Here is a 57,671-nt window from a genome sequence, read left to right as displayed (position 1 = left end):
CCGCCAGCATCTGCACCGCGTCGTAGGGATTTCCATGAGCGGCCACCACCTGATTGGCTGCCCAGTACTCGATGAAATCCTGTGTGCCCCAGTCGCCATGCTGCCGTGGGGTCCTGCTGACGAGCGCGGCGAATATCACCGCGCTGATCAACAGGACGAAACCCGCGATGCGTGCGGCGCGACGTTCGACCGTCACGGGCACGCGACGCGGGTCCTGATCTGACAGAGGTCCGGTAAGCACGCCTACAACTTCGCCGGGAAGCACAGTGTGAGCAAATGGGCCGAATGACGAATCCCGTCACCTCGCGCCTCTGGCTCATGGCGCGTCTGCAGCATAGTGTCCGCTGAGCAACGTCGGTGGTTCACGTTTCTTCCCCATATCGCTTCGTATCTCTTCGAATGTTGCCTGCGGCTCCCGGTCGTTCACCGACGGTCATGGAACGTTTTTCGCGCGTACCACTGTCGCACGTCTGGGCGGTCGCGGCACTCGTGCTGCCCCTCGTGCTCACGGTTGCGGCGCGCATGGGATCGGTGGATCTCGCGTATCACCTGCGCGCCGGGGCCATGATGCTCGACACCGGCCGATTGCTTCGCACCGATCCCTTCACGTTCACAGCCGTTGGGGTGCCGTGGATCGATCAGCAGTGGCTGAGTCAGGTCGTGCTCGCACAGGTTTTCCACACGGGGGGCTGGCTGGCATTGGCGCTCACGCGATCGGCCTTGTCGGCGATCGTGCTCGCGTCGGTGTTCGCGACGTGTCGTGCACAGGGCGCGGCCGTACGTCGCGCGGCTTGGTTGACGCTTGGGAGCGCAATGCTGCTGTTGCCTGCCTTGCAGCTGCGACCGCAGCTCTTCGGTCTCACCTGTTTCTCGCTGGTGCTGTGGCTCGTCGCCGACCGGCGCGCACACCCTGGTCGGCTCTGGTGGCTGGTGCCACTCGTGCTGGTATGGGCCAACCTGCACGGCACGTTCTTCCTGGCCGTTGGGCTCATTGGCCTGGCGTGGCTGGATGATCGCCACCAGCAACAGGCGACCGCGCCGCGACTGGTGATGGTCGGTCTGGCCGTCATCGCGGCCTCGCTGGTGAATCCGTTCGGCACACGCGTGTGGCGCTACGTCTGGGAACTCTCCAGCAACCCGTCTGTGCGCGGTATGGTGACCGAGTGGCAACCGACATCGATCGACTCGTTCAGCGGCGCGGCGTTTCTGATCTCCGTTCCGATCGTGGCCCTGCTGCTGGCGCGCGATGTCGCGCCACTCAGGTGGCCCCTGGTGCTGTCGTTGGGGTCCTTCTTTCTGATCGGGGTGATGTCGGTCCGCGGTGTGTCCTGGTGGGCGATGGTGGCGCCGACCGTTCTCGCCGGTACGCGGGTCGGTCGTGAATCGACGGCGCGTATCGACCCGGTGAACCGTGGCAACGCGGCCATTATCGGGACGCTGGGGGTCGTGTTGCTGCTGCTGTTTGGGCGATGGGTTCCCTATCGGACACCCGCGCCCGTGCCGCGAGCACTCCTTACGGAAGCGCCGTGGGGAATCACCCGTGCTCTGGCGACCACCTTGTCACCCGGCGCGCGCGTGTTCAACGCCCAGGCCTGGGGATCGTGGTTCGAGTACGCCCTGCCCGATCATCCGGTCGCGGTAGACTCACGCATCGAGGTCATTCCAGCCGAGGTGTGGAAGCGCTATGCCGACGTTTCCAACGGACGGGAGGGGTGGCAGCGCATTCTCGACGATTGGCAGGTGCGAGTGGTCGCCCTGTATCCCGTGCAACAAGCCGAACTCCTGACCCGAATCTCCAGCGATGCCGGCTGGCAGCTCACCTATCGCGACGACGACGGGGCTGTCTTCATTCGCCGGTAGCGCCGCCTTACAGGCGCACGCGCTTTGCGGTTCGGTATTTCTCCGGCACGTTGCGCAGTGACGGGTCGTTCTGCCCGCGGAGATTGAATTTCAGCATGAACCAGACGGCGGCCACGCCATCCTTCCAGTTGATCTTCTTGCCCTCGAGGTAATTGCGCGGGAAATATTGAATCGGGTACTCGTGCACTCTGACCTTGAGCTTGGCGATCTTGGCGGTGATTTCCGGCTCGAATCCGAAGCGGTTGCACTCCAGGGTGATCGGTTTCAGAATCTCGGCGCGAAAGACCTTGTAGCACGTCTCCATGTCCGACAGGTAAAGGCCGCTCAGCAGATTGGATGTCAGGGTCAGCAGCCGGTTCACGGCGTAGTGAAACGTCCGATGCACATTGGGACTGTTCTTGCGATAGCGACTGCCGTAAACGATGTCGGCGCGATTGCGCAGGATCGCGTTGACCAATTCCACCAGGTCTTCCGGCGCATACTCGAAATCGGCGTCCTGGACGGCGATGATATCACCGCTGGCCAGTTCGAAGCCGCGACGCAGCGCGGCGCCCTTGCCACAATTCTGTGGTTGCCGGATCGCGACGAGCGGATGCGATTTGCCGTACTCCTCGACGATTTCCCACGACCCGTCGCGACTGCAGTCGTCCACCAGCACGTATTCCACCGGACACGGCCACGACACCGTTCTCAGGCGCTCGAGCACGTCGCGAAGGTGCGGTGCTTCGTTGTAAACGGGGATGACCAGCGAGAGTAACATGTGACCGTGCGGCGGCGTCGAAGGGGGAAGTTGACCATCGAGCGATTGCGGCGTGCTCTTATGCAAGACGTTCACCCGGCGAATTGGTGACAGTCGGGTCGCCGGCGTGACGGCGTTGCCGCTCGAGCTCAATCAGCAGATTCTGCAGGTCGGACGGGCTGATCCCCGGAATCTGGGACGCCTGACCCAGCGACCGTGGCCGAATGGCATGCAGCTTCTGGCGCGCTTCCGTCGACAGCGTTCGGATGGCGAGATAGTCCAGGTCCTGTGCGAGGGGCATGGCGCCCATTGCGCGCAGGCGCGCGGCGCGGGTCCGTTCGCGCTCGAAGTAGCCGGAGTACTTGATCTCGAGTTCAGCGCCGACCACCGCATCGGGCGGCAGGTCGCCGCCCACGCCAGTGGCCAGAAACACCGCGTGCAGCGACACGCCGGTGCGTTTGGCCAACTCCGAGGCGCGCACGGCATGCGCCAGCGGCGCCGAGTCAGCGGCGGCAAGCAACCTCGCGGCGTGTTCCGGCGTGACACTGGTTGCATCGGCCAACTGCAGTGCCACCCGCACGCCGGCCATACGTGATTCGGCCATGGCGCGTTCGCCGTCAGAATAGACACCCGCCGCGATGGCAATTGCCGCCAGTCGGGCAATCGCATTGTCCTGACGCACGGTAAGCCGGAACTCGCTGCGCGAGGTGAACAACCGATACGGCTCATCAACGCCCCGCGTGACGAGATCGTCCACCAGCACGCCGATGTAGCTCGTTTCCCGTCCAAGGATGATCGGTTCGCGCTCCTGCACCCAGCGTGCAGCATTGAGACCGGCGATCACCCCTTGTCCGGCAGCCTCTTCGTATCCGGTCGTGCCATTCACCTGCCCCGCGAACCACAGTCCGGCGATAGCGCGCGAGGCCAGTGTGGCGTCGAGTTGCGTGGGCGGATAGTAGTCGTATTCGACGGCGTAGCCGGCGCGCGTCATGCGCACGCGCTCGAGGCCCTTCACGGTGCGCATGATCGCCAGTTGCACACCCACGGGCAGTGAGGTCGACAACCCGTTCACGTACATCTCGTGCGTGTCGTGCCCTTCCGGCTCGAGGAACAGCTGATGGCGCTCCGCGTCAGGAAAACGAATGATCTTGTCTTCGACACTCGGGCAATAGCGTGGTCCGCGTGACGAGATGGCGCCACCGTACATGGCCGACTCGGCGATGTGTGACGCGATCAGCGCGGTACCCGGTGCGTCCAGATGCGTGATGTAACAGGGAAGTTGTGCCGGATGACGCGTCACGTCTCCGGCGCGACGCGGGGTGCGCCAGAAATGCGACCAGGAGTAGTCCCACACTTCGATATCGCTTTCCTGCCTCGGCAAAGCCGCCACATCGACCGATCGGCCGTCGATACGTGGCGGCGTGCCAGTCTTGAAGCGCTCGGTGGTGAGTCCGATGGCATCGAGCTGTGCGCCCAAATGGGTGGAGGATGCCTCGCCAGCACGACCGCCGCTGACGCGCGTGCCCGTACCGATGTGCATCTGGCCGCGCCCGAAGGTTCCCGTGGTGAGGACCACCGCTCGCGCCCCGAATCGCCGCCCTTCCAGCGTCTCCACACCGAAGACGCGTGTACCGCTGGTGTCCAACAGCAACTGACCGACCATGCCTTGAATGGTGGTCAGGTTCGGCTGTGCTTCCAGCAACTGTCGCACCGCGCGCCGATACAGTCCGCGATCGCACTGCGCGCGTGGCGCCCAGACGGCCGGGCCTTTCCCCGTGTTGAGCATGCGAAACTGCACGGTTGCCAGGTCGGTGGCGCGCGCGATGATGCCGCCCAGCGCATCTACCTCGCGAACCACCGTGCCCTTGGCGATTCCGCCAATGGCCGGATTGCACGACAGTTGACCAATCTGCTCGAGGGCGCCCGTCACGAGTGCCACGCTGGCGCCGGATCGTGCCGCCGCCATGGCGGCTTCCGTACCGGCGTGACCGCCACCGATGACGAGGACGTCAAAGGTGGATTCGAGGGCGGTGAGATCCGGGGAGGCGAGGCGGACGGTCATAAGATGTGCCACAACGCTACCAAGGCGAACGGGCGAAGGCTATATCAAGCCCATGCCCCTCTCCGTAAGCAACACTGCCCCCAGCCTGGCCATCCGACGGGCCGCATTTGAACGCGCGGATCTGACTCGTCAGGCCTTCGATGAGGCCCTCGGGCTGACACCCGACGAATTTCGCATGGAAGCGAACCTGATTCTCATCGGACCGCTTGTGGGTGAAGCCACGCTCACCGACCTCATTGATACGCTCGAAGCGCGCGGACTGGTCTACTTTGACGATTTCTTCGAGTTGAGCGGCAACTGGCCCGATTGGCTCAAGCTGTTTGCCACCGAGAGCGCGGCCGCCTGACGTTGCGCTACGCAAACACGCTGGGAACTTCGGATCGCCGAAGCACGCCCTCCCAGCCGCAACTGATGCACCAGCTGCGGCGGAATCGCGGACCCAACACGCGCCACCATCCATCGCGGGCGATGGCCAACGTATCCCCATTGCACATGACGCACTGATCGCCATCGGGAATCATCATCACGAAGGCCTTGGTGGCGATCCAGAAGAAGGCCACCCGCATCACCAGGACCACGCCGATGAACATCCAGGCGTCAGTCCAGGTCCATGTGCCTGCCAATCCGGTGTTCGACATCGTTGCGGGGCGTTGGTGAGCGTCAGGAGTCGACGTAAGACCACCATACAAAATACATCACGGCTGGACGACGTCCCGACCACGGGCGGGCAATGGATCAGGCAACGCCGGCCGTCGCTGATGCGAATTGCGCACTCAGGAACTCCGCCGCGCGCCATTCACCGTAGTACCACGGGTTCCACGGCAACCTTCCCGAGGTGAACCCGACGTGACCCCCTCGCTCAGGGAAGTCGATTGTGAGGGATTTGTTACCGCCGGCGATCGCCGTCACATGATCCAGGACATCCGATGGCAGAAAGGGATCATCCCGTGCGCTCAACAGCAGCGTCGGCCGGCGGATGCCCGAAAGAAACGGGAGAGAACTGGCGCGCGCGTAGTAGTCGGCGGCGTCGCGAAATCCGTGCAGCGGCGCGGTGAAGTGATCATCGAACTCCCAGAGCGTTCGTGCGCGACGCACGGATGTCAGCGGCGTGAGCTCCTGATGGCGGGCAATCTTGGCGAGCGCCTTGGGTATGAGCGAGCGCAGAAACAACCGCTCATACACCGTGCCGAAGCCCCGCCCGATGTGACGCGAGGCGCGCGCGAGATCGAAGGGCACTGACATCGCCACCGCGCCCTGCACGTTGGCGGAAAGGACCGTGCCCACTTCGCCAAGCAGTTTGCACAGCATGTTGCCGCCAAGCGAGACCCCCATGAGCCCCAACGGTGCCTCAGGATACTCGGTGACCAGTTGTTCGATCACAAAGCCGGCGTCAGACGTCTCACCCGAGTGGTAACTTCGAGGCAAGCGGTTCGGTTCTGAACCACACGTGCGGAACAGGACCAGGTCGGCGGCCCAGCCGCGAACCTGCGCCTCGCGAAACATGGCGCGCGCGTAGTGTGAATGCGCACCGCCCTCAAGCCCGTGGAACAAGAGCAGCCGCGGAGAAACCGGTGACGGCCCGGCGACTCGAACGAGTTCGAGAAAATCGCCGTCTGGGGTGTCCCAACGCTCGACGCGTCCCTCGATTGGCGGCTCACGCCGTCCGATCCGGCCCCACAGTGTCGCACTGTGCGGATCGGGGAGCCACCAGGCGGGTTGGTACGTTTGGGGCACGGGAGAAGGGAGACGGGAGACGGGAGACGGGAGACGGGAGACCGGAGACGTACGGGTATTCGACGAAAGAGGCACCCGACGGCTATCGTTCCCGCGTCCCAACTCACTCTCCGGAAACTAGCAGTCCATTCAGGCGCTGTGCGCCCTCACTCATCGCTCGTTTGCCGTGCCCGATTGCGTCAGCGCCGCCAACCTCACCATCTCCGTGTCCGGTTCTGCCTTGCTGACTGCGCTCGTGGCCGGCATGGTCGGACACGGCTCCCTGCGTCCATTGCTGGAGGCCCGCGGCATCACGCCGTGGAGGCTGCGTGACTCCCTGGGTTCGCTGCCGCTGGTGCTGATTGGCAGTGGTCTGCTGGGTGGCACCGCGGCATTGCTGGCCGCGTGGGGCGTACTGCTCTGCAGCATCCCTGCCGGCATCATCATGACGGTGAGCGGGCTCATGGTGAGCGGCGTCCTGATGATGCGATTGGGATTACTGGCGTTGCGGAAACTCGTCTGACGGTCCTTCACCACTTCCAACCATCGCTGTCATGAAGCGCCTGACGCGCAATCTGACCTTTCAGGTCCTCGTCGCCGTCGCCTTGGGCGTCATGCTCGGCGTCATCGCACCGGATGTTGCGAAAAAGCTCAAGCCCATCGGCGACACGTTCGTGAATCTGGTGAAGATGGTGATCACACCGATCATCTTTCTCACCATCGTGCATGGCATCGCGTCGATGGCCGACCTGCGGAAGTTGGGACGCGTCGGCGGGAAAGCGCTGCTGTATTTCGAACTGGTATCCACGCTCGCGCTGGCGATCGGTCTCGTGATCGTCAATGTCACGAAGCCAGGCGCGGGGTTGGACGTCACGACGCTCGCCACGGGCGATGTGTCCAAGTATACGGCGTCCGGCGCGCAGCAGAGCACCCTCGAGTTCCTGCTGCACATCGTGCCCAGCAACGTGGTGTCTGCTTTTGCGTCGGGCGACCTGCTGCCAGTCGTCTTCTTTTCAGTCCTGTTTGGCGTGGCCCTCACGGCGGTCGGCGAGGCGGGTCGTGATGTCGCCGATCTGCTGGTCCGCTTTCAAGCCGTCTTCTTCAAGATCGTGGCCATCGTCATGAAGGTGGCGCCCGTTGGCGCATTCGGGGCCATGGCGTACACGGTCGGCACCTTCGGACTCAAGACGCTCTGGCCGCTGGGTCGATTGATGCTTGACGTGTACCTCACCATGGCGGTCTTCATCTTCGTGGTTCTGGGCACGATCTGCCGTCTCTACGGTTTTCGGATTCTCCCGTTCCTGCGGTTCATCCGCGAGGAGATTCTGTTGGTACTGGGCACGTCGAGCTCCGAGGCGGCGCTGCCGAGAATGCTGGAGAAGATGGAGCGCTATGGCTGTGCCAAGCCCGTCGTCGGTCTGGTCATCCCCACCGGATATTCGTTCAATCTCGACGGCACCAGCATCTATCTTTCGATGGCCGCCATCTTCATTGCGCAGGTGTATCGCGTGGACCTGAGCATCGGGCAGCAACTCACGCTGCTGGGGATCCTGATGCTGACGTCGAAAGGTGCGGCCGGTGTCACCGGTTCGGGGTTCATCGTGCTGGCCAGCACGCTCGCCGCGACGAACACCGTGCCGGTTGAAGGCGTGGCCCTGTTGCTGGGGGTCGATCGTTTCATGTCCGAGGCCCGCGCGATCACGAATCTCATCGGCAATGGCGTGGCGACGCTGGTGGTCTCACGCAGTGAAGGCGCGTTCGACGATGCCAAGCGTGCCGAGGCTGAGGCGGCCATGGCATGAGCGACATCCAGGTGCAGATCTTTGGCACGAAGAAGAATGCCGACACGCGCAAAGCCCAGCGTTTCTTCGCCGAGCGGCGCGTCAAAGTGCATTTCGTCGACCTCGCCGAGCGGGCGGCGTCCATCGGTGAACTGAAGCGATTCGCACAGAAATTCGGTGTCGAGAAACTCGTCGACCGGGAATCTCGGCGTTTCGCCGATCTGGGACTGCGCACCGCGCTCTATGGCGAAGAGCGTTGGCTCACTATCCTGGCTGACGAACCCCTGCTCCTGCAGCAACCGTTGGTGCGCATGCAGCACAAGCTGACGATTGGTCTGGCCGAAGCCACCTGGAAGGAGTGGCTCTAACTGCGGTACTTCAACCGCAGTGGAGGTACTGCCACCGCAGTGGAAGTACCAGCAACCGCAGTAGAAGTCCGACAACGGCGGTTGCGGTACCGCGGTTACTGTCCCAACCTGGCGGCTTTCGCCATCACCTGTATCTGGCGCATGAGCGAGTCGGCTTTAACGGTGTCACCGCGTGCTGCCACGCCGTAGGCCAGAAACTGCGCCGTTTGCATGTAGGCCGCCGGAATGCTCACCGACGCATCGTCAAGCCAGCGGCCCTGCCGCAGCAGCGCGCCGGGGGCTTGATAGCGGTTCCACAGTTCGCGCGTCCGTGCGACATCGATGTAGCCACCCGGAAAGCGTACATATGCTGGATTGTCCCTGGCCTTGCTGTCCAGCAGCTTCTGCGTGAGTCCCTGCGTGACCACATAATCGCCCAGTCCCAGCGCTTGCGCGTACGGACCAATGGAGAAGTGAATCGGGCGCGCCGGGAACACGTCACGGATGAACTGCAGGACCATCAACTGGTCGCGCGTGATGTAACCGGCTGGAATGGTGGCGTGGATACCACCTTGTTGAAACGACGCGGCCTGGCTGAGCTGCACATATGGCGGCAGCGAGTCGGCTTGTGCCGGCGTGAGCGCAATGACGGGTCCCGTCGGCGTCGTACCGGCCAGCGCCGCGTATGAGGCGATCCCCGTGCCGTCGTACGTCGACACGCGCTCGCGAATGAGCTGGTGCGCATACCACGGCATATTGAGATACGGAATGAGCGCAATGGTCACGTCCCGTCGGACACCCTCCACTTGCTGCGCGTACCACACCGGAAACGAATCGTTGTCGCCGGCGGTGATGAGAATGCCATAGGGTTCAACCGATTGCAGGAGATCGCGCGCCCAATCCGCCGTAAACGTCTGTCCCTTGCGTGAGGCGTCGCGGAGGTTGGTGACCAGCGGGATCAGTGCCAACAGCATCACCGGTGACGCCAGTTGCCAGGCGCGCGCGCCGGCCTGACCCGCGCGTTGCGCCATCCACTGCCACACGGCACCCAGCCCGAGGCCGGCCCACAGCCCCCAGGTGGCAAAGCTCCACAAGTAGAAATAGTCGCGGTCACGCACCTCGCGTGGCACGCTGTCTCCCAACTCGAGCGCCTGCGAGTGACCGTACTTGAAGTTGAGATAGACGATGAGCAGGGGTGTGAGTGTGAGGATCAGCGGGGCCACATAGGCGAATGACGCCTTGTCGCGACGGTAGTGCACGCCGCCGCCCAGCAGACCGAGACCCAGGAAGAGCACGGCCAGCACAAACTGTGCGGCCGGATGTTCCGTCCAGGCGTCGCGCATCCACTGCCACTTGAAGTACAGCCACCACATGCCGATTTGCGCGCCCAGCGGCGCCTGGCGTTCCGCGACCGCATGCCCACCGTACTGCTCGCGCTGAATGATGCCTGATACGCGCGTGTAGGTCTCGCGACTGAGGGTGCATCCCACCTGCGGCCCGTTCAGGCACGCCGTCGCCTCGCCTTCGTTGATGCCCGGAAAATGCGCGGCGCGAATGGGCACAAACGCGAACGGTGTGAGTCCGATAAACAGCACCGCCGCCGCCGCGAGTACGAGCTTCCATCGCAAGACCGTGGCGGGTCGACGCAACAGCACAAACAGCGCGAAGGCCGGCACCGGAAGAAAGCCGGCCGGATGATTGGCGTAGCCCAGGCCACAGAGATAGGCGACCAGCAGCAGGAACCCGTCGGCCCGTCGCGATTGCGCCGGTGCATCGTGCCATCGCAGCGCCGCCCACGACGACGCGGCGAGCCCCAGCATGGCCAGCGTGTACACCTTTTCGTTCACGACGCTCTGGTTCCACACCGTGAAGGCCGTCGCGCCGATCCACGCGCAGGCCACCGCAATCACGACGCGCGGCGTGCGGGATAGCGACCATCCCGCCAGTGAACGATGGGCCACCAGAAACCAGAGCGCCGCCGAAATGGCACTGGTTGTGGCGGCAAGCAGGTTCACGCGAGCGGCATAGCCGACTGGGATTGGCAGCGCGGCAAAGGCGTGCGCGACCATCACGAATACCGGATTGCCCGGCGGATGGGGCACACCCAGTGTCTTCGCGGCCGCGATGTATTCGCTGGTGTCCCACATGGCCGTCGAAGGCGCCAGTGTCAGGACATACAACGTGAACACGACAAATCCCACCAGCGCCGCAATGGCGTACGGCGGTGCGTCCGGATCGTTCGGCACTTGCCTTCCCGCGCCGGTGTTGGCGAATACAATCAACGCCAACGGCAGGCACACCAGATAGCCAAGGACGAGTAGCCCGGCGGCCCCCGTGGTGCCGCCCATCCAGAGGCTGGTGTAGCCGGCGATGAGGCACAGCGCGGCGACACCGCCGACGGCCGACACACCGCCGGGAATGCGGAAGAACTGCGACATGACGTGATGGGATCAAGGCGATCAGGAGCCTCAGCACGACGCGGCCAAGGAGGGTCTGCCCACGAACGCTGTAGAATAACCGGCGCGGCACCGGGCACGCCCAGTAACTCGAACTATTCGTCCGGCGTCACAGTCGGGTTGGCGGGTCGGGGCGCTTCCGGTCGGCCGCGTCCGCTTGCGCGCCCGCCCGGAGTGTCTGAATGTTCAGTTGCCGTTGATCATTCGCAGCAATGCAATCACCAATCCTGCCGGAGATTCTCAATGTCAGTCGCCAAAGTCACTGAAATCACTTCCACCTCGAAGAAGTCGTTTGAAGATGCGATCGAGAAGGGTATCGCACGGGCGCACAAGACGCTGCGCAACGTCAAGGGCGCATGGGTGGCGAGTCAAAAAGTCGAATGCGAGGATGGGGTGATCACTTCGTATCGCGTCGACATGAAGGTCACGTTTGTGCTGTCCGACTGACCGTTCAGGTCATGACGCGGTTCGCGCGTTCATGATCGCATTCAGGACACCACCGAACCAGCGAGCATATTGCCCACCCAGCTTCTCAGTTGCGCCGTGTCGAACGGCTTCCACAGGACCTGTGGTTTGACGTCGTCAAGGAATCGCTGGGCCCGATCGGTGGTCACACCGCCGCACATGAACAGGAAACGCTCGGCGAGATCGGGCTGTCGCTGGATGGATTGCTCATAGACGTCAACACCGGTGAGCTCCGGCATGGTGATGTCACACAAGACCAGATCGTACGCGGCGTTCGCGGCCAGCATCGCGAGCGCCGCGCGTCCGGAGTGAACCACGTCGGCATCCCACCCCGCGAGCGCACGCCGGGCCATCTCCGCCAGTACGGGTTCGTCATCGACAATGAGGATGCGCGCTGAGGACGGAGCCACCAGCGGGTCTGCTCCGCGGCGATCGTCGTCGCGTGCGGGCACCGTGGCGCGTGGTAATTCCACCCGGAACGTCGACCCGCGCTGCATGGCGCTGCGTACCGTGAGACGTCCGCCCAGATCGCCAACGATGCGATGCGAGATGGCAAGCCCCAGGCCCGTTCCGTGACCCTGCAACTTGGTCGTGAAGAAGGGGTCAAAGACGCGTTCCACATCGCCCGGTGCGATGCCGACGCCGGTATCCTGGACCTCGATCCAGATGGCGCTTCCCGCTTCTCCGGTCGTCACGCGAATTTCGTTGGCGTCGCAGTTGCCCTCGGGAATCGCCTGCGCGGCGTTGGCGAGCAGATTCACCATCACCTGGACCAGCTGCACACGATCGGCCATGACCGTGTGTGCGGCGCTGTACCCGCGCACGAGGCGCGCACTGCGCCGCAATTCGTGCGCCGTGATGGCGATGGCCTGCTCGAGCACCTCGTGGACATCCATGGGTTCGATATGGCGCGCATCGACGCGTGAAATCGCGCCCAGTGACCGAACGATGGCCGCGACGCGGGCGACCCCTTCGCGCGCCTGATCGAGTGCCGGCTGCAGGGACGCGATGTCGACGGCTGACGCGCCGCCACGCAGGCGCTCCAGGCTGTGCGTGAGGTCGCTCAGGCTGCCCATCACGTAGGTCAACGGGTTGTTGATCTCGTGGGCCACACCGGCGGCCAGGGTACCAAGTGAAATCAGCCGATCGGAGATGGCCAGTTGACGTTCTTCCGCCCGGCGGCGGGTGACGTCACGCACGATGACCAGCACTTCGCTCCGAGCGGCAATCGGCACAAAGCGCAGCTCGAACGTCCGATGTGACCCGTCGTCGTACGTCACCTCCGTTTCCAACTGGCGCACCTCGCGATCGGCAATCGACTCGCGTACGGTCTCCAATCCGCGCGTGACCAGTTCCTCGGTGACGCCGGGCAACCGGCCGATCAGCTCCCGCACCTGTCGACCACGCACATGCTGGAGCGTGCCGGCCCGCCGCATGATCGTGCCACCTTGCGAGTCGAGCAGCACGCCCTGTGCGCTGATGCGCACGATGAGATCGGGAAGCGTGGCGACCAGCGCGGCCATGGTGTCTTCGCTGTCACGGAGCTTCGCCTCGATCTGCTGCCGCTCGGTCAGATCCAGCGCCAGCAGCCCGTTCGCCGCTTCTCCCTCGAACATCACATCGCGCACACCCAGCGCTGCCGCGTGCAACTCCACGCCACCGTTGAACCGCATGCGCAACTCCTCAAGACGCCCCAGGTCGCGCGGGTCGTCAAGCACCATCGCCCGAAAGCGCGCCCGATCGTCGTCAACCACCAACGCGTCGAGCGACTGGCCGATCAGCTCGCCCGACGAGACTCCCAGGCTGCGCGCCAACGCCGGATTGGCGTATACGATTCGGCCGTTTCGCTGGATGGCGATGAGGACGGGCAACGCATCCAGGACGGAGCGAAAGGAACGCTCGCTGGTGCGCAGGGACTCGTGGGTGGCGAGCAACTGCTGTTGCTGAAACGTCAGCTCCGCCTCAATCTCCGACGAGGTGGTGGAAGCCCGCAGCAAACGGCTGATGCGTGATGTCAGCGAGCGATTGGCCGGCGGCGTCACGACGAATACCGACCGGCGATCGGTCATGCTTGTGGTCTGCACGATCGCGTCGGGCAACTTCACAAAACGAGGCGCCGCGCGAATGCCACCTTCGAACATCAGCATGAACGACAGACATCCCTCATGTCCCTCGCGCAATTCAATGCGGAGCTCGATTCGGCCGTCCGGCAGTTCTCCGTATATGAAACGATGCGAGCGATAGATGGACGGGCAGAGCCAGCGGAAAGCGATGCGATAGATGTCTTTGGGCGAGGAAAACAGTGTCATCGCCGGACCAAAGAACCCCGCAATCGTCGGATTGACCGCGAAGCCTCCCGAATCCCGGATGCGTTCCGTGCTGCCCAATTGCCGGGCCGAGCGTTCGCAGAGTTGACGCCAGAGATTCCACGCGACGCGGTTGCTGGGGTTTTCGAGATACGCGCGCGACAGCGGGAAGCCGTCCAATAGTGTGTCGATATCGATCCACCCGGCTTTTTCGGCGGCGTGGAAATACGTGAAGACACGACATGAGACGTCACTCATAGAGCTGATCCTCAGGCGCCGTCGTCGGGGCCCGTGGGGGTAAGGGGTGGCGGGTTACAGTCCACTCGGACGGGCGCTCCCGCAAGTGGGCCTTCGGTTTTCTCGTGACCGACACCCGTGCCGGTCGCGACCGCTGTCACGATCGCGGCGCCTGACGCGCACTTCACGGTGCACGGTCGTAGCGAAAGTCGCAGTGCGAGGCGCCGCCCATGATGGTCTGGGTGCGCGTCAGATGCACGGACGGCGCGTACCCTTCGATGAAGACCCGATCACGATTGCACGAGAGCAGATGGCCAATCGCCCCAAGGCCCATCTCCCGATACAGTTCCGCGTACCGGCAGCGCGTCACGTTGTAGTGGTAGCGATCCTCATCCTCAACAAGGATGTCGACCTCAAGCGCTCGATCCTTCGTCCAGAGCGGCTGAAGGGCGACAAATGAACTCAGCGTTGCGCCCGAAGGCTCCTGCGAGGCCATTGCCCGGGCAGTCGCCCTGGCGGCATCCGCGACCGCTTCACCGATGATGTCGGCGGCGCGTTCCTGCCCGAATTCCCGGACGAGAACGTCGTAAATGGGTTTGATCATTTCGGCCTCGATCCGGCGGCGCGCCAGAATCCCGATCTGGTTCACCGACGGTACATCCACACGGTCCGAGGGTTCTGGTGACACGGAGCCCGAGCGCTTTTTGGGGAGGAGGAGGAGGAGGAGGAGGAAATCAAGTCGGCCTTCCCGACTAGTATGTCTGGTGACATGGTGCGTGGCCTCGCGGCGACGCGCTGGCACCAGCAGCACAATCCGTACCATGGAGGCGTGGATGAAAGGCGGAAAGGGAGGACAGGGGCGCAAACGCTCCAATGTTCGTGTGGCCGGCAAGGGCAAGGTGCGAGGCGGAGGTAAGAAGCACACGGCACACCGCGATCACGGTGCTACGATGAAGAAGGAAGCCAAGACCACGACGCGGCTCGGCGCCAATCGCGTCCCGGATGACGCCTGAGCCGACGGCATATCGGCGTGGGCTGGTTGCGTCTGGCACCGTGGCGCTGGACGTTTAAGACCGCGACCGCTCGCCCGCCGTTCCATGCTCCGCCTCGCCCCCGGAACAGATAGGGAGGACGCACCTGGTGGCCCTGATATCCGATACGCTCGCCGCGACGGTGGCGCGGCATGGTGACCGTCCTGCCATGCACTCGAAACATGGTGGACGGTGGCACACCATCACGTGGCGTGAAGCGCACACCCTCACGCGTCGCGTGGCGGCTGGCTTCCTACAGCTGGGTCTCCAGCCCGGCGATGGCGTGTCCATCCTGAGTGCCAATCGCGCTGAATGGCTGTTGTCCGATCTCGGAGCCATTCTCGCCGGTGGCATCCCGGTCGGCATCTACGCGACCAACAGTGCCGAGCAGTGCCAGTACATCATCGATCATGCGGAATGCACGATCGCGGTAGTGGAGGATGCCGCGCAGTTGGCGAAGGTCCTCTCGGTGCGACGGACACTTCCGCGGCTCAAGGCCATCGTGCTGATGACCGGTACCAGCGCGGAGCGGGATGTATTCTCGTGGGACGCGATGCTGGCGCTGGCCCCACGTACGTCCCAAGCCGATCTCGACGCGCGCATCGCCGCCCAACGACCGGACCACGTCTGCACGCTGATCTATACCTCCGGCACCACGGGCAATCCCAAGGCCGTTATGTGCACGCATGACAACATCACGTGGACCGCGTGGACCATGGGACAATCGGTGAACATGGACAGCACCGATTGCACGCTGAGTTACCTGCCCTACTCGCATATCGCCGAGCAGGAAGCGTTTTATGCGTTGATGACGGCTGGTGCCAGCACGTGGTTCGCTGAGAGCATGGACCGACTCGGAGACAACCTGCGCGAGGTGCGGCCCACGCTCTTCTTCGCCGTGCCGCGCGTGTGGGAGAAGATCGAGGAACGCATGACCACCGCGGGCGCAGCGTTGCCACCACTGCAGCGCCGCATCGGCGCGTGGGCGCGTCGCATCGGCCTCTCCACGGGTGCCGCGGACGAAGCGGGACGTCCCCGGCCGTGGCTTTTTCCGCTGGCCAACGCGCTGCTGTTCTCCAAGGTTCGCCGTCGACTGGGATTCGACCGCACCCGTGCGTTCTTCAGTACCGCGGCGCCGATTGCCCGCAGCACGCTGGAGTATTTCCGAAGCGTGGGGATTCCGATTGGCGAGGTGTACGGCATGAGCGAATGCAGCGGTCCAACCACCATCTCGACACCCGGGCGCTCGCGCATGGGCACCGTCGGCATCGCCATGACCGGCAGCGAACTCAGGATTGCCGAAGACGGTGAGATCTGCATGCGGGGCCGCCACGTGTTCAAAGGGTACTTCAAGAACCCGGACGCGTCAGCCGAAATGGTGGATGCCGACGGCTGGCTCAAATCCGGTGACGTGGGATCGCTCGACGCCGATGGGTACCTCACCATCACCGATCGCAAGAAAGACTTGCTGATCACGGCCGGTGGCGAAAACGTCGCGCCACAGATGATCGAAGCGCACCTGAAGAGCGTACCGGTCGTGAGCCAGGCGGTGGTGATTGGTGATCGCCGCAAGTATCTCGTGGCACTCCTGACGCTTGATCCTGAAAAGATCGCGACCACGGCCGTCGAAGCCGGGAGTGACGCGCGGGACGTGGTGGCAGCCGCCACCTGCTCCGCCTACACGGCGTGGATGCAGCGTCGGGTGGACGACGTCAACCGCGGGTTGGCGCGAGTGCAGACCATCAAGCGATTCACCATCGTGCCGAACGAGTTCACGGTCGACGGGGGTGAACTCACGCCGACCATGAAGGTGCGTCGCAAAGTCATCAACCAGCGATACGCGGACCTGATCGAAGCGATGTATCAGGAGTGACGCGCTGGCGCGTCGGGCGCAGCGTGGCGGGAATGAGGTGTCGGTCGTTCACCAGATAGGCCACGTCGAGGGCATCACGTGGCACGAGCACCCGCGCCCGCCACTCATGCGGCGCGCCAGCGCTGAGCGGTGTGGCGTTTCGCTGCCATTTGTTGAAATCCCCCAATATCGCGACGGCGTGCACCGACGATCCGCGAATGACGAATTCCACGATGCGCAACGTGTCCAGCCAGCGGATTGTGCCGCTGGCCGAGGGCAACGTGTGCACGGGAACCACCGTGTCGCCGAGGACGCGGGTGACGGTCACGATATCGGACAGAGCGCTGGCGCCGCCGTCCGCGCGAAGCAGCAGGCTCAGCGCCAGCACGGCGCTGGTGATCGCCCCACTGATCGGCGAGAGCAGTCCGCGTCGTAGCCAGCGAGACGGACGCATCGGTGCCGAACGCCGACGCGGAGCGGGCAGCGCGCGTACGGCCTCCATGATGCGCGCCCGGGAACGGGGGTGACTCTCGACCGGCTCTCGCAGCGTTTCGCCCACCCAGTCGGGGAGCGCGGATTCAAACGGATCGCGGGTGGCGCTCATGTGGGGTTCATCGGTGAAGGTGCTCGGCGAGCAACGTGCGCATCCGGATGCAGGCGCGCTGGACCCGCATTTTGAGGGCCGATATCCCAACCCCGGTGAGGATGGAGATTTCTTCGTAGCTCAGTTCCTCGGCGAAGCGAAGGACCAGCGCTTCGCGCTGAGCCGGGCCAAGTTGCGCGAGCGCGTGGGCGAGTTCAGCCCGGCGCTCTCCCACATCCGGTTCGGCGTTCGTCGCAATCTCGCCCTCATGTCGTTCGGCATCGAACGGCGTGTACCGCGCGTCGCGCGTCGCGCGTGAGCGACATTGATTCACCACGATACGAAGGAACCACGCACCGAAGCGGTCCTGCTCCCGGTAACTGCCAAGGTGCCGATAGGCGCGGACGAAGGCATCCTGCACGGCATCGTCGGCGTCGTCGGCGTCACCCAGAAGATGGGTCGCGACTCGAAGACAGCGGGCATGGTGCCGGTCCACCAGACGGGCAAAGGCGTCCACGTCGCCCAAGCGAACCGCGCGGACGATCTGGGCGTCTGAGGGCGTATTGGCGGCGGTTTCCGGCAAAGGCATGCCCAGTAACCCAGGTGGCAGAGGGTTGGTCACATTGCCCGCGCAATTGTGATGTCTCATCTTATCGTGCGCGCGCCGTACGTGTTCCCTCCAACCCCATTTCGATGCGTCTCGCACTGTCAGTCCTCGCGCTTGCCGTCAGCGCCTCCAGTGTTGCCGCGCAGCAGGCCTCACTGGTGTACCGGCTGGGCAAGGACACCCTCGCCATCGAGCAATACACGCGCACCCCGACCTCGTTGACCGGCGAAATGGTACAGCGATCGGGCGCCGCGGTGGTGCGCGTCCAATACAGCCTGATGCTGGGCAAGGACGGCCGACCCACGGGCGCGAGCATCAAGCGACTGCAGGCTGATGGATCGCTCGCACCCAACACGCCCACCGAAACGCGATTCACCGTGCGTGCCGACTCCGTCGTGCGCGAGGTGGTGTTTGCCGACAGCACCCAGCGTCGCGCGTTCGCGGCCAAGCAGGCGCTGATCAATTTCCCGGTGTTTGTGTTTGGACCGACCGAACTGCTGGCGGGCATCAGGAAGGCCGGCGGCGCCGTGGATTCCATTCCCGCGCTCGGCGCAGCCGGCAATATGGGCTTCACGGGTTTTGCGTTGACCGGTGGTGACACCGTGCGGTTGCGCGGCGGCCCGTACGCGATGGCGCTGCGATTCGATGCCAACAATCGCTTGATGTCGCTGGACGGATCGCTCACGACCAACAAGGCCATGGCCACGCGCGGCAACGGCGGTCTGGATCTCGCCGCGATTGCGAAGGCGATGAAGCCGACCGGCGTCCTGTCCGTGCGGGAAGATGCGCGTGCCGCATTCGGGCCCGGCGGCATGGTGGTGATCGACTATGGTCGTCCGCTGGTGCGCGAGCGCACGGTGTGGGGCGGGATGCTGGTGCCGTTCGATTCCGTGTGGCGCGCCGGGGCCAACGATGCGACGCATCTGTTCACCACGCGCGTGTTGGTGCTGGGGGCGCCCGCGTCCGGAGAAATCACCGTCCCGCCCGGCATGTACACGCTGTGGGTCCAGCATACCAGATCGGGCACCTTCCTGATCGTCAACAAGCAAACGGGCCAGTGGGGCACGCAGTACGATGCCTCGCAGGATCTGGGTCGTGTGCCGATGGCCATGTCTCCTGTGCCCAATCATGTGGAGGAGTTCACGATTGTGGTGCGTGCGATCGGTGCCAATCGCGGCGCGATCGAGATGTCGTGGAGGCCAACCCAGATGTCGGTGCCATTTTCCGTGACGGTCGCACGATAGGTCATCGCCCGACCGTATCCACACATTCACCCACCAGAGGCATTGCTGATGACCATCGCTGGCCAATCGCGGTTGAAGGCACTGACAGTCGGTGTCGCGCTGATGTTTCCCGTCATCGGATCCGCGCAGCAGCCAGCGACCACAAAACCGGCTGATCCGAACGCCAGTGTCACCGCCATGCGCGACAACTGGAAGCAGACCATCGCCTACATCACCACAGCGGCCGAGGAACTGTCCGAGGCCGACTACGCGTATCGGCCGGTGGCCACGGTGCGCACGTTTGGCGAACTCTTTGGCCACGTGGCGGGCACGCAGAACCTGATCTGTGCCGCCGTGCTGGGTGACCCGCAACCGCCCGAAGACGCCGTGGAGAAGGCGGCGAAAACCAAGGCCGCCCTGGTGAAAGCGCTCAAGGAATCGACCGCCTACTGTGCCAGGGCCTATGCGATTCCGGCCACGAGTGGCGGCGCGCCCATTCAGCTGTTCGGCGACAATTCCACACGTTTTGGTGCGTTGGCGCTCAACGTGATGCACGACGGCGAGCATTATGGCAACATCGTCACCTACATGCGCATGAAGGGACTGGTGCCGCCGTCCAGTCGGCGCTGAATCGCGCCGCAGTCGCCCCGGGACGCCATCGTCACGGCCCGGGCCCGGCATCGCACCTTTTGATGCGAGATGTGTGCGCCGGATCACAGCCCCGTGACCATCCCCCGAGGCCACCCGTCACTACCGCATGGGAATACAGTATCCCGAACGAAACCCGTGATTCGTATTACATACGATGCGGGCAATACCGTATAAGTTCGGTGTACCGAGGACGCGGGTGCAGACGGGATCGGCGGCCGCCGATCCGGACGGTGCGAGAGCGCACGACGATTGGCAGGTCAGGTATAGACGATGACGGCTCCCAGCCACACGCTGTCGACGACGGCAGCACGAAAGGTCCCCGCCGAACGGCGGGCCACGGCGCGCGCCGGTCGCTGGGATGGAGTACCCGTCACGCTGCTGCTGTCGGTGCTGACGATGGTGAATCTCGCCGGCGCCTCGTACTACCTCGCGCCGAGCACCGCCCGTCCTCGCCATCCGTTTCACGCGTTCCTCAAGCCCTCGGGAGCGGTCGGGCAAACCGCCGGCATTCTCGCGTTCCTGATCTTCGTCTTTCTCTGGTTGTATCCGTTGCGCAAGAAGTATCGCGCGCTGGCGTTTACCGGAGCGATTGGTCGCTGGCTTGATGTACACGTCACGATGGCGCTCGGCCTGCCGCTGTTGCTGACTATTCATGCGGCCTGGCGTGCCGATGGTGTGATCGGGCTGGGCTTCATTGCCATGCTGGTGGTGTGTGCCAGTGGCGTGGTGGGACGCTACCTGTACGTGCGCATTCCGCGCGCGCGCAGTGGTGTCGAGTTGACGCGCGAAGAAGTGACCGGCGAACGGGACTCGCTGCTGCAGGCCATTGCCGCCGCGCTGGGTGAGCCGGTGGATGTCGTTATGCGGGCCATCACGCCGGAAGAACGGGCACCCGCGACGACGGTCATGGGCGTGCTCGAGCGTCTGCTGCTGGACGACGTGCGTCGCTTCAATCGCGTGCGGACGCTTTCGAACGAGTGGGCATCGCGTCCCGGGGTTGATCGGAAGGCCATCAAGCGTGTCGCCAAGCTGGCCTCGCGGGAGATTGCGCTGGTCGATCAGTCGCGCATGTTGGAGGCCACGCAGCGCGTGTTCCGATTCTGGCACATCGCCCACATGCCCTTCGCGCTGACCGCGCTGCTGGCTGTCACGATTCATGTGGCGGTGGTGGTGGTGATGGGCGCGACCTGGTTCTACTAGGCACGGTATGCTGCTGACCACCATTGGGTTCTTTGCGCTGACCGGGGTGTTCATCTGGTGGCACCTGCGCGGCAGTGCGCCGGCCGGCACGGCGCCCCCGCGCGCGCCAGAGGCATCGCGCCCGTGCGCGCGATGCGGCGCATCAGTGGCATTCTCGGCGACCTACTGTCCGGGGTGCGGCATTGCCCAACAGATCTTCGAAATCGTGGGTGCACCGACGTCCGCACCCGGTGCGGCCGCGCCGGGTGCGGCGCCACCGCGCGCACTCGTGCGGGCTGACATGTGTGTGGGGTGTGGCACCTGCGTGGCCGCATGCCCTGAAGTCGGCGCCATCGTGATGCGTGGCAAGCTGGCCGTGGTCGACGACGCGCTGTGCAAAGGCCACGGCGACTGCGTGTCGGCGTGTCCGGTGAGCGCCATTGCCGTGACGACCGGGGCCGCGATCAATCGCATCGCGGTCCCGATGATCGACGGCAATTTCCAATCCAACGTGCCGGGCATCTACATCGTCGGTGAACTGGGCGGCCGCGGTCTGATCAAGAACGCGATCAACGAAGGGAAGATGGCCATCGAGCACGTGGTGGCACAGTTGCCGCCGTGTGAGGCGCGCAACGACGGCGATCCGGAGGCATTCGACGTGTGCATCGTCGGATCGGGCCCGGCCGGGTTGAGCGCGGGACTCGAGGCGCTCCGCGCCGGTCTGCGCTATGTGATTCTGGAACAGGGATCGGTATCCGATACCGTACGCAAGTATCCGCGCAAGAAATTGCTGTTGGCGGAGCCGGTGTCGATCCCCCTCTACGGGGACCTCTGGATTGCGGACGCTTCCAAGGAGACGCTGCTTGAGGTCTGGGGAACGATCATCGCGAATACCGGTTTGCAGGTGCGAACCGGAGTGAAGGTCGATCGTGTCGTCCGCGACGGCCGGTTCTTCGATGTGGTCGCCGAGGGGGCTCACTACCGCGCCCGGCGTGTGGTGTTGGCCATGGGACGTCGCGGCACTCCGCGGCGCCTGGGCGTGCCCGGCGAGGAAACGGACAAGGTGTTCTTCGACATCGTCGAGATGGAAGCATTCGCGGGCCAGAAAGTGCTGGTGGTTGGCGGCGGCGACAGCGCGGTGGAGTCGGCGCTGGGGCTGGCCAACCAACCGAATACGGAAGTGCGTCTCAGCTATCGCGGTGAGTCGTTTGCGCGGGTGAAGGCACGCAACCAGGACAAGCTCAATCAGGCGATCGCGTCAGGGCTGGTCATTCCGATGCTGCGCAGCGAAGTGCGCGAAATTCGCTCCGACGTGGTGGTCATGGACGTCGAGGGTGAAACCATGATCCTGCCCAACGACACGGTCATCGTGCGCATCGGCGGTGAAGCTCCGTCGGCGTTTCTCGAGAAGCTGGGTGTGCGCATCGTGGAGAAGGACGTGCCGATGCCGCGCGAGGTCGCCAAGGTCGGATGATTCATGCGCTGCACTGTGGTGACGGCAGGCGTCGATGGCTGGCGCGCGGGCTGGCCGTCATGGTGACGCTGTTCGTGATGGCGCTCCCGCGCAGCGTGGCGGGGCAGATCTCGCCCGGCAAGTTGGCCCGGCCGCACGCCAGTCTGGAGGGGTCCGCGCAATGCGTACAGTGTCACTCGTTGTCGCGGGCGCCGATGGCCACCTCGTGCCTCAATTGCCACAAGGATGTGAAGTCGCTGATCGACCAGAAGCGCGGGTATCATGCGCGCCTGACGGCCTCGCAGCGGATGGAATGCGCGAGTTGCCACCCTGATCATGCCGGCGAAGACTTTGCGATGATCGCCTGGCCGGGAGCGGGCAAGGCGCGTTTTGATCACAAGCAGGCCGGGTGGGCGCTTGAGGGGAAGCACGTCGAGGCCAAGTGCGAGGACTGCCACACCACGAAGTATCGGAAGTCAGCGGTGGCGGCACTGTCCAAGCGCAAGACTGGCACCCCGTGGGTTGGATTCGAGACCACCTGCAACAGCTGTCACGTCAGCGATGACATTCACGAGGGGGCGCTCAAGGGTGGCTGCGACCAGTGTCACGATGCCAAGGCGTGGGCACCGGCTCCCACGTTCGCCCATGACGACGCGCGCTATCCGCTGACCGGCAAACACTCGGACGTGAAATGCGAGAAGTGCCACGCCACCGCGAGACTGCCGCTGAAGCTGTCGGCGAAGGGTGAAAAAATCCCGCTGTACCGCCCGGTGCCGTATGCGAAGTGCAACGACTGCCACGCCGATCCGCACAAGGGCCGTATTCGGGACGCGTGCAGTACGTGCCACGAAACGAAGGGGTGGGCGACGATCGACAAGCGCGAGTTCAACCATGACGCCACGCGGTACCCGCTAAGTGGCAAGCATGGCGCGGTGAGCTGTGCGGCGTGTCATGGCAAGGGCAACGAGAAGCCGACACCGGCCTTTGCCACCTGCGCCGGCTGCCATGCGGACGTACATCGGAACGAAGCGGGCCGAACCCGTGACTGCGCCGCCTGCCATAAGGTGGCAGGATTCGCTCCAGCCACTTATACCGTGGCGGAACACGCCGGTACGGCGTATCCGCTCGAGGGAAAGCATACGTCAACCAAATGCGCCGCCTGCCACACCACGGTCCGCACTGCCGCCGCGTCAGCGACGGGCGGTTCGGCGCAGGGTGTGCTGAGCGCCGCGATGTATGTCCGCCTCAAGATGACCGCCACCACGTGCACCGACTGTCACGTCGACGCGCATGATGGGCAACCGGCGGTGCGCGGCGCCAAGGGCGGCTGCACGTCGTGCCACACGGTGGAGGGCTTCAGGCCCAGCACGACGACCGTGGCGGCCCACGCGAAATTCCGTTTTGCCCTTGAAGGGGCGCACGCGACGGCCGTGTGCGCCGCCTGTCATGCCGTCGATCGCAAGGGTCTTCCGGCGCTGACCATGTCCACCGGCAAGGCCAAGTTTGCGTTTGCCGTTGGTGATACGGCGTGTGCGAGTTGCCACGCTGACCCGCATGCCGGTCGCTATCTGGCGAGTGGCGCAAAGGCCAATTTGGGGGGCAGCGCGTCATGCCGTGGCTGTCATGGCACGGCACGCTTTCGTCCGTCCACTGTCACCAGCGACAGTCACCGCACGCTGGGCTATGCCCTCGAAGGAGCCCATCGGGCACTCCCCTGTGCGAATTGTCACAAGGAGCTGATAGCGCCGGCGGGGCGTGGCTCGCTGAAGTTGAGTGCGCTGGCTCTGCCGGCCCTGCCGTTCTCGCAGTCACGCAGTGCCCAATGCGTGGGCTGCCACGAAGAGTTGCATGGCACCCAGTTCGGTCGTCGCAAAGATCGTGGAGCCTGCGAGTCGTGTCACACCGTCTTGCGTTTTGCCGGTGCCGAACGGTTCGACCATGAAAAGGCCACCAAATTCCCGCTGGCTGGCGCCCACGCGACGGTCGCCTGTGCCAAGTGTCATCCGATCGCGCCAGCGCGTTCGGTGATGCCGAACACACCGGAATCGGCGCGCCGGCAGTACGCTGGTGTGTCCACCGCGTGCGAATCCTGTCATACCGCGAAACCGAAGGGGGCACGATGACGTGGTCGCTACGACTGCTGCTGGGCGTGGCCCTCCTCGGTGCCACCGGTGTTGGCGGGGCGCAACCGCGTCCCGCCATTCAGCCGCCTCTGCGCGTCGCCACGGCAGCGTCCACGGTCAGCTCACCGCACGGCACCGAGTTGCGCGAAGCCTGCGCCAGTTGCCATCGCGCGGATGCCTGGAAGCCGGCGCGCATCGCCCCGACGTTCAAGCATGCCGAGCGCACGTTTCCGCTGGTCGGCGCGCACGAGCGCGCCACCTGCCTGTCGTGTCACAAGCAGCTCGACTTCAAGGGCGTCACCACCACCTGTGCCTCCTGCCATTCCGATCCGCACAAGGGTGAATTCGGCGTGAGCTGCGCCCGTTGTCACAACACGCGCAGCTTCATCGATCGCGGCACGGCTGTACGCACGCATCAGGCGTCGCGGTTCCCGTTGCGCGGCGCCCACGCCATCGCCACCTGCGAGTCGTGCCACATTCGCACGGGACCCGGCCAACTGCAGTTTGCCGCGCGCAGCAGCTCCTGTCAGAGCTGTCATGCGCCGACGTTCCGGGCCACCAAGTCGCCCAATCACGTGGCCGCGCATTTTTCGCAGGACTGCACCAGCTGCCATACGATTTCCACCTGGACTGGCGCCTCGTTCGACCACAACACCACCAAATTCGCCCTGACCGGCAAGCACCAGACGGCGACCTGTGCCGGCTGTCACGCGGACAACGCGTATGCCGGGCGCAGCATGAGTTGCGTCTCGTGTCATCAGGCCGACTACGCCGCGGCGGCCGAACCCAAGCACAGCCAGGGATTCCCGACCGCGTGCGAATCCTGCCACGGCACGGCGCAATGGAAAGGCGCCAAGTTCGATCATCAGACGCAGACCAAGTACCCGCTCACTGGCAAGCACGTGGCCGCGACTTGCGTATCCTGCCACAAGACCGGCACCTATGCGGGCACGCCATCCACCTGTCTCAGCTGTCATCAGCCCGATGTCGATCGCACCAGCAAGCCGCCCCATCGCGCGGCGGGATTCTCCAATACATGCGAAGGCTGTCACACCACCACCACGTGGCTGGGCGCACCGTTTGATCACGGGACCACGCGATTCGCGCTGACCGGCAACCATCGCGCGGTCACCTGCGCGGGGTGTCACGCCGACAACGTGTTCAAGGGCAAGTCGATGGCCTGTGCCAGCTGCCATCAGGGCAAGGCTGACGCCACCACCAATCCGCATCACGCGCAGGCCCGGTTCGCCGCCACGTGCGAATCGTGTCACACCACCACCGCCTGGGCCGGTGCGCGATTCGATCATGCGCAGACGCGTTTCCCGTTGACCGGGCGCCATGTGCCGCAGACGTGCCTGGCCTGCCACAGCGACAAGGTCTATGCGGGCAAGTCGGCGGTGTGCCAGTCGTGTCACCAGCGCAACTACGATGGGACCACGCAGCCCAACCACCGCCAGCTGGGGTTCCCCACCACGTGCGAGACGTGTCATACGCCGGCGCAGTGGGAACACGGCCAGTTCGATCATGCGGCGATCACGCGCTTTGTGTTGACCGGTGCGCATCTGACGCTGAGCTGTCGCAGTTGCCATGGCGACGGCGTATTCCGCGGCAAGCCGATGACGTGCGTGGGATGTCACCAGACCACGTACGACGCGACCACGGCGCCGCACCACGCGCAGGCCCGTTTCGCGACGACGTGCGAAAGCTGCCACAGCACGCAACGGTGGACCGGCACGCCATTCAACCACAACGCCACGCGTTTCCCGCTGCTGGGCAAGCATGTCGGCGCCACCTGTCTCGCCTGTCACAGCGACCGGGTCTACGCCGGCAAGCCAAGCATCTGTCAGTCGTGTCACCAGCGTGACTTCGACGCCACCACGCAGCCCAATCATCGCACCACCGGGATTCCCGCCACCTGTGAGAGCTGTCACACCGCCACCGGCTGGAAGCCGGCGACCTTCGATCACAACCAGACGCAATTCCCGCTGGCCGGTGCCCATCGCGCGGTGAATTGTCAGCTCTGTCACGGCGATGGCGTGTATCGGGGCAAGCCCACCACGTGTGTGAGCTGCCATCAGGGCAAGTTCGACGCGACCACGCAGCCCAATCACCGCACGTCCGGCTACAGTACCACCTGTGAAACCTGCCACACGGTGACGGCGTGGAAACCGGCGGCGTTCGACCACTCGCGATTCCCCTTGGTGGGGGCGCATCGCGCCACGACGTGCGAAAGATGCCACGCGGACGGCGTGTTCCGTGGCAAACCCACGACGTGCGTGAGCTGTCACCAGGCCAAGTTCGATGCCAGCACGCGACCCAATCACCGGGCGTCGGGCATTGCCACCACCTGCGAGAGCTGCCACACGGCAACGGCCTGGACGCCGGCCACGTACGATCACGCGGTCACGCGTTTCCCGCTGGCGGGCGCGCATCGCGCGGTCAGCTGTGCCAGCTGCCACAGCGATGGCGTCTATCGCGGCAAGCCGACGACCTGTGTGAGCTGCCATCAAACGAAGTTCGACGCCACCACACAGCCGAATCATCGCACGGCCGGCTATGGCACCGCCTGTGAAACGTGCCACACGGTGACGGCCTGGAAACCGGCCGGATTCGATCACGCGCTGACGCGATTCCCGCTGGTCGGCGCGCACCGTTCGGCCACGTGCCTCGCCTGTCATGGCGACGGCGTGTACAAGGGCAAGCCGATGACGTGCGTGAGCTGTCACCAGGCCAAGTTCGATGCCAGCACGCGACCCAATCACCGGGCGTCGGGCATTGCCACCACCTGCGAGAGCTGCCACACGGCAACGGCCTGGACGCCGGCCACGTACGATCACGCGGTCACGCGTTTCCCGCTGGCGGCGCGCATCGCGCGGTCAGCTGTGCCAGCTGCCACAGCGATGGCGTCTATCGCGGCAAGCCGACGACCTGTGTGAGCTGCCATCAAGCGAAGTTCGACGCCACCACACAGCCGAATCATCGCACGGCCGGCTATAGCACCACCTGTGAAACGTGCCACACGGTGACGGCCTGGAAACCGGCCGGATTCGATCACGCGCTGACGCGATTCCCGCTGGTCGGCGCGCACCGTTCGGCCACGTGCCTCGCCTGTCATGGCGACGGCGTGTACAAGGGCAAGCCGATGACGTGCGTGAGCTGTCACCAGGCCAAGTTCGATGCCAGCACGCGACCCAATCACCGGGCGTCGGGGATCGCCACAACGTGCGAGAGTTGCCATTCCGCGACGGCATGGACGCCCGCGACGTATGATCATGCCGTCACGCGATTCCCCTTGGTCGGGGCGCATCGTGCGGTGAGCTGTCTGGGATGTCATGGTGACGGGGTGTATCGCGGCAAGTCGATGACCTGCGCCAGCTGCCATCAGGCGAAGTTCGATGCCAGCACGCGACCCAATCACCGTACGTCGGGATTTCCCAACACGTGCGAAACGTGTCACTCGGCTACCGCGTGGACGCCCGCATCATTCGATCATGCCACCACCGCGTTCCCGCTGGCCGGAGCGCATCGCACCGTGACCTGTCAGGGTTGCCACGGCGACGGCGTGTTCCGTGGCAAGACCACCACCTGCGTGGGATGCCACCAGAACGCGTTCACCTCTTCGTCGCGGCCGAATCACACAGCGTTGGGGTACTCCACCACGTGCACCAGTTGCCACAATGTCACCGCGTGGACCCCGTCGTCCTGGAGTCACAGCACCACGACGTTCCCGCTCACGGGTCGCCACCTGCCGGCCACCTGTCTGGCCTGTCACTCCGACGGCGTCTACCGCGGCAAGCCCAAGGTGTGCAGTGCCTGTCACACGCCAGAGTTCAACGCGACCACCAATCCCAACCATCGCACGGCGGGCTTCCCGACAACGTGTGAGAGTTGCCATACGACGTCGCAATGGACCGGTGCCACGTTCAACCACGACGGACCGTGGTTCCCGATCTACTCGGGCAAGCACCGCGCCAAATGGACAACCTGTACGCAATGCCACGCGAACACGTCGAACTACAAGGAGTTCACCTGTCTGACATGTCATGAGCACGCCCAGACCACGATGGACAGCAAGCACCGTGGTCGCAGCGGGTACCGCTACGAGAGCACCGCATGTTACGCGTGTCATCCACGAGGCTCGAGTTGAGAATCGCCGTCGCGGCGGCGTTGTGCGTGGGCGGGCTGCTGGTGGCCAGTCCGCTCGCGGCACAGCAGTCGGGCGCCGCTCGTGCGCCACTTCCCAAGCGACCGGCCACAACACCGGTGCGCAAGGTGACGCCGTCGGCCGCGCGCGATAGCGCCACCGCGAAGAAAATCGTCGTACCAACCACCGCTGCTGCACCGACGAGCGGCGCGGCAGTCAAACCCGCGGCCGACCCGCGATTCCGGTGGGCACGGGTTACGTACCTGAGCGGCGAACTGATCTACATCGATGCTGGCAGCATGGCCGGACTGCGCGAACGGAGCGTGGTGGATATCATGCGGCGCGATTCGGTCATCGCCGTGCTCGAAGTGCAGTTCGTGTCGTCGTCCAGTGCCGCGTCGCGCATCACCCGCGGCACCGGCGTGGTGATCGGGGACAGTGCGCGATTTATTCCGGCGGTCGATCCCGTGGTCGTGGCGTCCAGCACCACCGTGAGCCGCGACAGCGCGAAGCGCGATACGCCGCGTCTGGGGGATACGCGAAAGAAGGGACCACGCGCGCTGCAGGGCCGTCTGGGCCTGCGCTATATGTCGTTGCAGACAGGCACGGGATCGAGTGGGCGACTCACGCAGCCGGCCGTCGACTTGCGACTGGAAGGACATCGCATGGATGGTTCACCGCTGGGGATTCTGGTTGACGCCCGTGCCCACCGGCAAACCACCGGCAGCGGACGAATCGACGGCAGCACGCGTGTCTATCAATCGCTGGTCGAGTTTCAGGGCGGCGGCACGTTCCCCGCTCGGGTGACCATGGGACGACAGCTTTCCAATGTGTTGTCTCCGCTGGGGTTCTTCGATGGTCTGACCCTCGATATTGACCGCAAACACTGGCGTGTGGGGGCCTTGGGCGGCACACAGCCCGACTACCTCAACTTCCACCCGTCGGGGGCGATCAAGGAGGCAGGGGCCTGGCTGCAGTGGCACAATGCGCCGGGCACCGGCTCGATGTTCCAGACGACCGTGGGGGGCGTGGGGTCGTACACCACCGATGGTGTGAATCGCGAGTTCGCGCTGCTATCAACGATCTATGTGAGTCCCGTACTGTCGCTGTATGCCACGCAGGAAATCGATGTCAATCGTGGCTGGAAACGCGACGCCGAAGCGGGGAAGGGCATCACCCCGACTTCGACCTTCGCGACGTTGCGCGTAGCGCTCAACCGGTCGCTGTCGGTGAACGGTGGCTATGACAGTCGGCGCAGCGTGCGACTGTACCGGGACTTTCTCACGCCGGACATCGCGTTCGACGATGCGTTGCGCAAGGGATACTGGGGCGGCGTATCGATGTCAGTGCCGCACGTTTACGCGAGCGCGGACATGCGCACGAGCAACGGCGAGACGGTAGGACGCAGCCAGTCAAACACCGCGATGCTGTCGGTCACACGCCTGACGCCGCTCGGACTCGGCATGCGAGCCCGGGCCACGAAATACACGGGACCCACGGTGACGGGTACGCTGACCTCGGCATCAGTGGAGGCCAATCCGTTCGGCCGCATTCGCCTCGAAGCGACAGCCGGCCGACGTGACGACCAGCGCGCGACCGATGGTATGGTACCGGCGCGCACCACGTGGGTGGGCTTCGATGCGGATGCCGGAATCGGCCGGCAGTGGTACGTGATGGTCTCGACGTATCGCGAGATTGGCGCGGTGGATCGGCTCCTGCAGCAGTATGTTTCGCTGAGCTGGCGGTTCTAGGGTGCTGTCGCAGCAACCTCCTGCGACAATCGGAAAGGCAGGCTCACCGCTCAGCGATAGTGTCAGAACATCTTGGAGCCACTTGAAGTACGCGTCAATCCATCACGACACGGAGCACTTGTGAGTCGAATATATGGGATCTCGGTTCGCCGCTTGTCGCGAGGTCTGTTGGCACCGGTCACCCTGTTGGCGGTGGCCTGCAGTGCCCCCGACGTACCGAAAACACCGCTCGGTGCAGCCGACGGTGGCGCATTTGTTCCGGGTGCAACCAATCAACTGCCGCCCGGCCTGACAGCCAGCGCGGCCGCACGTCTGGACAGTGGCAACATCGCCTTCCGTCTCAAACAGTACGATCAAGCCATGCGCTTCTACGAGGCCGCCGCGAAGGATGTCCCCGATCATGCGGCGCCATGGTATGGCATCTACATGGTGGGTCAGGCTACCGGAAACACGGCATTGGCCGACAGCGCGACGCGTGCGGTGGCGAAGCGCAGCGGCGGCGGTGACCTGCTCGATACGGGACTCGTGAAAGCGCACGGCGGGCCCGACAAGGCGCCGGCCCTGCCGAAGAAGCACCCGTAAACGACGCGCCTGAGGCGTCCGCGCGACGCGTCAATGCGTCTCGCGGCGCGCGTATTGCCGACCCAACCACACAGTGAGCAGCAGCCACGCGGCCGAGAACGGCACCATGGTGAACGCCAGCCCTGATAGTCCCAGTCCGAACACCGCCATCCCTGCGTACGACCACGCACCCACCTGGTCGCCCAGTCGATAGACAAAGGTGTCGCTGAAGTTCTTGGCTTTGTACTTGTCCGTGCGATCAAGCACCGTGAACAGGGCTTCGCGTCCGGGCCGCTGAATCGCAAAGTTGCCGGCGCGACGAATGGTCTGGAACACCACCAGCACCATCAGCACCGGGGCGAATCCCATGATGCCAAAGCCGATCATGGTGACGATCGGCAGGAACGCCAGCGCGGCGCCCACCCCCAGCCACTTGATGAAGCGGCCGGTGAGGAAGAGCTGGGCCAGCAGCGTCAGCGCGTTCACGGCGATGTCCATCGTGCCGAACACCTGCGTGCGGGCCGCCCGGTCGTCGCCAAACACGCGGGCCACGACGTCCACCTGCTGGAAGTACAGGAACGTGGACGAGATCGTGTAGAACAGGATCAGTGAGGCAATGCCCAGCAGGTAGGGCGACGACACGATGTGCCTGATCCCGTCCAGCATGCCGCCGCCAATCACCTCGTGCGACGCGTCGCCCGCCGACGCAATCCTCGCTTCAGTGGGTGTCAGAACACGGGGTGACGAGGCCTCGTGCGCTTCAACGGTCCGCATTCCCGACTCGGCGTGGTCCAGCACACGCGAGGCGCGCACGGCCAGCTCGAGGATGAGCGCCGACACCAGCATGAGATTGAGCGGACCAAGCACACCGACCAGCGCCGTCGTAATGGTGGCACCCAGCATGGCACCCACCGTGCCACCCACGGCGACGACACCGAACAGCCGCTTGCCCTGCCCCGGACGGAATACGTCGGTGATAAGCGACCAAAACACCGACACCACGAACAGATTGAAAATGCTGGTCCAGATAAAGAATACGCGGCCGACCCATACCGCCTGAGACGCGTCGACGGCCCGGAACACCAGGTAGAAGGCGATCAGATTCAGGATGAAGAATCGATAGGTCCATCCGATGAATTGCCGTCGGCGCAGCGTCGACACCAGCTTCGAGTAGAGGGGATGCACCAGCAGCATGCCCAGCATGGTGCCAGTGAACAACCAGGCCAGCTTCTCGGCGCCGCTGGACGCGCCGATATCATCACGAATTGGACGAATGACGTAGTACGCGCACAACACCAGGAAGTAGTAGGCGGTGGCCCACACCAGCACGGCGCCTTCGCCAGGGCGCGCGCCAACGCTGGTGCGCAGCCGAGCCAGGAATCCCGAATCCGCGGTCATTTTCAGCGGCCGGGTGCGGGCGGCAACGCATCCACGAATTCAATGATCTGCTTGCGTTGCGCGTCGTTAGGGATCCGTCCGATCCCGCCGCCGATGTTGTCAATCATGTTCTTCGCCTGGCTGGTTGCCGGTGTCACGGCGGTAATCGCCGGGTGTGACAACGTGAATTTGAGGAAGAACTGCGCCCAGGTGGCGGCGTCGAAGTCCTTGGCGAACGCCGGGAGTTCCTTGCCGGCGGCACGACGGAACAGGCTGGTGCGGCCGAATGGTGCGTAGGCCAGGACGGCGATCTTCTTTTCCAGCGCCAGCGGCAGGATGAGGTCTTCCACGTCGCGATTGTCGGCCGCGTAGTCGACGCCGATGAAGTCGAGTGGCTCACTCTTCATGACGTCGATGAGCTGCGCGTACTGATTGGGGAACGTGGTGGTGATGCCCACGTAGCGCACCTTGCCGGCCTTCTTGTACTCGCGCACAATGCCAAGTTGCGTGGCGGGATCACCCATGTTGTGCACCTGCAGCAGATCGATTTTCGGCTGATTGAAGATCGCCAGCGACCGGTCAATCTGCGCACGCGCCGCGGCCGGGTCGGCGGCCGTGCCGCCCCGGCCGGCCACGTTGACCTTCGTGGCCCAGAACATCTTGTCGGCAATGCCGAGTTCATTCACCAGCTTGCCGGCGACCTGCTCGGAGGCACCGTATCCGGGTGCCGTATCGAAGACGCGGGCCCCGCGCTCGGACATGGCCTGAAAGACGGCGCGCAGTGCGCTCACGTCCTCGGCACGTGCCACTTGCGAGAAAGTGGCCGAACTGCCGAGCCCGATGACGGGGATCTTCTCGCCGGACGACGGGATGGCGCGCTGGATCAACGGTCCCTGGGCGAGCGCGCGCAACAGCTGCGGGGTCAGTCCCAGTGTCGCGCCCACGCCGGTGGTGATGCCAATAAACTCCCGACGGTTGATCATGATGGTGTCCTCACGGGTGGAAGCATGGAAGTCGGCGGGGCGACCCGACGGCTAATACTACGAGCAGAAAGGGTGATCTGCTGGGCGCGCTACAACGCGCAGCGATTTGACGCCAAACGTGCTACGATACGCGATCCTCGCGAATTGCTCCTCACGTCCCGTTCCGCTCATGGCCCGTCTTTTCCGCTCCCATCCATCGGCATCGCGTGCGCTGGCAGCGTCGATAGCGCTCTTGCTGACCACGCCTCATGGTGCCGGGTCGCAAGTGCCTCGCGGCCTTCGTTCTACCGATATCTACCGTCTACGCGACGTGGGTACGGGGCGCATTTCGCCGGACGGCGCATGGATTGCCTATACAGTCACCACCACCGACTCCGCGAAGGACAAGAGCGACAGCGACGTCTGGATGGTGAGCTGGGATGGCAGCCGCACGCTTCGCATGACCGCGTCGCCGGAATCGGAAAGCAATCCGCGATTCAGCCCGGACAATCGCTACCTGTCCTTCGTGTCGGGCCGCTACGACTCGAAAGGCGGGCAGATCTGGCTGCTCGACCGCGCTGGAGGGGAAGCGGTTCGTCTCACCGACCTGAAGGGGGGCGTGAACGAATACGAGTGGTCACCAGACGGAACACGCATTGCCGTGGTGTCGCACGATCCCGACCCCGAGGAGGCAAAGCCCGACTCGCTCAAGTCGAAGAACCCCAAACCGATCGTGTTGGACCGGTACGGCTTCAAGCGCGACATCGTGGGCTACCTTGATCGCCTGCGCGATCACATTTGGATCGTTGACGTTGCCACGAAGAAATCGGTGCAACTCACCACCGGCGATGTCGATGACGCGTCGGTGCGCTGGTCCCCCGACGGCCGGCAGTTGGCCTTTGTCACGGAACGGGGCGAGGCCGATCCCGATCGCGCGAATAACAGCGACATCTACGTGATCGACGCCACCGTCGGCGCGACGCCGCGCAAGCTCACCACGTGGAACGGACCTGATGCGGGTCCGGTGTGGAGCCCCGACGGAAAGTCCATTGCGTATCTGCAGGGGAGCGAGCCGCAGCTGTCGGCGTACACGCAGAATCAGATTGCGGTTATTCCCAGTGCCGGTGGTGCGGCGCGATACGTGGCGCCCTCGCTGGATCGTGACGTGAGCGCGCTCACCTGGAGTACCGATGGTTCGACACTCCGCTTCCTGCTGGGAGACGATCGCGCCGTCCACCTGGCCGCTGTGCCGGCATCCGGCGGGGCGGTCACGCGTCTTGTGCCGGGACGGCGCGTGGTCTCCGCGTACGACGTTTCGCCCAATGGGCGGCTCGTACTCAACACCGGCACGGCCGTTCGAACACCCGAGGTTCACGCGTTCGAGAACGGGACCCTGCGCGCGCTGACGCACGTGAACGACTCGATCTTCGCGGCGTTGCGTGTGGGCATGACGGACGATGTGTCCTTCAAGAACAAGGACGGACTCACGGTCGGTGCGTTGCTGGTGAAGCCGGCGGACTTCCAGGCCGGAAAGAAGTACCCGTTGTTGCTGCGCATTCACGGCGGGCCGAACGGGCAGGACCAGCACAGCTTTGCCTTCGAGCGCGAATTGTTCGCCGCGAACGGCTACCTGGTGCTGGCGGTGAACTATCGCGGCAGCAGCGGGAAGGGTCAGGCGTGGAAGAAGGCGATTTTCGCCGACTGGGGAAACAAGGAGGTGCAGGATCTGATGGCGGGCGTGGACCATGTCATCGGCATGGGCATCGTGGACACCACGCGCATGGGCATCGGCGGGTGGAGCTACGGTGGCATTCTTACTGACTATACGATCGCCACGACCACCCGATTCAAGTCGGCCACGAGCGGGGCCGGCAGTGCACTGCAAACAACGATGTACGGCTCCGACCAGTACATCTATCAGTACGAAAACGAGCTCGGGGCGCCGTGGAAGAACCCCAAGCTCTGGGAGAAGGTGTCATATCCTTTCTGGCACGCCGATCGCATCACGACGCCCACGTTGTTCCTGGGTGGGGAGAAGGACTTCAACGTGCCGATTGCCGGCGGTGAGCAGATGTATCAGGCGCTCACGTCGCTTGGTGTGCCGTCGCAGATGGTGGTCTATCCCGGGCAGTTTCACGGGATCACGCGACCGAGCTTTGTGCGCGATCGGTATGATCGGTATCTGGCGTGGTACGGGAAATACCTGATGGGGATCGCGCAGTAGTGCTCGCCGTGCAGTCGCTATGGCGTTTTCGTGGTGGAATCCGGGAAGACGAAAATCGCGATCGCCCGACCCTTCCGCTGAGTAGTGGTTCCAAACACGGCAGCCGCAACCTTGGCAGCCGCTCCAGGCTCATCGATCGCATCCAGAATGACGCCATTTGCGCCAAGCTTGGCCGCCTTCTGGCGCATCGATTCCATCATCTCGCGCTCGTTGGTCCAGCTCGATTCAGCGGTCGAGTTGAGCAGCGCGATCTCCTCGTACTTCCCGGTAACCTGCGCAGCGGTGCGGTAGATGCGTACCTGATCGGCCGAGAGTGGCGGGTGCTTCACCGCGGATGGATTCAGAATCGTGGCGTTGGTCGAGAGGCACGCCGAGAGGGCCACGGTCAGCACCAAAAGTACATTTCGGATCATTTCGCCTCCTGACGTGTGAGTACTGCCCCTCACGCTAGAAGCGGTGTAGGCGTGACAACAAGGGCAATTCCCTGACCGGCGCATCGGGTTCCTCATGACAGGCGCCGTGTCCGGGTGATTCCCCCCCCCCGTGCGATTCGCGACGAGACGGCGAGGCAGATTCACGGGTAAGTTCTCAATGCGGCAAGCCGGTGCGAAGACTGAAGACCCCGATTGCGAGGACAACGTGACCAAGGGACGTGAATCCAAGTCCGGTGTGTTCATCGCCGAAGACTTCCGAGACAACCTGATCATCGACCGATACGATCCGGTGTTCGCGTCGATGCGGGCCAGCAAGCGCAAGCACTTGCGCAGTGTGAATAGCGAGGATGCCGTGACCTGGAACGTATTCCGGTCGCTGCGCCAGATCGCCCCCACCATTTGGCTGCCCGACCTGTTCGCCACCGCCTTCCCCGGTGCGATGCTGTCGCATGCCGAGCATGCGACCGTTGCGCTGTGGAAGACGGTGGAACCGCCACCGGCGCTGTTGGTGGACGCCGACGAAGGCGAATCAGAAATCGATGTCGTCATCGAGACACCCAGTATGGTGTGGTTCATCGAGGCGAAGCTGCACGGCGACATCAGTACGCGCACGACCACACGCGCCGACCGCGACCAGGTGTTGCGCAACATCGACGTGGGGTCGTACTACGCCGGCGTTCGGCGCTTCCACTTCAGTCTGCTGGTCGCTGATCGCCGGCGCTCGGAGGAGGGTGTCAAGGCGGTGGAGAGTTATCGCGACGTGACAAAGGTGCGTCACGCGCTTGGCAAGCATCGGTCCGATGGATTGGAGAACCTGGGTGGTGTGGGGCTGTTGCTCTGGTCGGACCTGGCCGAAGTGTTGGCCGGAACGATCGACTCGACGAGCCAGGAGGACGAGCGCCTGTATGCGTCGCGAGCACTGGCGTGGCTGCGCGGGATGGGGCTGTGAAGGCCATGAATCGAGCGACCATGCGCGTCCTCGCCGCCGTCTTCATGAGCCTCGCGGCGTCGGCGTCACCGGCGCAGCCGACGCCGTCCGACTGGGCGTCGCTGCAGCGATTCCGGCAGGCCAACGCGGAACTCGCTCCGCCCGCGCGCGGAGAGCCGCGCGTGGTGTTCATGGGCAACTCCATCACCGAGGCGTGGGCGCCGCTGTTCCCCACCATGTTTGCCGGCAAGCCGTACATCGGCCGCGGGATCAGCGGGCAAACCACGCCGCAGATGCTGGTCCGCTTCCGGCAGGACGTCATTGCGCTCAAGCCCCGTGTCGTGGTGATCCTCGCCGGCACCAATGACATCGCCGGAAACACCGGTCCGTCAACGCTGGAGATGATCGAGGACAACCTTGCGTCGATGGCCGAGCTGGCGCGGTCGAACGGAATTCGTGTGGTCTTGTGCTCGGTGCTGCCCGTGTTCGACTACCCGTGGAAGCCCGGACTTGAGCCGGCACCGAAAATCGTGGCGCTCAACACGTGGATTCGCGCGTATGCCACATCGCATGACGCGCAGTACGCGGATTTCCACGGCGCCATGGCGGATGCGCGGCAGGGGCTGCCGAAGGAACTGGCAGCGGATGGCGTGCACCCGAACGAGGCAGGATACCGGGTGATGGGGCCAATCGTGGAGCAAGCGATCAGGGCGGCGCTGCAACGAACGAGGTAGGACGCTACCCCCGCAAAGCCACGGTCTTGATCGCCGATGCCAGGGCGTCGGCGTCGGCCACGCTGTTGTACAGGGCCGGTGTCACGCGCACACAGTCGCCCTTGGCGAGGCCCGTTCGGTAGAACGTGAAGATTCCGAACTCGTCAAGGAGCGCTTTGGTGATCGCCTGATTGGCCTCGCGAGTGCCGCGACCATGCAGTCGGAACCCGGTAATCGCGCCGACGAGTTCAGGATCGTCCGGCGTGAGGATATCCACCCCCGAGACTGTGCGCACGGCGCCGACCCAGCGATCGCGCAGATATCGCAGGCGCGCCGCCTTGTTGGCGACGCCAATGGTGGCCTGGAAGTCCAGCGCATCGGGAATGGTGAGGATTGTCGCGAAGTTGCTGGTACCGGTATGCATGCGACTGTCGATGCCCTCCAGCGGGCCCACGTCTCCGTGCGCGCGATCGATCGACGCCAACTTGTCCTCGCGGATGTACATCACGCCCGCACCGACCGGCGCACCGATCCATTTGTGGAGGTTGAGTCCCACGAAATCGGCGTCGAGATCAGCCATGGTGAGCGACACCTGCCCGAACGAATGCGCGGCGTCCACCACCACGTCGATGCCGCGCGGCCGTGCGATGGCGACGATGTCCTTTACCGGCAACAACAGGCCGGTCTTGTTGTTGCAGTGGGTCAGCAGCAACAGCTTCGTCTTCGGATTAGCGTCCAGCGCTTTCGTGTATGCCGCCAGGATGGCGTCGCGGGACGCGGGCTCGGGGATGTCGAACGTCACCAGCTTCGCCCCGGTGCGCTCGGCCAGCGCATTCATGGCGTACTGCATGGCGTTGTAGTCGAGATCGGCGTACATGATGGTGTCGCCCGACCTGATCTTGTTGTACTGCCCGATGAGCCCCTGCAAGGCCTCGGTGGCGTTGCGCGAGAACGCAATCTCGGTGGGCTTCGCCCCGATGAACTCGGCCACGCGCACGCGCGCCTGCTGCTGCAACGCCGGGAACTCGCGACGCGCGAAGAACGAACTGTCGCGATTGGCACGATCGATGTTGCGGTGATAGGCCTCAAGCACCGGCCGGGCCATCATGCCGAAGAACCCGGCCTCCATGTTGTTGAGGCCGGATTTCACGTGATACCGTGCGGCCACCTGCTGCCAGAATACTTCGTTGCGCGCCACCTGTTGCGGCGTGCCGGCGGGTGGCTTGAGCGGTGGCTGGGTACCGTTGGGCGCGGTGCCGTTGGGCGCGGTGTCGGCGGCGGTCGTGGCCAAGGCAGGAGTGCCGGCGGCAAGGGAAGCGGCGCCGAGCAGGGCGGCGTCTTTCATGAAGGAGCGGCGGCTGGTCATGCGTTGAGCTTACGGTGGGGCTGGCCTGCAGGCAAACCCACGCTGGTCGGACGACTGCGCGCGACCCACATTCCCCGACACACCTCAGCCACTGGGCCGAACCATGCGCAAAGTGCTCACCGCCGCACTGCTGATCTGCACTCTCGCGTCACCTGCGCAGGCGCAGTCCGATCAGCGCGCCCAGCTCACCGCCAAGTTCCGCGCCCGACTGGTCGAGGTGGCGCGCTCGACCGATGGGGTGGTGGGGATCGGGGTCATCGACCTGAAGAGTGGTGAACGGTTCGGCGTGAACGACACGCTGGTATTCCCGCAGGGGAGCGCCATCAAGATTCCGCTACTGGTGGAGCTGTTCCGCCAGGCCGACGCCGGCACGCTGTCACTGGACGAACGCGTGGCGGTGCGCGCGGCGGATCAGGTAGGCGGAACGGGCGTAGCGCAGTGGTTTGGCGACGGACAATCGATGCTGGCGCTGCGCGATCTGGCTGTATTGATGATCGTGCTGTCGGACAACACGGCCACCAACATGCTGATCGGCAAGGTGGGAATGGGCGCGGTGAACAAGACGATGGCATCACTGCGTCTCGGAGCCATCGCGCTGCAGCGCCTGATGATTCGGCCGCTGGAAAGCGCAATCGGCAACGAGAACGTGGCCACGCCAGCGCAAGCGGCCGAGCTGATGCGACGCATTCACACGTGCGAACTGCCGATGGCGAAGACGCGTTGCGACGACCTGCGACGCATCCTGGAGATTCCCAAGGATGGTCAATTCCCCGGCAGCGTGCCGGCCGGGGTACGGGTGGCCTGGAAACCCGGTACGGTCGAGGGTGTGGAAACGTCGTGGGGGCTGTTCGCGCTGCCGGCGAATCCGTACGTCGTCACGGTGATGGTGAACTACTCCGACGACGTGGTTGCCACGCGAACTATCCGGCAGGTGGCCGATGCGGCCTACGAGTACTTCAAGCGCGTGGCACGCGCCTCGCCGTACGGTGTGCGAGTGCCGGCGTCACTCGCCGACTCCATCCGCAAGCGCCCGTAGCCTTGCGCTCACTGCCGCGACGAGGCGACACGCGGCGTACTCAGGAACGCCGACAGCAACCGCTGGTACCGATACACGTCGACCGGCTTGGCCTCGACCATCTCGGCCAGTAATCGCACGCCTGCGGCGTCGGTGACACGCAAGGCACCGGCCACCATCGCGAGTTCGACCAGCGCGGCGCGTTGGTCGGGATCGCGCGGCCGCGATCGACCCGAAGCGGCGAGGAAGCGGCTCACGCACTCGCGCTCCGCGGCGGGTCGGTCGCCGCCAAAATGCCGCTGTACCATACGCGTTACCCGCGTGGTTATCTGGTACAGGCTGATCGGCGCCCTGCCACCGAAACTCAGCGCCACGCTGCTCCCGGTGAGCGCGAGCAATGTCTTGCGCGTCGAGCGCGCGAGCGGCTTGGCGGCCAGTCGCGACTTCTCTCGACGCGCCAGCACCGCCAGCGCCGGGTCGACGGGGCGGAATCCATACCGGTAATAGAACCAGAACGCGCCAGTGTCGATGCCTTCGGGATTGTCGAGGCCGAACTGGTGTGCGTCGACCTCGAAGTATCGCACGTCGAACATCCGGTGGTACACGCGCAGCAACTGACACATGAGATAGCCTGACTCGCCGCCGCGATAGGGTTCGAAAATGTTCATCCCGAAGTCCGCTCGCTCGCCCAGCATCCAGGCGCCACCGTACGACACCGGCATGCCGTTCCGGAAAGCAGTGAAACCCACATACGATTCGAGCGCCAGCTGCCGGTCGTGTGTCATCCCGTAGATGGCAACTGAAACCCCGCGATCGAGGTCGAAGACGCGCAGTGATCGCGCGTCAAGATAGGTGGCCGGATCGGTCTCGCGACTGGTCAAGGTCATCGTGTTTCGGATCACCCGCACGACGTGTTCGCGTGCGGCGGTGTTCAAACGTCGTGCCGATGGCAGCGTGCGGTCGATCAGCGCGGCCGCGTCGAACTGCCTGATGCGTTCCGACTGATAGAATGGCGTGGAGCCGGGAAGTCGATTGAAGGCGGCGGAAAAATCGACATGCGTGGGTGTTACGCGCACCATCACGCCCAGGGCGTCGTACAGTTGGTCCTTGATGTACGGCGAGCCATCCAGCCGACTCAGCTCGGCGAGGAGAAAGGCCAGACGCCTGTCGGGCCGCACGCCGAGCACGTCCAGCAACGCATCGTTGGAGAGCTCCGCGTTCGTTTCGCTCCGCTCGAGGGTGGTGAGCGTCAGCCGCAGCACTGCGTTCAGGTCGAGCGTGGCCTCGGCGAACTCTTCGAAGCGCACCGCACAATGCGGATGACGGGACAACCATCGCACACAGTCGTGCGAGAATCGTGTGACCTGGCTGACGAACGGTAGCCCCACGCTGTCGGGCGCCTCTGCATGGCCACTGCGGCGTTTCCGCAGGAAGGTCGCCAGGCGCGTGAGCGATGCGTCCACCAGCCGCACCATGTCCGCATCGGACGGATGGGCGCGCAGGAAGAGCAGGCATTCATGATACTCGGACAGCGTCGCGGTGCCGCGTAGCGGCGTGCGCTGGAGTCGGCGCACGTACTCCCTGGTGTCGGCGATCGCGTCGGCGTCGAACCGGCTGTAGACCCGCTGCAGCCCGGCAACCATCGTGTCAAAAGTCGTCTTCATGCGGTATCGATCGTGGTTACGTGTCCATCCTCCATGCGCACGACCGTATGGGCGTACGGCATCAGCCGCGCGTCGTGGCTAACCACCAACACGGCCGTCCCCTCGATGGCCGAAGCGTGCAGCAACTCGATGATGCGCTGCCCGGCGCGGGAGTCAAGGCTGCCGGTGGGCTCATCGGCAAGCAGGATTCGCGGATCGTTGGCCAGCGCGCGGGCGATCGCCACGCGCTGCTGCTCGCCACCACTGAGCGTTCCGGCGCGCGCATCATGCCGAAGGGAAAGCCCCACGCGTGCCGCCAGCGCGTGTGCACGCTCCCGCGACGCGGGGCGGCCCACGCCGGCGAGCGTCAGTGGTAACTCGATGTTCTCGAGGGCACTCAGCGCGTCGAGCAGTCGGAATCGCTGGAACACGAATCCAACCCGACGCAGGCGAAACGCCGTGAGGGCTGCGGGAGCCAGCGCGGCGAGTCGCGTGCCATCGACCTCCACCTCTCCCGCACTTGGCGCAAGCAATCCGCCAATCAGCGACAACAAGGTCGTCTTGCCGCTGCCGCTGGGGCCCATCACCAGCGTCAGCGCTCCCGGTCGAATGCTCAGGCTTACGCCATCGACCGCGCGTACCAGTGCGTCGTTCGACTTGCCAAAATGCCGACTGACGCCATGGAGGCGCACGGCCATCTGGTCGGTCGTCATGCGCGAAACACCTCGGCCGGATGAATGCGTGCAATGCGGCCCAGCGGCAGGAGCGCTCCAAAGGCGCCAGTCACCAGTGCGCCTGCCGCGACCAACATGGCGTTTCGCGCTGACAGCGACAGCGGCACCGCCGGCGCGAGCGCCTCGGCCATCGGTACGGCGATCGCGTAGACCATGCCTCCCACCATCATGCCGCCGCACACGGCGGCCAGCGCCTGACCCAGCATCACCCGGCCGAGGACACGCGAGGGCGCGCCGATGGCCTTGAGCAGCGCGTAATCTTCGCGTCGTTCCAGTACCGAACCGTACAGCAGCAACGTGAGCACGGCGACGGCGACAATGCTGCCCAGCACGGCCACGGTCGAGAGAATCGGCAGCAAGCCGCCGCGCATCTCGTCCATGTTGTTCTCGGCAAATGTCGCTTGCGACAGTACTGCCGCCTTGGGCAGTCGCGCGCGCAAACGGGCGATGAGCGTGTCCTTCTGCATGCCCGGTGCCGCCCGTACGAGGAAGTAGCTGGCCACGTTCGTCAGCCCAAGGAGCGTGCGTGCATCGTCGTAGGTGACGAAAGCAAATTGGGTCAGCACGGAGTTGGTGCCCCGGCTGAGACCGGTCACGCGAAACGTGTGGCCTTGAATGACGAGAGTATCATCGATGCCGACCTTCATCCGGCGCGACAGCGCCCAGTCGAGCACGATGCCGCCGCCGCGCACCGACGGCGAGCCCTTGACCACGTCGGGACGACCCAGCGCCGACCCGGGTTCCAACCCGATGACGATGGCCGTGACCCGCTGCGCGCCCACGTCCAACAGCGTGATGACGCGCAAGAGCGGTGACACTTCGAGAACACCCGTTTCTGCCTGAAGCGTGTCCCCAACGGCCGTCGGCAGGAACGACGACGCCTTGATGAAGTTGGTGGTGTTCATCTGCGCCACCCAGGCATCGATGGGACGGGACGCCACCCACCCGTTGGCTTCGGTGCGCACGCCGTCGTACAGGGCAAGCAGAAAGAGCATGAGCACGACTGTCATTCCGACGCCGCCAATGGTGATGGCGAAGCGAGCCGCATCGCGCACCACCATGCGCCGCGTGAGCGGCACACCGCCACCCGGACGCCATGGGGGCAGGTCAGTCATATGGCGGTTCTCCCTGTGTGTGCGGGATGGCGGCCGGTTTCGCGCGTCGGCGCGCGCACCAGTGTGCGGGGCTTGGCCTCGCCAAGTCGGCCGGCGTGCGCACGCAACGCGTCACGTGCGTCGTCTTCGCCAATGGTCACGACCTGCAGCGGTGCCAACTGACCCAACCGTCGCGCCAATGCATAATGCGGGTTTTCCCACAGCAAGGCTTCCAATCGTTGCGCCACGCGTTCGACCGACCCCGCCAATGACTCGGTTGACAACAGCAGCTCGTATCCGGCCGCCGCGCCGCGTTCCCAACCCCGGAGCACGGCGACGGCGGGCGCCGGATCGTCGCCCCACAGACCCCGCAATGCTTCCGCGACGAACGGCTCACTGAGCTTTTCACCGCGCAGGTCACTCACATGGCCACCTCGTCCGAGAAAGCGCAGGGTCGGCGTAGCCGCCAGATGTCCCGTGCACTCGACCACGTCACCCAAGCGATAGCGCCACAATCCGCCGCCGTTGGTCACGATGACCTCGTAGTGCGCCCCTGGCCGGAGTTCATGCGCGCGTCGGATATCGCCGTCGTCCTGCAGGAACTCGAAGTAGTGTGAACACACCGCCAGCGGGAGCGCGTCAGCGAACGGCACCGTGACGACGGCTTCCGTGGCCAGCAGACCCTTGCGCTGCACGAGCACCCGCGGCGCGTCTTCGGCGCATCGTGAGCGGAGACGGTCGCATCCCGATTGCGCCGCCTGCTCTCCCCAGCAGCTGACAACCTGAAGCCGAGGCCACCAGGCGGGCCAGTTCGACGCGCCGATTCGACGCAGCGCGGCGGCGCGTACGCGATTGGCCGGTGCACGCCACGCCGCATGAGCGGCCGACGGCAACGCGACCTCCCACGGATTTGAACCGCTCGCAACCGCCTCGAGCAACTCGGACCAGGCCTCAACGGCAGCGGCGACCAGCAGTTCGAGGAATGATGGGTGCCACACGGAGATGAGCCGCAACTCCGGCTGTCGCAGCAAGGCCAGCAGCGACAGGCACCAGAAGGCGCGCTCATCACGCACGTGCCGGATCGATGCCGGCACGGCCATCGCCCGGCGAACGAGCCACGCTTTGGCGCCGCCAAGGTATTCGGCATCATCGGCGAACCCGATCGGGACGGCGCCTGCGTTATCGCTCGTTCGCGCCGGATCGGCGATCGTCTCGGTGGTGGAGAGCGGCGAGACCGACCAATACGCCGGTCCGCCAACCAGCCGAGGACGTCGGTGTGCCAGATCCAGCATCCACGGACCAACGGCCGCGTCGAAGGCCGTCGTGAGTCCGCGAGTGAACGGAATGAGCTTGCGGGCACCCGACGATCCGCTGGTCGGCGCGAAATGGGTGACCGGATCGATGCTGAGCACCATGGTGTCGCCGCGACGTATGCGGCCAATCCACGGCGCGAAATCATCGTAGTCGGCCAGCGGCACGCGACGCGCAAAACCAGCGTAGTCCGCGATGGCGGCAAAGTCATGTCCGTTGCCGAAATCACTGGCCGCATGGCGGGCGAGTTGCGCCTGAAGCCAGGCGTGCTGGGTCTCGGCGGGCGCCGCCAGCGCGCGATGGAATCGTTGACGGGCCGCCATGTTTGATGCGAGCCAGCAGGCATTGGCCATCGCGGCGCCGCCGTTCATGCCGTCACGTCGGATGTCGCACCCGGACTGAGGCCACGCACCATGCGCGCTCCGGCGGCGGTGAGGTTGTTGTCGCCGAGCGTGGTGAGACACACCAGCTCATCGCCAGCGGAATGCCCCGGGTTGCGCGCCAGGAAGAACTCGACGTGTTCATCGCGGCGCTTCCCGCCGGGAACGGCGGCCAGTGGTGCACGCAGCCGTTGTGGTCGCAGGAATCGCACCACGCCGGCGACTTCGTCGTACGCGGCGCCAAATCGCGCGCGCGCAAGGTGTGCCAGCAGTCGCGCGGCGAACGGCGGTGTTGGCGCGTCATGTCGCGGCCAGAACTCCTGCCAGAATACCGGGAGGAACCGGTACGTGCGGAATCCCGACGAGAGCAGCAACCAGTACCAGGGCTCCAACGCGCGTTCACCCTGGATGCGACGCACCATGGCAATCCAGGCGCGCGCGAGCACCGGTGAGCCCCAGGCGTCGGGCGCCACGATCGTGTCCCCGGAGTACACCACGTTGAGGGACCGGCCCTCGAACGTCGCGGTGTACACCTGCAGTGTGGAGAATCCGACCAGTCGTTCGCCACGAAAGATGCGAAGCACCCAGTCCTTCTCCTCGAGATCGGCCTGGAACTGCGCCCGGTTCACTCCTTCGAAGTACGTGTCGAGCAGGGTGAAGAGCTCGTCACGTTCGCTGTCCGATAGCGATGCGCGCGGCGCGGCATCGGCGACATCGTGCGCGGTGTCGAACCCACGGACGGTCATAGCAGCGCAACCTCGGGCCGAAACGGACTGGCGTCCCAGCGATCGGGCCAGGCGGGCGCGTCGGACCATCGCACATCGTACAAGCGCGTGTGATACTCGCGGCCGCGCCGACACTGACGAAGCGCGGACAATTGCGGGTCGCGTGCCTCGCGCGCCAACACCAGCCAGTCAATCGAACGGTGCGCTGCCGTCTGGCGAAGGGTGTTCCAGAGCGTCGCCCAGTGCGTATCGCTGTCCACGGCCATACCGAGGACCGATGCGAGCGCCAGCGTGGTGCCGGGTTGCGGCAGTAAAGGCGCGACGCCGAAGCGAGCCAACAGATTCACCAGCGGCCGCGACACCTGCAGCAGCCCGTCGTAGCCGCAAATAACGGTCTGTTTGAACGCGCGTTGATCCCACACGGCCGCGGCCGCGACGATGCGGCCGCGCTCGCGCACAACCGAAAAGTCGCGCAGGCCGACACCGTGTTCGGCGAGCGCCTGCCACCGCGCGTCGTCCCAGCTGAGCGAGAGCTGCACAGACCGCGCGTGGCGCTGAAGGAATCCGGTGAGCTCATCGCGGTCGACGGGCGCGGCGGCCGGTCCCGTCGTGCCGTCTGCCGCCGCCTCGCGCGTCGCACGGTTCACCGGCACGACGCGCGTGACGAGATCCGCGATGGGCGTGTAGACCGGAAGACCAAACCGCCGCCCCTGCTCGAGGACCCGGCGTGCGCGCACGTTGTCGGTGGCGATACTCGTGAAGCAGCCCTCGACGTGATTCTCGCGCACCTGGCGGTGCAGGATATCGAAACCATCGCGCAGGATGCGCGCGCCGTGTCTGGCGTCGGGCGCGACCCGCAGTTCGCCGAGATAGCCCACGCGCCGCGCGGTGCCGTTGCGGTGCAGTGTATGCAGGCTGAGTCGCGCGACCGCATTCACCGGTCCGTCGGCGCGATGAATGAGCGTGCGGTCGTCCGCACCGGCCAGGCCCTCACCGGCGAAGTAGTCGGGTTCACGCGTGAACGCCACACGAACCGCTCCCGGCATTACCACGCGCCGCAGGAGCGTCCGCACCTCGGCTTCGTCACGGGGAGTGGCGAGTGCAAAGCCGTCCGGTGCTCCGGCGGCCGACGCGGCTTTCCCGGGTGCCTCCGTCAGTTCGCGGTCAGCAAGGTGCCGCGCCACGACAGGTCTCCCAGTGGGTAGTGATCACGCAGGCTGACGTCGCCGCGATGCATCGCGTTGATCGGGAAGAAATTCCGCCACATGAACGCGTTGGATCGATTCACCGTGTCGGCGCTGCGACGGAAGATGCTGGACCACGAGTAGAATTCGCGTCGCGCGCCCAGGCACTCGCGCTGCAGCGCCTCGGGCGACATGCCGCGCGGTTGGAAGGGGATGCGGTTGTAGCTGTACTGGTCGTCCAGCCACCACGATTCGTACAGCAACCGGCCTTCGGCCTCGAGTCGTTGATACAGCGGCGTCCCCGGAAACGGCGTGAGGTGATTGAAGGCCGCGATGTAGAAGCCATGTCGTTGCGCGAATTCCACGGTGGGACGGAAGCTCTCTTCGGAGTCGCCGTCGTAACCGAAGATGAAGGTGCCGTACACGCGGATGCGATGGCGGCGCAGGTTGGCCAGCGCTTTCTCGAATCCGCCTTTCGCCGTGTTGAACGTCTTGTTCATGGCGGTGAGGTTGGCCGGATTCAGGCTTTCGAAGCCGATCAGCACGCCCTGACATCCACTGCGCACCAGGAGGTCGAGGAATTCCTCGTCGTGCGCCGCATTGATGCTGGCCTGGCTTACCCAGCGGATGCGCAGCGGAATGAGGGCGCGGAAGAACTCCTTGGCCTGCGAGATGTTGGACGTGATGTTGTCGTCGACGAAAAAGAAGATGCGCTTGGAGTCCTTGAGGGCGCGTAACTCGTCAAGGATGCGGTCGATCGGTCGGCGCGTCTGTGTCTGGTTGAAGACGGTCTGCACCGCGCAGAAATCGCAACGGAAATGGCACCCGCGACCGGCCTCCACGAGGCCGATGGGCAAGTAGCGCTTGCCGCGGAAGATCGACCGATCGGGACGGAGCAGTTCCAGTGACGGACGCCCCTCACTCCGATAGAACTTCTGCAGTGTGCCATGCCGGGCGTCATCGAGCACGCGGCCCCAGAGCGTCTCTGCCTCACCGACGACCACCGCTTCCGCGTAGCGCGCGACCTCGTCGGGGCACAGGGATGCGTGAAAGCCGCCCATCACCACCGGAATGCCGCGACGCCGGTATTCACTGGCAATCTGATAGGCGCGCTTCGCGGTGTAGGTCTCGACACTGATGGCGACGAGATCGGTCGGTTCGTCGAATGGCACCGGCTCCAACCGGTCGTCGTAGAACTTCACCTCGATGTCGCCCGGCGTGAGGCCGGCCAGCGCGGCCGCCGGCAGTGATTCCATCTGCCACGTCTTGATGTATTCCTGCCCGGGGACGCGTCCCACGCAGGGGTGGACCAGCGTGACGCGGAACCGCTTCACGAGCCCACCTCGGCGGTCGCGGCATCGGTGGAGGTCTCCACGTATCCCATGTCCTGTCCTGACGGCGCGCGCCCGATGATCCAGTCGCAGTTGTAGAACCGCGACAGGTTGTTGGCGTAGAAGCGATAGCCGAGGTTTGTGCCGATGCGCACCGGCCATGGCGCCGGTGACTGGCGGATGCGCCGCCAGATCCCGTTCAAGCTGTAGGCATGTTTCCAGGCCGATTCGATCCCGCGCTGCAGTTCCTCTACACTCATGTGCTTCGGCTGGAACACCACATGTTGCGCGTCGTACAGTTCCCAGTTGCGCGTGAGGATGCGTCCCTCGGCTTCCAACCGCTTGTGCAGCGGCGTATTGGGAAACGGCGTGACCACGGCAAAGCGCGGCAGGTCGATCTTGGCCTGCACGGCGAACTCGGCGGTCTTCAGGAAGACATCCGGCGTGTCTTCGTCGAGCCCGAACACGAAGCAGCCCTGCAGCGCAATGCCGTGCGCATGCAAGCGCTCGACAACGCGGACAAAGTTATCCGGTGAATTGAATCCCTTGCGGCTGCCCTTGAGGTTTGCGGCCGACATGGACTCAAGTCCCATGAGCAATCCGCGGCATCCGCTGCGGGCGCAGAGTTCAAGCAGCTCGAGGTCGTCGGCCAGCAGGACAGTGGCCAGGCCGTACCAGTTGAGCTTGAGCGGAATGAGCGCCGTGAAGAGTGTCTTCGCGTGTTCCCGGTCGGCGATGAGGTTGAGGTCGATGAAGATGAGCTTCTTCGCGCCATGCCGACGGATGTCCGCGACGACGTCGGCCACCGGCTTGAGGAACGGCTTGCGGCCCCATGCCGTGGGTACCACGCAGAACTCGCAGGGATGCACGCAGCCGCGCGTGGCCTCGAAGACATTGTTGGTGATGAAGTGGCGGCCGGGCAGCAGATCGCGGCGCGGGAACGGTCGGTCAGCGAGGCTGAGGCCCGGCGCCATGGTGTACCGGCGCTGGAGCGTGCCGGCGACGATGTCGTGCAGCAGCTGCGGCCAGGTGTCTTCCGCGTAGCCCACCACGATCGCATCGGCGTGCGGTTGCGCGTCGTCGGGGATGAGAGTGACATGCGGGCCGCCGAGTACGACCGTGATGCCCCGCGCGCGGAAGTGGTCGGCCAGGGCGTACGCGCGCACCGCCGTCCCGGTAATGACGGTGAGCCCGACGACATCGACATCGAGGTCGAGGGGCACATCGGCGATCCCTTCGTCGATACACTGCACCGTGTGCGGAATGTCGGCGGGGATGAGCGCCGCCAGTGTGGTGAGCGTCAGCGGCTGGTAGCGCAGCGACTTGCGCCAGATCCCGCCACGGTGTCGATACAACGGACCTTTGGGGGAGATAAGTGCGATGCGCAAAGGGGTCATGCGTTCGTCCGGCACGCTATTGGTAGACACTGTTCACCTCGGCAGTTGACGACACGCATATCATACCTGTTGGCGGGTGGGTAGCAATACGTCGAACGCTACGTCACTCGACGTATCAACGCGCGCTTGCCTGTCGGGCAACCCGACCGCATGATCCAGATGGGGCGTCTCAGCTGTCCCGCGCGTGGAGGCCGCCAATGAAAGTCACATTTATCAGGCCGAATATCGGAGACCGCAGGGCGAGTGACGCGATGACCCCGCTGGTCTTCGCGTATCTCTCGTCGATGACGCCAGCGCACATCGAGCGGGTGTTGTACGACGATCGCTTCGAGACGATTCCGTTCGACGAGCCGACCGACCTGGTCGCCATGACCGTCGAGACGTACACCGCGCGCCGGGCCTATCAACTGGCGGCCGAGTATCGGAAGCGTGGCGTCCCGGTGGTGTTGGGAGGCTATCACCCCTCGTTCATGCCCGAGGAAGGACTGCAATTCGCCGACGCCATCGCGATCGGTGATGCGGAAGGGATCTGGAGCGAGATCCTCGACGACGCGCGCGTCGGGCGACTCAAGCCGATCTACCGACAACCCGGACTCACGCCGCTGGAGACGATCGCTCCCGATCGCTCCATTTACGGCGGCAAACGCTACGCGCCGATTCCGCTGGTGCAGTACGCGCGTGGCTGCAAATACGCCTGTGAGTTCTGTTCCATCAGCGCCTTCTACGGGCGCAACCTTCGGCAGCGGTCGGTGCCGGAGGTGATCCGGGAGATCGAGGCACTCGACCGCAACCATGTCTTCATCGTCGATGACAACATCTTCGTGGACGAGGCCAGGGCCACCGAGTTCTTCGAGGCGCTCGTGCCGTTGAAGATCCGCTGGTCGAGCCAAATCTCGATTGACGTCGCCGGCAATCCAAAGCTGATGGACCTGCTGCGCCGCAGTGGCTGCATCTCGGTGGTGATTGGCTTCGAGAGTCTCGATACGGGTAACCTGCGGCAGATGAAGAAGGGCTGGAATGTGCGGCATCAGGACTACGACACGTCGATCGCGCGCTTCAAGGACGCCGGCGTGATGATCTATGGCACCTTCGTACACGGCTATGACCGGGACACCCCGGATTCGTTCAAGATCAACCTCGAATTTGCGCTGCGACACAAGTTCTATCTCGCCAATTTCAACGCGCTCACGCCGATGCCGGGCACCAAGCTGTACCATCGGTTGCGGCGCGAAGGTCGACTCCTCAACGATCCGTGGTGGCTGGACTCTACCTACCGCTACGGAGGCGCGGTGTTCCGGCCGGTGGGGATGACCCCTGCCGAACTGGAAGCCGGCTGCTATTGGGCGCGCTCGCAGTTCAACAGCGCGCGCAGCATCGTCTCACGTGCCTTCGATCTGCCTGCCAACATGCGCAGTCCTTATGCGTTGGGCGTCTATCTCGCCACCAACCTTGTCTCGCGGACCGAGATCCACCGGAAGCAGGGTTCGCCGCTCGGTATTCCCGGCGTCGGACTGGATCCGCGCGGGTCGGTGCCCGACCAGATGACGGACACGAACGGTTGGGCGATCACCAATCATGCGGCGGATGCGTCGCCCATTCACGGTTGAGCGGACATGCGCATCACGCTGATCAAGCCCCGCATGGGCACCGCCGACAACGCGCTCTATGTCGAAGAGAGCCGCATGGAGCCCCTGACCCTGGGCGTGATCGGCGCGCTCACGCCACCCGATGTCGACGTCAAGCTGTACGATGACCGCATGGAAGCGATCCCCTACGACGAGCCAACCGATCTGGTCGGCATCACGGTGGAGACCTGGACGGCCCGGCGTTCGTACCAGATTGCGGCCGAGTATCGCAAACGCGGGGTGCAGGTCATTCTGGGCGGGATGCACCCCACGCTCGTACCGGATGAAGCGCAAGCCTACGCCGACAGTGTGTTTACCGGCGACGCGGAACAGGGGTGGACCGATGTCGTAGCCGACGCGAAGGCCGGCCGACTCAAGCCGCGGTATTGCGCGCAGCCGGGGGTGGCGCAGGCGCCGCGCGTGCTGCCGCGCCGCGACCTGTACGTCGGCAAAGGGTATCTCCCGATCAGCCTGCTGCAATTCAGTCGCGGCTGTCATTTCGCGTGCAGTTTCTGCGCCATCTCGGCCTTCTTCGACCGGAAAGTGTTCCATCGCCACATCGATCAGGTGCTCGAGGAGCTGGAACGGCGTGACCACAAGATGGTGTTCTTCGTGGACGACAACTTCTGTGCCAATCGGGAGCACGCGAAGGAGATGTGCCGCGCGATGATTCCCCTCAAGCTGAAGTGGGTCTCGCAGTCGTCGATCGACATGACGCTCGATCGGGAACTCATGTCGCTCCTGGCCGACAGCGGATGCCTGGGTCATGTGGTCGGCTTCGAGAGTCTCAATGCGGCCGACCTGAAGGGGATGCGCAAGGCCGCACCGAACCTGTCGGTGCACCGCGACCCGCTGTACGCGCGGCAGCTCGAGGTGCTCCGCGACCACGGGCTGCAAACGTGGGCCAGTTTCACGTTCGGACATGACACCGATACGATTGACACGATCTGGCGTACGCTCGACTGGGCGATCGCGCAGAAGTTCGCCTTCGGCGCCTTCAACATCCTGAAGCCGTATCCCAACACACCGTTGTACCGGACCCTCGAGGCGGAGGGCCGACTGTTGTGGGACGGGCGCTGGTGGAACCATCCCGAATACCGGTTCAACCACGCGGCATTCACTCCGCGGAATATTGACCCGCAACAGCTGACCGATGCCCTTGCTGAAGCACGCAGGATCTGGAGCGCACCACTGACGATGCTCAAGCGGTTCCTGGACCTGAAGACACACATGCGCACGCCGTACCGGATGGCGGTGTATTGGGCCTACAATCCGGTGTATGGGCGTGAAAACGCGCGTAAACAGGGCATGAAATTCGGCCTCGATTCATCGACGCCCAGCTACGCGCAATATGTCCGTCAGCGCCCGGGGGGACGGACACGCTGAAGCGGTGACGACGAGTCCGCGTACCATGGCCGACGGGCGCGATTCCCTCACGGCGTCGTTGCACTTCCCCGACAGACACTTCGTGGGTGGGCGCGACATTTCGGGTGGCGAGGTGTTTCCGGCTCGCGCATGACGCTGCCGGTCGACCTGCCCGGATCGGCTTCGATCCGCGACTAGTTACCAGGGAGTTCCCATGCCAAGATTTCTGACCGCGCTGACGATCGCCGGCGCTCTGATGTTTGGCGCCTGCAAAGCCGAGCGCCAAGCCACCAATGAGGCCGCAACCACGGTCAATGCAGACGCGATCGTGCTCACTCCGGCGGCACTCGCAGTCTTCGCGCCACTCCCCGCCCAGCTTGAGGTGTCTGGTCAACCGCTCAGCGACGCAAAGATCGCCTTGGGACGCACGCTGTTCTACGAGACATTGCTGTCCGATGGCCACGACGTATCATGCAACAGCTGCCATGCCTTGAACGGCTGGGGCGCCGATGGACGCAAGGTGTCGCTGGGCCACGACGGTCGTGCCGGGACACGCAATGCACCGACGGTGTACAACGCCGCCGGCCATTTCGCGCAGTTCTGGGACGGACGGGCATCGGATGTCGAAGCGCAGGCCAAGGGACCAATCCTCAATCCCGTTGAAATGGGGATGCTCGATTCGGCGGCGGTCCTGGCCCATTTGCGCGCGTCGAAGAGCTATGTGGCCGCATTCCGTGCCGCATTCTCCGGCGAGGCAGAGCCCATCACCTACGACAATGTCGGCCGTGCGATCGGCGCCTTCGAGCGAAAACTGGTGACCCCCGCCCGTTGGGATCGCTTGCTCTCCGGCGATAGCACCGCGTTGACGGCACCCGAACGGGAAGGACTCCAGACGTTCATGGCGGCCGGTTGCCAACAGTGCCATAACGGCGCCTTCGTGGGCGGCGGCCTGTTCCAGAAAGCGGGGCTCGTTGCCCCGTGGTTCGCACAAGGCGACAGCGGTCGCTATCAGGTGACGAAGGATCCGAAGGACCTGTTCGTCTTCAAGGTTCCTTCTCTACGCAACGTCGACAAGACGGGACCGTACTTTCACGACGGGTCGGTTGCCAGCCTTGAGGAAGCGGTGCGTCTGATGGCGCATCATCAGCTCGGCAAGGAACTCACGCCCGCGCAAGTGACATCAATCGTGACCTGGCTGGGCACACTCACCGGAGAGATCCCGGTGAACTATATCGCATCTCCGCAGCGGCCAGCGAGCTAACCCCTCGCTAGCGCCGTGTTGGCTCCGATCGCACAAAATCGATGCCGCCGGCCTGCTGGCCCACATCGACACTCGCGACCTTCTTGAGGGTCGCGAGGTCGATGATGTCCACCGTGCCGGGTTCCGAGCCAATCCCTTCGACGGAGATGAACGCATAGCGATCGTCGTCGGACACCGCGACGCCGTGCACGACCTTGCGCGTGGTGGCAATGCGCGCCAGTTCCTTTCCGGTCACCACATCGAATACGGACACCGAGGCATCGCGCTTGTTGGTGGCGAGGAGCCTGCTGCCGTCGTGGGTCACCCCGAGGTTGTACACGCCGGGACCGGCCGGCAGCCGACGCACGAGACTCCACGTCTTCGTGTCGATTTCCACGATCTCGCTGGACTTGTTGCACGCGACCCAGACGCGCGTGCCGTCGCGTGATGGCTGCGCCCACGTGGGAGAGCAGGTCACGTCACCGGGCTTGGGTGGCTCCATGCCGTGCCCACCCATGTCGTGATTCGCGTGTGCGGCCGCACCGCGCACCGGCGGCGCGCCGGTCATACCCATCTCCTTGCCCCTGGTCAGAAAGAAGTGGCGGTTGACGGCCAGCGTACGCGTGTCGATTTCGACCAGTTCTTCATCCATCATGCACGCCGAGTAGTGGCGTGTGCCGTCGGTGCTGATGCGGGACCCGTGCGGCATGGTACAGGTGCTGATGCGCGCGATCTCGACCATCTCGTTGGCCGAGACCACCGACACGTCGCTCGTTTCCATATCGCCGTGGAGATTGAAATTCACGACGAACACGAGCGACCCGTCAGGTGTGACCTGGGCGGTGGCCGGAAAATTGCCCAACATCACACTGCCTTCGGCGGCATTCGTCTCGGTGTTGAACCTGGTGAGACGGCCGAACGGCGTCCCATGCGCCGTGGTGACGAAGTACTGCTTGGCATTCGGTGCCACTGCCACACCATGCGGACCAGCCACTTCCATGGTGGACCAACCGACATAGCGCTCGCGCTCAATCGTCGCACCACCGGCGCCGAACCGGACGAGGGCAACGCGGTCTACGGCTTCACTGGCCACGAGCACGAGATAGTCCCGCGCGGGCGGCGGCGTCTGGGCCGAAATTGCGCGGGTCGCCAGCGCGGTTACCATGACCGCACTGGCATACGTGAAGCGACGAACAACGGCGGTACCGTGCATGACTATGGAACGACCTTCACCGTGGGCTTCGGTTCGATGCGAATGATCCACAAACCGTTGTTGTCGTCGTTCACGTAGGCAAGGCCGTCCTTGGGATTGACCACCACGCCCCACGTCATGGCCGAGTTTTTCACATGGCCTTCCATGTCTGCCGTGTTGAGGTGCCCGATTTCGCGTCCCTGCGCGCGCAGATCGCCGCGCAGTTCACCGGATATGTCGAACACGCGGAAGCCGGCGTTGTACGCGCCCATGTACAATGTGTCGCCCGCCACCCACACGTTGTGTACGCCGCCGTACTCGGGCTCATACCACGCGACCGGCTTCGGATGCGCGAGATCGCTCACATCGAGCACTTGCAGGCGCCCGTACGCGCGGCTTGCCGCCGCGTCCTTCGTGCCCTTGGGGTATGCGGCCGGAAACACTTCATCGGCAATGAACACGTAGTTCTTGTGCCGCCATGCGGTATGCGTCCCGCGAATGAAGCCGGGTCCGCCGTCCACTTCCACCTGCTTGTACATCGCGTTCAGATCGTACTTGTACTGGGAGACCATCACCGGATTCGAGGGAGATCCACCCTTGATGCCGTTCCCGACATCCAGCACGATGAGACCGTCGTTCCAGTAGCTGGCGTACAGCAGCCCGTCCCGCAAATCGATGTCATGCAGTGACCGTCCGGCATCGGGACGCCCCTCGGTTTTCCAACGCGCCACTTCTTTGGGATGATACGGGTCATTCACGTCAATGACGTGCAGGGCGCCCGTGCCATCGTTGGTGAGAAAGATGAACGTGCCGAACTTGTCCTGTTTGTACACGAACGCCGAGTGCACACCGCCGGTCACGCCGTCGGTGAACTCGGCGATGGGCTTGGGATGTGCGGGATCATCCAGCGAGCAGATGACAATGCCGTTCTTGCGGTCGCTCGCGCCTTCGCGCGTGAATACCAGGAATTTGCCGTCGGGAAACGTCATCACGTCGTTCACACGGCGCGTGTTGGAGATGACCGAATCGGTGACGACGGGGTTGGCCGGATTGCTGATGTCGAGCGCATACAACACATCGCCACCGGAGCCCGAGCCCAGATAGGCGTGCTTGCCGTCCTGATGCAGCCACACTTCCTCGGTGCTGAACCGCGAGCGTGGCAGGCGACCCACCAGCGACAGCGGGCGACGGATGTCACGCTCGGCCAGCGTGATCGTGGACTCCACACTGCGTGCACCGAACGATGCGGTGACCGTGTACTCGCCGGCCTCGTAGCCGACAAAGGCGCCGTCGCCGTCAATGGCACCGTGGCCCGGTGCAAAGCTCCAGGTCGGTGTGAGGCCCGAGATGGCCTTTCCGGCTGCATCCTTGGCCGACACGACAAATCGAATCACGTCGCCCGTGCGCGCCTCGACATTGCCAGGCGTTAGTGCGAGCGACGTCAGCGACCCGGCCGCCACGGTCACTGCCACAGCACTGCTGACCGCCCCGACGCTGGCGGTGACGACGGCGGATCCCGACTTCAGGGCGGTAATGAGACCGGCATCCGACACACTCGCCACGGCGGGCGCGGAGCTCTTCCACGTCACACGATCAGCACGTTTGTCGCCTGCGGTCGAAAACGCCCGACCGGTTACGCGCAGCCGCTGTCCGGTCACCAGCTTTGCCGTGACGGGCGCTACCTCCACCTTGGACACGGGCCCGGGCAGCGCGCGAATCTCGATGACTTCGAACTTCGGTGCAGCGCCGGCGAGTGTGGCGGTGACGGTCACTGGCAGGATACCGGTGGACCCGGCGGTCACCAGTCCGAGCGAATCCACGCGCCCTTCAAAGCGCGCCGAGCCGCCCAGTCGATAGCGAAAGGTCACACCCGGAATGACGGTCCCCTGCGCGTCGCGAGCCTCCGCGCGCAGGCGGAGCGTGTCGCCGGCGGTCATGCTGCGACTGGCGGGCAAGACAACAATGCGGGCAATCTGAGGCGGCTGCTGCGCGGTGATTGCTGCCAGCGGCAGGCAGAGCAGGGCGAAAAGGCGATTCATGGGTCGTTCAGGCGGTTGATGAAACAGCGGTACACGCGAAATTCCCTGCGAACGATATACTGTGACCGTGGCTCGGCAAGGCGCGTGACCACGCACACTCTCGCACCCCTCAGGCAGCCATGATTGGCCATCCCCGCGTTATTTCGGTCAGCCGCAGTTCATCGCACGAGTTCTCAAAGCCCGTGGTACCGCGCATTCGACTACTGGCAGGACTCGGTGTAGAGGGTGACGCGCATGCGGGCGTCACCGTCCAGCATCGCTCACGTGT

The 57,671-nt window shown here is 64.5% G+C and carries 49 protein-coding genes (2 of these 49 running past the window's edge); 25 read left to right on the top strand and 24 right to left on the bottom strand.

Annotated elements, in window-relative coordinates:
- Positions 1-241: the 5' end (the start) of a DUF2029 domain-containing protein gene (locus IPP90_09550; protein MBL0170961.1), read on the bottom strand. 1,031 nt of this gene lie to the left of the window's left edge; 241 of the gene's 1,272 nt are visible here — the first part of the coding sequence; its start codon is at positions 239-241; its stop codon lies beyond the left edge, outside the window.
- Positions 242-435: 194 nt separating this feature from the next.
- Here IPP90_09550 and IPP90_09545 point away from each other — a divergent pair, with 194 nt between their 5' ends.
- Positions 436-1,860 carry a hypothetical protein gene (locus IPP90_09545; GenBank protein ID MBL0170960.1) on the top strand — a complete coding sequence of 475 codons (1,425 nt, stop codon included), beginning with the start codon at positions 436-438 and terminating at the stop codon, positions 1,858-1,860.
- A gap of 7 nt (positions 1,861-1,867) precedes the next feature.
- Here IPP90_09545 and IPP90_09540 read toward each other — a convergent pair whose 3' ends face one another.
- Both IPP90_09540 and mnmG read right to left on the bottom strand, forming a co-directional pair.
- Positions 1,868-2,620, bottom strand: a complete 753-nt coding sequence (locus IPP90_09540; protein ID MBL0170959.1) for a glycosyltransferase family 2 protein — start codon at positions 2,618-2,620, stop codon at positions 1,868-1,870.
- 58 nt (positions 2,621-2,678) lie between these two features.
- The gene (gene mnmG, locus IPP90_09535) at positions 2,679-4,661 is read right to left on the bottom strand and encodes a tRNA uridine-5-carboxymethylaminomethyl(34) synthesis enzyme MnmG (GenBank protein ID MBL0170958.1); all 1,983 of its coding nucleotides are present in this window, start codon (positions 4,659-4,661) and stop codon (positions 2,679-2,681) included.
- Between the two features lie 52 nt (positions 4,662-4,713).
- Here mnmG and IPP90_09530 point away from each other — a divergent pair, with 52 nt between their 5' ends.
- Positions 4,714-5,007 (top strand): hypothetical protein, encoded by a 294-nt coding sequence (locus IPP90_09530; protein MBL0170957.1) that lies wholly within the window; start codon positions 4,714-4,716, stop codon positions 5,005-5,007.
- A 7-nt stretch (positions 5,008-5,014) separates the two neighbouring features.
- Here the strand turns inward: IPP90_09530 and IPP90_09525 are convergent, their stop codons facing one another.
- Together IPP90_09525 and IPP90_09520 are read right to left on the bottom strand one after the other, a co-directional pair.
- Positions 5,015-5,299, bottom strand: coding sequence for a hypothetical protein (locus IPP90_09525; GenBank protein ID MBL0170956.1), 285 nt, complete (start codon positions 5,297-5,299; stop codon positions 5,015-5,017).
- 97 nt (positions 5,300-5,396) lie between these two features.
- Entirely contained in the window at positions 5,397-6,395 is a 999-nt protein-coding gene (locus tag IPP90_09520; protein ID MBL0170955.1) for an alpha/beta fold hydrolase, read from the bottom strand.
- Between the two features lie 166 nt (positions 6,396-6,561).
- On the opposite strand from IPP90_09520, the gene IPP90_09515 reads away from it, so the two are divergent.
- From IPP90_09515 to IPP90_09505, 3 genes are read left to right on the top strand one after another with little or no spacing between them, the layout of a single operon-like run.
- The gene (locus IPP90_09515) at positions 6,562-6,897 is read left to right on the top strand and encodes a hypothetical protein (GenBank protein MBL0170954.1); all 336 of its coding nucleotides are present in this window, start codon (positions 6,562-6,564) and stop codon (positions 6,895-6,897) included.
- A gap of 31 nt (positions 6,898-6,928) precedes the next feature.
- Entirely contained in the window at positions 6,929-8,176 is a 1,248-nt protein-coding gene (locus IPP90_09510) for a dicarboxylate/amino acid:cation symporter (GenBank protein MBL0170953.1), read from the top strand.
- Between the two features lie 5 nt (positions 8,177-8,181).
- Positions 8,182-8,523 carry an arsenate reductase gene (locus IPP90_09505; protein ID MBL0170952.1) on the top strand — a complete coding sequence of 114 codons (342 nt, stop codon included), beginning with the start codon at positions 8,182-8,184 and terminating at the stop codon, positions 8,521-8,523.
- 95 nt (positions 8,524-8,618) lie between these two features.
- Here the strand turns inward: IPP90_09505 and IPP90_09500 are convergent, their stop codons facing one another.
- Positions 8,619-10,940: a DUF2723 domain-containing protein gene (locus IPP90_09500; GenBank protein ID MBL0170951.1), complete on the bottom strand. Its 2,322-nt coding sequence runs from the start codon at positions 10,938-10,940 to the stop codon at positions 8,619-8,621.
- Positions 10,941-11,201: 261 nt separating this feature from the next.
- On the opposite strand from IPP90_09500, the gene IPP90_09495 reads away from it, so the two are divergent.
- Positions 11,202-11,405, top strand: coding sequence for a dodecin domain-containing protein (locus tag IPP90_09495; GenBank protein MBL0170950.1), 204 nt, complete (start codon positions 11,202-11,204; stop codon positions 11,403-11,405).
- 41 nt (positions 11,406-11,446) lie between these two features.
- On the opposite strand, the gene IPP90_09490 is transcribed toward IPP90_09495, so the two are convergent.
- Together IPP90_09490 and IPP90_09485 are read right to left on the bottom strand one after the other, a co-directional pair.
- Entirely contained in the window at positions 11,447-13,987 is a 2,541-nt protein-coding gene (locus IPP90_09490; protein ID MBL0170949.1) for a PAS domain S-box protein, read from the bottom strand.
- 163 nt (positions 13,988-14,150) lie between these two features.
- The gene (locus IPP90_09485) at positions 14,151-14,789 is read right to left on the bottom strand and encodes an L-2-amino-thiazoline-4-carboxylic acid hydrolase (protein ID MBL0170948.1); all 639 of its coding nucleotides are present in this window, start codon (positions 14,787-14,789) and stop codon (positions 14,151-14,153) included.
- Between the two features lie 10 nt (positions 14,790-14,799).
- On the opposite strand from IPP90_09485, the gene IPP90_09480 reads away from it, so the two are divergent.
- Positions 14,800-14,979, top strand: coding sequence for a hypothetical protein (locus tag IPP90_09480; GenBank protein ID MBL0170947.1), 180 nt, complete (start codon positions 14,800-14,802; stop codon positions 14,977-14,979).
- Between the two features lie 127 nt (positions 14,980-15,106).
- Positions 15,107-16,870, top strand: coding sequence for an AMP-binding protein (locus tag IPP90_09475; protein ID MBL0170946.1), 1,764 nt, complete (start codon positions 15,107-15,109; stop codon positions 16,868-16,870).
- Here IPP90_09475 and IPP90_09470 read toward each other — a convergent pair.
- Both IPP90_09470 and IPP90_09465 read right to left on the bottom strand, forming a co-directional pair.
- Positions 16,824-17,453 carry a hypothetical protein gene (locus IPP90_09470; GenBank protein ID MBL0170945.1) on the bottom strand — a complete coding sequence of 210 codons (630 nt, stop codon included), beginning with the start codon at positions 17,451-17,453 and terminating at the stop codon, positions 16,824-16,826. The two genes, IPP90_09475 and IPP90_09470, sit on opposite strands and share 47 nt — an antisense overlap.
- 7 nt (positions 17,454-17,460) lie before the next feature.
- Positions 17,461-18,021 (bottom strand): RNA polymerase sigma factor, encoded by a 561-nt coding sequence (locus tag IPP90_09465; GenBank protein MBL0170944.1) that lies wholly within the window; start codon positions 18,019-18,021, stop codon positions 17,461-17,463.
- Positions 18,022-18,125: 104 nt separating this feature from the next.
- On the opposite strand from IPP90_09465, the gene IPP90_09460 reads away from it, so the two are divergent.
- The 9 genes from IPP90_09460 (at position 18,126) to IPP90_09420 (ending at position 31,145) form a co-directional block, all read left to right on the top strand.
- Entirely contained in the window at positions 18,126-19,283 is a 1,158-nt protein-coding gene (locus IPP90_09460; protein MBL0170943.1) for a DUF2911 domain-containing protein, read from the top strand.
- Between the two features lie 48 nt (positions 19,284-19,331).
- A complete protein-coding gene (locus IPP90_09455) occupies positions 19,332-19,892 on the top strand; it encodes a DinB family protein (GenBank protein MBL0170942.1) in 561 nt (186 codons plus the stop codon).
- Positions 19,893-20,183: 291 nt separating this feature from the next.
- Positions 20,184-21,113: a hypothetical protein gene (locus IPP90_09450; GenBank protein ID MBL0170941.1), complete on the top strand. Its 930-nt coding sequence runs from the start codon at positions 20,184-20,186 to the stop codon at positions 21,111-21,113.
- A gap of 7 nt (positions 21,114-21,120) precedes the next feature.
- Complete coding sequence (locus IPP90_09445) at positions 21,121-22,566, top strand: NAD(P)-binding domain-containing protein (protein MBL0170940.1); 1,446 nt, start codon at positions 21,121-21,123, stop codon at positions 22,564-22,566.
- Positions 22,563-24,668 (top strand): hypothetical protein, encoded by a 2,106-nt coding sequence (locus tag IPP90_09440; protein MBL0170939.1) that lies wholly within the window; start codon positions 22,563-22,565, stop codon positions 24,666-24,668. Before IPP90_09445 ends, IPP90_09440 begins: the two co-directional genes overlap by 4 nt.
- Positions 24,626-27,604 carry a hypothetical protein gene (locus IPP90_09435; GenBank protein ID MBL0170938.1) on the top strand — a complete coding sequence of 993 codons (2,979 nt, stop codon included), beginning with the start codon at positions 24,626-24,628 and terminating at the stop codon, positions 27,602-27,604. Before IPP90_09440 ends, IPP90_09435 begins: the two co-directional genes overlap by 43 nt.
- Complete coding sequence (locus IPP90_09430) at positions 27,601-28,815, top strand: hypothetical protein (protein MBL0170937.1); 1,215 nt, start codon at positions 27,601-27,603, stop codon at positions 28,813-28,815. The genes IPP90_09435 and IPP90_09430 overlap by 4 nt, the downstream gene beginning before the upstream one ends.
- A complete protein-coding gene (locus tag IPP90_09425) occupies positions 28,782-30,563 on the top strand; it encodes a hypothetical protein (GenBank protein ID MBL0170936.1) in 1,782 nt (593 codons plus the stop codon). The genes IPP90_09430 and IPP90_09425 overlap by 34 nt, the downstream gene beginning before the upstream one ends.
- A 120-nt stretch (positions 30,564-30,683) precedes the next feature.
- Positions 30,684-31,145, top strand: a complete 462-nt coding sequence (locus IPP90_09420; protein MBL0170935.1) for a hypothetical protein — start codon at positions 30,684-30,686, stop codon at positions 31,143-31,145.
- Positions 31,146-31,175: 30 nt separating this feature from the next.
- Here the strand turns inward: IPP90_09420 and IPP90_09415 are convergent, their stop codons facing one another.
- A complete protein-coding gene (locus tag IPP90_09415) occupies positions 31,176-32,522 on the bottom strand; it encodes an MFS transporter (GenBank protein ID MBL0170934.1) in 1,347 nt (448 codons plus the stop codon).
- 2 nt (positions 32,523-32,524) lie between these two features.
- Positions 32,525-33,484, bottom strand: coding sequence for an aldo/keto reductase (locus IPP90_09410; GenBank protein MBL0170933.1), 960 nt, complete (start codon positions 33,482-33,484; stop codon positions 32,525-32,527).
- Between the two features lie 169 nt (positions 33,485-33,653).
- Between IPP90_09410 and IPP90_09405 the strand changes: the two genes are divergently transcribed.
- A complete protein-coding gene (locus IPP90_09405) occupies positions 33,654-35,687 on the top strand; it encodes a S9 family peptidase (protein ID MBL0170932.1) in 2,034 nt (677 codons plus the stop codon).
- A 17-nt stretch (positions 35,688-35,704) separates the two neighbouring features.
- On the opposite strand, the gene IPP90_09400 is transcribed toward IPP90_09405, so the two are convergent.
- On the bottom strand, positions 35,705-36,100 hold the full coding sequence (locus tag IPP90_09400) for a hypothetical protein (protein MBL0170931.1): 396 nt from the start codon (positions 36,098-36,100) through the stop codon (positions 35,705-35,707).
- Between the two features lie 226 nt (positions 36,101-36,326).
- Between IPP90_09400 and IPP90_09395 the strand changes: the two genes are divergently transcribed.
- Complete coding sequence (locus IPP90_09395; protein MBL0170930.1) at positions 36,327-37,070, top strand: hypothetical protein; 744 nt, start codon at positions 36,327-36,329, stop codon at positions 37,068-37,070.
- Positions 37,071-37,075: 5 nt separating this feature from the next.
- On the top strand, positions 37,076-37,783 hold the full coding sequence (locus IPP90_09390) for an SGNH/GDSL hydrolase family protein (GenBank protein ID MBL0170929.1): 708 nt from the start codon (positions 37,076-37,078) through the stop codon (positions 37,781-37,783).
- Positions 37,784-37,787: 4 nt separating this feature from the next.
- Here the strand turns inward: IPP90_09390 and IPP90_09385 are convergent, their stop codons facing one another.
- Entirely contained in the window at positions 37,788-39,128 is a 1,341-nt protein-coding gene (locus IPP90_09385) for an aminotransferase class V-fold PLP-dependent enzyme (GenBank protein ID MBL0170928.1), read from the bottom strand.
- A 103-nt stretch (positions 39,129-39,231) separates the two neighbouring features.
- Here IPP90_09385 and IPP90_09380 point away from each other — a divergent pair, with 103 nt between their 5' ends.
- Positions 39,232-40,164, top strand: coding sequence for a serine hydrolase (locus tag IPP90_09380; GenBank protein ID MBL0170927.1), 933 nt, complete (start codon positions 39,232-39,234; stop codon positions 40,162-40,164).
- An 8-nt stretch (positions 40,165-40,172) separates the two neighbouring features.
- On the opposite strand, the gene IPP90_09375 is transcribed toward IPP90_09380, so the two are convergent.
- From IPP90_09375 to IPP90_09340, 8 genes are all read right to left on the bottom strand, one after another.
- On the bottom strand, positions 40,173-41,807 hold the full coding sequence (locus IPP90_09375) for a hypothetical protein (GenBank protein MBL0170926.1): 1,635 nt from the start codon (positions 41,805-41,807) through the stop codon (positions 40,173-40,175).
- The gene (locus IPP90_09370) at positions 41,804-42,484 is read right to left on the bottom strand and encodes an ABC transporter ATP-binding protein (protein MBL0170925.1); all 681 of its coding nucleotides are present in this window, start codon (positions 42,482-42,484) and stop codon (positions 41,804-41,806) included. The genes IPP90_09375 and IPP90_09370 overlap by 4 nt, the downstream gene beginning before the upstream one ends.
- Positions 42,485-42,495: 11 nt before the next feature.
- Positions 42,496-43,635, bottom strand: a complete 1,140-nt coding sequence (locus tag IPP90_09365; protein MBL0170924.1) for an ABC transporter permease — start codon at positions 43,633-43,635, stop codon at positions 42,496-42,498.
- Positions 43,632-45,296: a GH3 auxin-responsive promoter family protein gene (locus IPP90_09360; protein ID MBL0170923.1), complete on the bottom strand. Its 1,665-nt coding sequence runs from the start codon at positions 45,294-45,296 to the stop codon at positions 43,632-43,634. Before IPP90_09360 ends, IPP90_09365 begins: the two co-directional genes overlap by 4 nt.
- Positions 45,293-46,051, bottom strand: a complete 759-nt coding sequence (locus IPP90_09355) for a hypothetical protein (protein MBL0170922.1) — start codon at positions 46,049-46,051, stop codon at positions 45,293-45,295. The genes IPP90_09360 and IPP90_09355 overlap by 4 nt, the downstream gene beginning before the upstream one ends.
- Positions 46,048-47,214 carry a hypothetical protein gene (locus IPP90_09350; GenBank protein ID MBL0170921.1) on the bottom strand — a complete coding sequence of 389 codons (1,167 nt, stop codon included), beginning with the start codon at positions 47,212-47,214 and terminating at the stop codon, positions 46,048-46,050. The genes IPP90_09355 and IPP90_09350 overlap by 4 nt, the downstream gene beginning before the upstream one ends.
- Positions 47,184-48,470, bottom strand: coding sequence for a radical SAM protein (locus IPP90_09345; GenBank protein ID MBL0170920.1), 1,287 nt, complete (start codon positions 48,468-48,470; stop codon positions 47,184-47,186). Before IPP90_09345 ends, IPP90_09350 begins: the two co-directional genes overlap by 31 nt.
- A gap of 74 nt (positions 48,471-48,544) precedes the next feature.
- The gene (locus IPP90_09340; GenBank protein ID MBL0170919.1) at positions 48,545-49,942 is read right to left on the bottom strand and encodes a B12-binding domain-containing radical SAM protein; all 1,398 of its coding nucleotides are present in this window, start codon (positions 49,940-49,942) and stop codon (positions 48,545-48,547) included.
- Positions 49,943-50,193: 251 nt separating this feature from the next.
- Between IPP90_09340 and IPP90_09335 the strand changes: the two genes are divergently transcribed.
- From IPP90_09335 to IPP90_09325, 3 genes are all read left to right on the top strand, one after another.
- Entirely contained in the window at positions 50,194-51,549 is a 1,356-nt protein-coding gene (locus IPP90_09335; GenBank protein MBL0170918.1) for a B12-binding domain-containing radical SAM protein, read from the top strand.
- 6 nt (positions 51,550-51,555) lie between these two features.
- Positions 51,556-52,953 (top strand): B12-binding domain-containing radical SAM protein, encoded by a 1,398-nt coding sequence (locus IPP90_09330; protein MBL0170917.1) that lies wholly within the window; start codon positions 51,556-51,558, stop codon positions 52,951-52,953.
- Positions 52,954-53,146: 193 nt separating this feature from the next.
- Complete coding sequence (locus tag IPP90_09325) at positions 53,147-54,193, top strand: c-type cytochrome (GenBank protein MBL0170916.1); 1,047 nt, start codon at positions 53,147-53,149, stop codon at positions 54,191-54,193.
- 7 nt (positions 54,194-54,200) lie between these two features.
- Here the strand turns inward: IPP90_09325 and IPP90_09320 are convergent, their stop codons facing one another.
- Positions 54,201-55,385: a YncE family protein gene (locus IPP90_09320; protein MBL0170915.1), complete on the bottom strand. Its 1,185-nt coding sequence runs from the start codon at positions 55,383-55,385 to the stop codon at positions 54,201-54,203.
- A gap of 2 nt (positions 55,386-55,387) precedes the next feature.
- Positions 55,388-57,403, bottom strand: a complete 2,016-nt coding sequence (locus tag IPP90_09315; GenBank protein ID MBL0170914.1) for an Ig-like domain-containing protein — start codon at positions 57,401-57,403, stop codon at positions 55,388-55,390.
- A 119-nt stretch (positions 57,404-57,522) separates the two neighbouring features.
- Between IPP90_09315 and IPP90_09310 the strand changes: the two genes are divergently transcribed.
- On the top strand, positions 57,523-57,671 hold the 5' portion of the coding sequence (locus IPP90_09310) for an MOSC domain-containing protein (GenBank protein ID MBL0170913.1). Its footprint extends 400 nt past the window's final position; only the first 149 of its 549 coding nucleotides appear in the window; it begins with the start codon at positions 57,523-57,525; its stop codon lies beyond the right edge, outside the window.

It is taken from the genome of Gemmatimonadaceae bacterium, assembly GCA_016720905.1.
Classification (GTDB): domain Bacteria; phylum Gemmatimonadota; class Gemmatimonadetes; order Gemmatimonadales; family Gemmatimonadaceae; genus Gemmatimonas.
Note: the sequence above shows the minus strand (reverse complement) of the source record. Positions and strands in the feature narration are given on the sequence as shown.

What these genes read in the sequence shown, in the direction of transcription:
- IPP90_09465 (MBL0170944.1), bottom strand. Translation starts at nt 18,021, where the DNA reads ATGCCTTTGCCGGAAACCGCCGCCAATACGCCCTCAGACGCCCAGATC.
- IPP90_09400 (MBL0170931.1), bottom strand. Translation starts at nt 36,100, where the DNA reads ATGATCCGAAATGTACTTTTGGTGCTGACCGTGGCCCTCTCGGCGTGC.
- IPP90_09440 (MBL0170939.1), top strand. Translation starts at nt 22,563, where the DNA reads ATGATTCATGCGCTGCACTGTGGTGACGGCAGGCGTCGATGGCTGGCG.
- IPP90_09325 (MBL0170916.1), top strand. Translation starts at nt 53,147, where the DNA reads ATGCCAAGATTTCTGACCGCGCTGACGATCGCCGGCGCTCTGATGTTT.
- IPP90_09390 (MBL0170929.1), top strand. Translation starts at nt 37,076, where the DNA reads ATGAATCGAGCGACCATGCGCGTCCTCGCCGCCGTCTTCATGAGCCTC.
- IPP90_09450 (MBL0170941.1), top strand. Translation starts at nt 20,184, where the DNA reads ATGACGGCTCCCAGCCACACGCTGTCGACGACGGCAGCACGAAAGGTC.
- IPP90_09425 (MBL0170936.1), top strand. Translation starts at nt 28,782, where the DNA reads ATGTTACGCGTGTCATCCACGAGGCTCGAGTTGAGAATCGCCGTCGCG.
- IPP90_09510 (MBL0170953.1), top strand. Translation starts at nt 6,929, where the DNA reads ATGAAGCGCCTGACGCGCAATCTGACCTTTCAGGTCCTCGTCGCCGTC.
- IPP90_09370 (MBL0170925.1), bottom strand. Translation starts at nt 42,484, where the DNA reads ATGGCCGTGCGCCTCCATGGCGTCAGTCGGCATTTTGGCAAGTCGAAC.
- IPP90_09330 (MBL0170917.1), top strand. Translation starts at nt 51,556, where the DNA reads ATGCGCATCACGCTGATCAAGCCCCGCATGGGCACCGCCGACAACGCG.
- IPP90_09490 (MBL0170949.1), bottom strand. Translation starts at nt 13,987, where the DNA reads ATGAGTGACGTCTCATGTCGTGTCTTCACGTATTTCCACGCCGCCGAA.
- mnmG (MBL0170958.1), bottom strand. Translation starts at nt 4,661, where the DNA reads ATGACCGTCCGCCTCGCCTCCCCGGATCTCACCGCCCTCGAATCCACC.
- IPP90_09365 (MBL0170924.1), bottom strand. Translation starts at nt 43,635, where the DNA reads ATGACTGACCTGCCCCCATGGCGTCCGGGTGGCGGTGTGCCGCTCACG.
- IPP90_09360 (MBL0170923.1), bottom strand. Translation starts at nt 45,296, where the DNA reads ATGAACGGCGGCGCCGCGATGGCCAATGCCTGCTGGCTCGCATCAAAC.
- IPP90_09455 (MBL0170942.1), top strand. Translation starts at nt 19,332, where the DNA reads ATGACCATCGCTGGCCAATCGCGGTTGAAGGCACTGACAGTCGGTGTC.
- IPP90_09460 (MBL0170943.1), top strand. Translation starts at nt 18,126, where the DNA reads ATGCGTCTCGCACTGTCAGTCCTCGCGCTTGCCGTCAGCGCCTCCAGT.
- IPP90_09320 (MBL0170915.1), bottom strand. Translation starts at nt 55,385, where the DNA reads ATGCACGGTACCGCCGTTGTTCGTCGCTTCACGTATGCCAGTGCGGTC.
- IPP90_09480 (MBL0170947.1), top strand. Translation starts at nt 14,800, where the DNA reads ATGAAAGGCGGAAAGGGAGGACAGGGGCGCAAACGCTCCAATGTTCGT.
- IPP90_09415 (MBL0170934.1), bottom strand. Translation starts at nt 32,522, where the DNA reads ATGACCGCGGATTCGGGATTCCTGGCTCGGCTGCGCACCAGCGTTGGC.
- IPP90_09340 (MBL0170919.1), bottom strand. Translation starts at nt 49,942, where the DNA reads ATGACCCCTTTGCGCATCGCACTTATCTCCCCCAAAGGTCCGTTGTAT.
- IPP90_09495 (MBL0170950.1), top strand. Translation starts at nt 11,202, where the DNA reads ATGTCAGTCGCCAAAGTCACTGAAATCACTTCCACCTCGAAGAAGTCG.
- IPP90_09345 (MBL0170920.1), bottom strand. Translation starts at nt 48,470, where the DNA reads ATGGAATCACTGCCGGCGGCCGCGCTGGCCGGCCTCACGCCGGGCGAC.
- IPP90_09315 (MBL0170914.1), bottom strand. Translation starts at nt 57,403, where the DNA reads ATGAATCGCCTTTTCGCCCTGCTCTGCCTGCCGCTGGCAGCAATCACC.
- IPP90_09470 (MBL0170945.1), bottom strand. Translation starts at nt 17,453, where the DNA reads ATGAGCGCCACCCGCGATCCGTTTGAATCCGCGCTCCCCGACTGGGTG.
- IPP90_09485 (MBL0170948.1), bottom strand. Translation starts at nt 14,789, where the DNA reads ATGGTACGGATTGTGCTGCTGGTGCCAGCGCGTCGCCGCGAGGCCACG.
- IPP90_09445 (MBL0170940.1), top strand. Translation starts at nt 21,121, where the DNA reads ATGCTGCTGACCACCATTGGGTTCTTTGCGCTGACCGGGGTGTTCATC.
- IPP90_09405 (MBL0170932.1), top strand. Translation starts at nt 33,654, where the DNA reads ATGGCCCGTCTTTTCCGCTCCCATCCATCGGCATCGCGTGCGCTGGCA.
- IPP90_09530 (MBL0170957.1), top strand. Translation starts at nt 4,714, where the DNA reads ATGCCCCTCTCCGTAAGCAACACTGCCCCCAGCCTGGCCATCCGACGG.
- IPP90_09500 (MBL0170951.1), bottom strand. Translation starts at nt 10,940, where the DNA reads ATGTCGCAGTTCTTCCGCATTCCCGGCGGTGTGTCGGCCGTCGGCGGT.
- IPP90_09375 (MBL0170926.1), bottom strand. Translation starts at nt 41,807, where the DNA reads ATGAAGACGACTTTTGACACGATGGTTGCCGGGCTGCAGCGGGTCTAC.
- IPP90_09545 (MBL0170960.1), top strand. Translation starts at nt 436, where the DNA reads ATGGAACGTTTTTCGCGCGTACCACTGTCGCACGTCTGGGCGGTCGCG.
- IPP90_09385 (MBL0170928.1), bottom strand. Translation starts at nt 39,128, where the DNA reads ATGACCAGCCGCCGCTCCTTCATGAAAGACGCCGCCCTGCTCGGCGCC.
- IPP90_09525 (MBL0170956.1), bottom strand. Translation starts at nt 5,299, where the DNA reads ATGTCGAACACCGGATTGGCAGGCACATGGACCTGGACTGACGCCTGG.
- IPP90_09355 (MBL0170922.1), bottom strand. Translation starts at nt 46,051, where the DNA reads ATGACCGTCCGTGGGTTCGACACCGCGCACGATGTCGCCGATGCCGCG.
- IPP90_09410 (MBL0170933.1), bottom strand. Translation starts at nt 33,484, where the DNA reads ATGATCAACCGTCGGGAGTTTATTGGCATCACCACCGGCGTGGGCGCG.
- IPP90_09540 (MBL0170959.1), bottom strand. Translation starts at nt 2,620, where the DNA reads ATGTTACTCTCGCTGGTCATCCCCGTTTACAACGAAGCACCGCACCTT.
- IPP90_09380 (MBL0170927.1), top strand. Translation starts at nt 39,232, where the DNA reads ATGCGCAAAGTGCTCACCGCCGCACTGCTGATCTGCACTCTCGCGTCA.
- IPP90_09335 (MBL0170918.1), top strand. Translation starts at nt 50,194, where the DNA reads ATGACCCCGCTGGTCTTCGCGTATCTCTCGTCGATGACGCCAGCGCAC.